The following is a 57671-nucleotide window of genomic DNA, read 5'->3' as shown; positions in this document are numbered from 1 at the left end:
TGCCGACGGCGGCCGGGCTCGCGTTCGCGTCCCGCACGTGGGTGTACGGGCTGCTGCTGAGCGGGGTGTCGCTGATCGTGCCGTCTGTGGTGGTGGTGCTGCAGACCCGGGCGGTGCTGGTCACCCCCGACCGGCTGCTGGCCCGGATGGGGACGGTACTGGGCACCGCCGGCCAGGGCGTCGCGGTGCTCGCGCCGGTGGCGGCAGGCGTGCTGGTCGCGGCGTACGGGGGCCGTACGGTGGCGTTGGGCTGTGCGGGCGCGTTCGCCGGCCTCGCGCTGTACGCGACCGTCCGGGCCGGGCTCGTGGTCCGGGAGGCGCCGTGACCCCGGCCCCGCCGAAGGCGGCCCCGCGCACCTACGGCGTCTACCGGCCGGTGCTGCCGGTGACCAGCCCCCGCAACCCGGACCGGATGGTCTACACCGGGGACGCGGAGGGCCGCTGCGAGATCTTCACGTGGGACCGCTCCACCGGCACCGGACGGCAGTTGACGGACCGCCCGCACGGCACCCTGCTGTGCGCCATCGACGCCGACGACGCCGTCTGGTGGTTCGACGAGGACCGCGGCGGCAGTGGCGCCTGGCGCACCCAGCCCTTCGACGGCGGCCCGGACCGTCCGGCGCTCGCCGGCCTGCCGTACGGGCGGCCCGCCGGACTGGCGCTGACGGACGGCGGCCCGGTGGCCGTCGGCATCCGCAGCCCGGAGGGACTCAGCGTCCACATGGGACGGCGCGGCGGCACCGGCACACCCGTCTTCCACACGACGGATTCCGGCACGCTGTGCGACCTGGCGCCGGACGGCGGGCTGCTGGCGGTGTCCGGACCCGCGCACTCCGCCCGCGCCGTCACCCTGCTGGCCCCGGACGGAACCACCGTCGCGGTGCTCTCCGGCACCACGGAACGCACCTGGGCCCTCGGCTTCGCGCCCGGGCACGCGCCGCTGCCCGCAGGGTCGTTGCCCGCCGCGTCCTCACCCGGTCCGGCGGCGTCCCCCGCTCCGGCGCCCGGCAGCACCCTCCTGCTGGTGATGCGCGAGCGGGCCGGCCGCTACCACCTCGGCACCTGGGCCCCCGGCCGCGGACTGGAGCTGCTGCCCTGGTGCTCGTTCGACACCGAGACGACCGCCCGCTGGTACCCCGGCGCGGGCGGCCCGCGGGTCCTGCTCCGGCAGGACCGGCACGGCCGCAGCCGGCTGTTCACCGCCGACCTCGACCGCCGCGAGCTGACCCCGGTGCCCACCCCGGAGGGCAGCATCCTGGACGCCTCACCGGCCGCCGACGGCGACGTGCACTTCATCTGGACCGACGCGGTGAACGTGCCGCGCGCGCTGTCCCTGTCGGGCGGGCAGCTGCCCGGGCAGAGCCAGTGGCGCCTGCCCCGGTTCGGCCACCGCCAGGACCTGTGGACGCCCGGGCCCGACGGACCGGTGCACACCTTCGTCACCACACCCGCCGACCGTCCCGCCCCGCACCCGCTGGTCTTCCTCGTCCACGGCGGCCCGGCCGACCACGACCGCGACGCCTACGACCCCATGGTGCAGGCCCTCGTCGGTTCGGGTTACGCCGTGGCCCGCGTCAACTACCGGGGCTCGACCGGCTACGGGCCGCGCTGGCGCGCCGCCTTCTCCGAGGGCGTCGGCCACACCCAGGTCGCCGACCTGGCACGGGCCCGGGCCGAACTCCTGGAACGGGGCATCGGCCGCGAGGGCGCCGTCGGCCTGTGCGGCACGTCGTGGGGCGGCTACCTGACGCTGCTGGCCATGGGAACCCGCCCCGACCTGTGGAACGCAGGGGTGGCCGTCAAGCCGCTCGCCGACTGCGTCACGGCCTTCCGGCACTCCACGCCCGCCCTCCAGGCGCTGGACACCGCACTGTTCGGCGGCACACCGGACGAGGTGCCCGAGGCCTACGCGCACGCCTCCCCGTCCACGTACGCGGCCGCCATCCGCTCCCCGCTGCTGGTCGTCGCCGCGCGGCGGGACGCCAAGTGCCCGCCCGAACAGGTCGAGGCGTACCTGGACGTGCTGCGCGCGGGCGGTGTGGCCCACGAGCTGATGTGGCTGGACTCGGGCCACGACGGCTACGACGGGGCCGACCACATGGCCGTGATCCGGCGGTCCCTCAGATTTCTCGGCCGCGGGCTGCCTCCGGCGCCCGCGCAGGCCGAGCCGTCCCCGCAGCCGGAGAGGAGGTGAACAACATGCAGAAGGACATCATCCACGGCGACCCGCTCGAGGGCGACGAGGAGAGCCGCAAGCCGGGCGTCGGCGTCGTCATCTACCTCCGTTCCACGGAAGAGATGGAGGACGAGGACAAGTAGTGCCAAGGGGCCGGCCCCGCACCTCGTGCGTGACCGGCCCCGATCACACCGGCCGACCGCACCCGGCCGGAAGCCCGACACCCGGCCGCCCGCCAGCCGTCCGGCAGACGCCCGACTGCCGTCCGGCACATGACCGGCTCCGTGCATTGACGACGCATTGATCACATGAGAAGAGGCCAGCCGTGCGCGTACTCCTGGTGAACATGCCCTGGGCCCCGATCGACCTTCCGTCGCTGGCTCTCGGAATTCTCAAGCGCAGTGTCGACGAACGCGTCCCGGACGCCACAGCGGACGTTCTCCACGCCAATATCGAATACGTGGACTGGATCACCAAGAACACGGAATTCACCCTGGAGGACTACTCCTACTACGCGCTCGGCTCATATTTCCTGGGATGCGGCGACTGGGTGTTCTCCTCCGCCCTTTACGACGACCCCCAGTGGCGGGTTCCCGAGTTCACCGAAGCGATGAAAAGCCAGGTGCGCGGGGAACGGATGGAGATGACGAAGGCGCTGCACGTGACCGCGCCCGATTTCGTCCGGCACATCGCCGAGCGCATCGTCGAACTCGCCCCGGACGTGGTCGGCTTCACCTCGACCTTCCAGCAGAACACCGCCGCCCTGGCCGCCGCCAAGTACGTCAAGCGCCTCGCCCCGCACATCGCGACGGCCATGGGCGGCGCCAACTGCGACGGCAAGCAGGGCGAAGCCGTCCACCGCAACTTCCCCTTCGTCGACTACGTCCTGCGCGGCGAGGGCGAGGTGTCGTTCCCTGCGCTGCTCAGCGCACTGGACGCCGGCGAGGCGCTGTCCGACGTACCCGGGCTGTGCTGGCGCGGCGCGGACGGCGCCTCCGTGGTCAACGCCATGAGCACCAAGCCGCTGCCGCCCGCCTCGATCCTGCCGCCGGACTACTCCGGGTACTTCGAGCGGCTCGCCGCCTCCCACGCGCGGAACTGGGTCGAGCCCAAGCTGGTCGTCGAGGGCGCGCGCGGCTGCTGGTGGGGCGAGAAGCACCACTGCACCTTCTGCGGGCTGAACGGCTCGTTCATGGAGTTCCGCAGCAAGAGCCCGGACGTGTTCTACGACGAGATCATCGAACTGGCCCGCAAGCACCGGATCCTGGACATGTACGTCGTCGACAACATCCTGGACATGGGGTACGTGAACACGGTGCTCCCGCGCATCATCGACAGCGGGTTCGACCTGCGGATGCACATCGAGATCAAGTCCAACATGCGCCGGGGACAGCTCCAGACCCTCGCCGATGCCGGCCTGATCTTCGTCCAGCCCGGCATCGAGAACCTCAACAGCCGGGTGCTGACCCTGATGGACAAGGGTGTGACCGGCGGCCAGAACGTCCGCATGCTCCGCGACGCCGCCACCGTCGGCCTCTCGGTGGCCTGGAACTACCTGCACGGCTTCCCCGGCGAGGACGCCGAGGACTACGACGACGTGGTGGCCCAACTGGCCGCCCTGGAACACCTCAACCCGCCCGTCGGCGCGTCCTCCCGGATCGCGATCGAGCGGTTCAGCCCGTACTTCAACAAGCCCGAGCTCGGCTTCTCCGAGCTGCGCCCCGCCCAGCCGTACCGGCTCACCTACGACCTTCCCGAGGCCGAGATGTTCGACCTCGCCTACGTCTTCGACGTGCCGCCGCGCGGGATCGGCGAGGACGTCGTCAAGCGCCTCGACCGGGGCCTCTCGCGCTGGAAGCGGAACTACCCCGGCAGCCGCCTCACACACTGCGACCTGGAGGACCGGATCGTCCTGGTCAGCAAGCGCCGGGCCTTCGACTGGACGTACCTGGAACTGACCGACCCGTTCGAACTGGCCCTGTTCCGGCTGCTCGACCAGCCGCACACCGTGAAGGCGGCCACCCGCAAGCTGGGCGGGGACCACCAGGTGGGCGAGGAGGCCCTGCGGGAGGTCCTCAAGCGGTGGCGGGAGCTCGGGCTGGTCTTCGAGGACAGCGGGCAGTTCGTGCAGATCGCGCCGCCCGCGCTCAACGAGGAGTTCCTGCGGATCGACTTCATGCGGCACACCTCTGCCCGCGACACCGAACTCGCCGCGACGACGGCCTGACGACCGCCCGACAGAGAGACGACGATGACCCCAGCACTCACCGGCACCGCACCCTTCCTCGTGACCGCCTCCCGGGACTACGACCCCGCGGTCGGCACGCTGCCCGCCATGTCCCTGGGCCGCTACGAGATCGACATCACCGGCGGCGAGGCCGCGCGGCGGCTCTTCGCCGCCGGAGCCCGGCACGTCACCCTCCCGCGGCCTGTCGACGTCACGGACACCGCCGACGCGGCCTGGTCGGTCCGGGCGCTGAGCTTCGTGGGCGACCTGTCCAGCCTGGCCATCTCGGTCGACTGGCAGATCCACACCGGCCCGGACCCGGACGCCTGGCGGCACTACGGCCACCTCCACCCGCCGACCGCCGTCCTCGGCACCGCCGACCCGGCCGCGACGGCCCTCGCGTGGCGCAACGCGTACTACATCTGCAAATGCGTCTTCCGGTACGGCCCCGGGTTCATCCAGGTCCGCGACCGGCGCTACGGCGAACTGCGCCGCTTCACCATCGACGAACCGGAGTACCACGAGGCCATCGAAGCCCTCACCGACGGCGCCCGCACCGACGCGATCCCGCGGCCGATCCTGGACGACCTCATGGCCGAGACCCTCGTCCTCCGCTTCGGCGACCACCTGTGGTGGGCCCCGTACCGGGTCCGCCGCTGGTCGGAAGCCCCCCTGGTGATCTGACCCCCGCCGCCCCTGGGTACCGGCCGTGAAAGATGCGCGCGCGTACTCAGGTCTCCGGGGCTCCCGCGGGCGACGATGAACATCAACATTGTCGAGCTCGGGAGAACGAACCGTGCTGAGCCGCCTCGCCGACGTCCTGGTGCCCGCGTTCGGGCGCCTCACGATCACCACCGACGCGGGCGCCGAACTCGCCCCGGGCAGCGTCGTCGCCGCGAACCACACCTCGCTCGCCGACCCCGCGATCGTGCTGGCCGCCCTGCACCGCCTCGGGGTACGTCCGGTGGTCATGGCGACCGCCGGACTGTGGCGCGTCCCGGCCCTGGGCCGGGCGCTCGCCCGGGAAGGGCACATCCCCGTCCACCGCGGCGACCGGCGCGCGGCGAACGCCCTGGACGGCGCCGCCGAGGCGATCGAACGCGGACGCCTGGTGCTGATCTACGCGGAGGGCGGTCTCCCGGACCGAGTGGACGCCGCGGAAGCGGCGCCCGGGACCTTCCGCAGCGGCTTGTCCCGGCTCGTGCAGCGAACCGGGGCTCCCGTGGTGCCCGTGGGCCAGGCCGGCGCCCGCCGGGTCACCTCGGGCAGCACGACCAAGCAGGTCCTGGGCCTGTGCACGGCACCGCTGCGCCGCCCCGAACTCCACGTGCACGTGGGCGAACCGCTCGAGCCGACGGCGGACGAGGCCGCCCTGACCGAACGGGCCCGCACCGCGGTGACCGCAGCCTGGCGCACGGCCGCCGCCCGGCTCGCGGAACCCGCCGCGCTCGTCCCGTAGGCCTCCGGCGTCCGCCGCCCGCGCCCTCCCCTCCGAGGACCGGAACCGGTCCTGGGAAGCGACGGCCAGTAGGAGTCCGCCGGGCGCGGGCCTCTCCGCGGCCCGGCACGACTGCCGGGCCGCGGCACGGGCACGGCGCTGCTCTCTAATGCGGTTGTCGATGCGTGACGGTGTACATAGGGTCGGCGCCATGGCGACACGGCTTGTTCAAATTGCGATGAATGCCCGGGACGACTCCGCGGTCGGTGGGTTCTGGGCGGAGGTGCTCGGCTGGGGCGTGTCCAGCGAGGGGCCCGGCGTGACCAACATCGAACCCGTGGGCATCGCCTACCCCGACCCCGCGGCCGTCTTCGTCGACGTCCTGCGCGTCCCGGAACCCAAGACGGTCAAGAACCGTGTGCACATCGATCTCGCCACCACCTCCGCGGCCCATCAGGCCGAGCTGGTGGCGCGCGTCCAGGCCCTCGGAGCGACGCCCGTCGACATCGGCCAGGGTGACGTCCCCTGGACGGTCCTCGCCGACCCCGAGGGCAACGAGTTCTGCGTACTGGAACCCCGGGAGATCTACCGGGACACCGGGCCGATGGCCGCGGTGGTGGTCGACTGCGCGGATCCGCGGGCCATGGCCCGGTTCTGGGGCGAGGCGATGGACTGGACCCTGCACGAGGTGACCGACGACCAAGCGGTGCTGCGCTCCGCCAAGGGCGTCGGCCCGTACCTTGAGTTCCTGCGTTCACCCGACGCGAAGACCGTCAAGAACCGCATCCATCTCGACCTCCGCCCGTACCTCGGTGACGACCACGCGGCCGAGGCGGACCGGCTGCGCGCGCTCGGCGCCACCGACGTCGACCTCGGACAGGGCGACGTGCCGTGGACCGTCCTCGGCGACCCGGAGGGCAACGAATTCTGCCTCCTCACCCCGCGCTGACCCGGAGCCGCGACAACACCCTTACGCCTCCACGCGGCAGGCGGTCGGCCCGCCGGCCCCGACCGCCTGCCCGCCGCGCATCCGTCCGATAATCGGTTGCCCGGTCGGGGTGCCTCCCCGAAGGTGTGGCAGTGATCAAAACCGACGACGACAGGCCGCCGATCGACGCGGCCCGCTGGCTGTACCTCTACGAGAACGACTGCCCCGCCCCGGCGGCGGCCGAACTGCCCGCCCTCGCCGCCGAACTGGCCGAGGCCCTCCGCCACCCCGACCCGGACATCCGCGACGGCGCTCCGTACGTGGTGCTGCGGACGTGGATCCAGCGGGACGTCATCGACGGGCCGCTGCGCGCCCGGCTGGGCGCCGTGATGGCCGACCGGTTCGACCATCCCGAGATCCAGGCGCGCACCTTCGCCCCGCTCGTGCTCGACATGATCGTCGGTCGCGGCGACTTCGACCCGGCGTGGCTCGCCGCCTTCCGGCGCTGGTTCCCGGCCGAGACGGACGTGCGCGGGTACGATCCCCGGCTCGGCTGGCTCCACGCCGTCGCGCACGGCGCCGACCTGCTGGGCACCTTCGGACTCCATCCGGAGGTCGACCCGAAGGGGATGCTCGCGCTGGCGGCGCAGCGGCTCGTGGCGCCGACCGACGCGCTCTTCGCCCAGCAGGAGGACGACCGGCTCGCCCAGGGCGTCGCCCGCACGCTCACGCGGCCGGAACTCTCCGAGGCCGAGGCCGTCGGCTGGCTGGACGCGATCGAGACGGACTTCGCCGCCGGCCGGCGCGGCGCCCCCACCGTGGCCGCGCAGACCTCCAACGCCATGCGCACGCTGCGGATGCTGTACCTTCTCGCCGACACCGGCGTCCGCATCGACGGCGCCCCCGCTCCCGTGCGCCCGCCGCACGCACAGGCGCTGAAGCGGCGCCTGACGGAGGTCCTGGCCCTGGTCTTCCGAGTGGCGTGACGGGCGGGCGAGTTGTGCCGGCACGCACATGGGCGCGGCTACGCCGCCGAGGCGGCCGGTGCGGTGCTCGACGCCGCTGTCGCGACCGGACGGAAACGGCTCCGGGCGACCGTCGGCGCGTGGTCGCGGCTTCCTGCCCGCAGCCCGTATCGGCCACGCAGCAGAGTGGCAGCTGCTGGGGCGTAGGCGCAGGTGGTGGTTGGAGGCGGAGGTTGCCGGTATGGCGGCTGCCGGGTGTCCGTCATAGGAACTCGACCCCCTCGACCTCGTCCAGCGACGGCTGCGCCGGGATCAGGAACCGGCTCGACTTTTCGGCCAGCACGTCGGCGAAGAACTCGGCGGCGTCGTCGGGCCGCATGCGGGCCAGGGCGACGAGCGCCGTGATCGCGGTATCCGCGACCTCGGCGTGCACGTCCTCCCACGAATGCGACGTGCCCTTCCGGGGGTTCGTGCCGTGTACGCCGATCACGGCCTGAGCGGCCTCCCCGAACTCCTCTCCGATCTTCAGGACCTGGAGGGTCCACTGCTGCTCGGTGGGCACCCTCCGTTCGTCATCGCGCCCCGCGAAGCGCTGCGCGAGCTCGCCGATGGTCTTCCACACGGCATCCATGGATTCCTGCCTCGATTCCGATCGGGTGCTTCAGGTCAGGTCAGGTCAGGTACGGCGGTCAGCCGGATCAGTGGGATCGGCCGGAACGGCCGGATCGGCGGGATCGCTCGGGTCGAAGGCCATCGCGTACTCCTTTGCTGCTGTTCCCAAAATGCCGAAGCCGCCCCGGCGGGGAGCCGGCTTCACAGACAGACCACTCGTTCGGGGCCGGCCCCGCCCCGGCGCGCGCCCGGCCCCCGCCCCCTGGCCGGCAGCGGGACGAAACAGGCCATGGCGGGCCGCCGGCCACCGCCGGTCAACGGGATCGGCGCCCCCCGTTCCCGTCTACTTGCCTCACCAGGTATCTTGCATCGCATGGAACCAGGTGATTCGGCCAGGCAGGCCTGGGCAGCCGCGCAGCTGCGCAAGGGTGTCCTGGAGTACTGCGTGCTCGCCCTGATGCGGGACCGCCCCCGCTACGGCGTGGAACTCGTGAACGCCTTGGGGGACTCCGGTGCCCTGGCCACGAGCCAGGGGACGGTCTACCCGCTGCTCTCCCGACTCCGCCGCGACGACCTGGTCACCACCACCTGGCAGGAGTCCGCCTCCGGCCCACCCCGTCGCTACTACGCGCTCACCGACGGCGGCCGGGCCGCGCTCGACGAGTTCGCCCGCGTCTGGCCCGGCTTCCGCAACGCCGTCGACGCCTTCCTGACCTCCCCGCACCCCGTTACCGGAGACCTCGCATGAAGACCTCTGCCGATCGTGTAAGCGACTACCTCTCCGCCGTCGAGCGCGAGGCCTCCGCACTCCCCGCCGACCGCCGCCAGGAACTCCTCGCCGACCTCGCCGAACACATAGAGGTGACGCGCGCCGAACACCCCGACGTCGCGATCAGCGAGGTCCTGGCGGGACTGGGGGACCCCCGTACGATCGCCGCGACCGCGCTGGCCGAGGCGGGTAACGGGGCCGCCTGGGCCCCGACCCGCAGCGGTGCCGGTGCACCCGCCCGGAGCGGCAAGGTGCACCCCCTGGTCCCGCTCCTGATGCTCACCCTCCCGTTCCTTCTCGCGGTGCTCCTCCCCGACGTCCCCGCCGCGCAGTTCTGCAGCACCCTGTTCCGCGTCGTCGGCGCGGTGCTGCTCTGCACCTCGGTGCACTGGACCGCCGTCCAGAAGACCACCGGCGTGCTGCTCACCGCCGTCGTGCCCACGGTCGCCATCAGCATCTGGCTCCTGGCCGGCGCCGCCGAGACGGGCGACACCCCGGTCCTCCTGGCCAACCTCGCGACGCTCACCCTGCTGGCCGCCACGACGGCATGGCTCTGGCGGACCCGCCGCGCCTGAGCCGTTCCTCGCATCTGGGCCGACCACCAGCTCGACACCGGGCGAACCGAGCCGCTCGGCACGAGCTGACACCGGTCGACACCAACAGGGCGGCCCCCGGCAGAGTGTCTGCCGGGGGCCGCCCCTTCGGGGTGCTGCGGGTGCTGCGGGTGGGGTGAGCTGCGAGCGGGTCAGCGGGTGGCCGCGCCGGCGGGGGCCGGTCGGCGGACGGTCAGGCGTGCTTCCAGACCGGGGCGGTCTGGCGGGCGATGCCGTAGACGAAGTTGGAGAGGGTGCCGTTCGCGTTCAGGACCACGATGGTGTTGTCGGACTGGAGGATCAGGGACTTGCCCTGGGCGAAGTACGTCCAGTTGCTCCACGTGCCGCGCGAGGTCATCTGGACGCCGTACAGGCCGTCCTTCTTCACCAGGCGGACCTTCGTACCGCCCGCGACCTTGTAGACGCCGAGCTTCGGGGAGACGGTGGTGGCGCCGGTCCAGCTGTGGATCTCGCCGTCGATGGTGAGGCGGACGTAGCGCTGGCCGACCTTGCGGACGTCCTGGTACGCGGTGGGCGCCGGGCTCAGGAAGCCGACGCGCTTGCCGTTCTCGATGATGTGCGAGCTGAAGACCTGCGGGCCGGCCTTGTAGGTCTTGACGGTCAGGCTGCCGTACTTCGTCGTGGAGTGGAGGCGGCCCACGGTGAAGCAGTGCTTGGACAGCTTCGGGAACGCGGTGGCGGTCCACGGGGTGGAGCCGCCCTGGGTGCGCTGCTTGAAGACGGGCGCCTCGGACAGCACGCCGTCGATCCGCAGGCCCGCGGCCAGGTCCAGCGGCTTGGTCTGGTCGACCGTGCCCAGCACCTTGCCGCTCTCGTCGCGCAGCTGCGCCTTGGCGCCGGTGTGCGCGCTGTTGGTCAGCTTGACGGTCAGGCCGTCGAACAGGGACGGGATGACCTTGCTCTTGATGCAGTTCTCGGCGACCACGAGGGTGCGCGCGGGGGCAGCCTGCTCGGCCGGGGAAGAGGCCGCGAAGGCCGCGGTGGGGGCGGTGATCGCCGCGCCGAAGAGGGCGAGGGCGGCGGTGGTGGCGCGGAGGGCGGAACGCATGACGACTCCTTGGAGCGGTGCTGTGGGTGAAGGAGAGCCGTATGCCGTGGTCTCTTCCGGTGGAGGCCGTTGAGTTCGGGCTGCTGGCTGCAGACAGAAACTTAGTGATCTTGTTGGGTGGAATGGTCCGGTCCGCGTCACAGGCGTGTGACAGAGCGTCGGGAAGGGAGCCGGTCGGCGCGCGCCTGCGGGAAAAGTCGCGCGGACCGGCCGACCCCGTCCTGCGCCACCGAGAACCGTTACGGCTTCCGGGCGGTAGCGGCCGGGGCGCCCGCGGACGCCCCGGCGCCCGCGCAGCTGATGCGGTCTCCGGTCACGGGAGCGCCTTCGGCGACGTTGCGGTCGTAGGTGACGGTCTTCACCCGGACGGGCCGGGTGCCGACGGTGACCTCGAAGGCCGTGTCGTGACCGGGGACGGCCACCAGCCGTGAGCCGGGCAGGGCCGCGGCCAGCGTGGCCGCGTGCTCCTCCAGGCCGGGTGCGTACCGGATGACCGGCGGGCCGGAGGGGCGGACGGCCGGCGCGGACGCCGAGGTGTCCGTGACCTTGAACTTGTTCTTGCGCAGCGCCTCGGCCACGTCCGCGTCGTCGACGCGCACCGTGATCCCCGCCGGGTTGGTGGGGGCCGCGGTCTCGGGGACGGGCTGGATGCGCGGGTCGCCCTTGATGGGCCGGTCCGCCGCCAGCGCCGCCCACAGCGCGGCCGAGCGGGCCTCGTGCCACAGCAGGGTGGAGCCGACGCCGGGCACCCGGTGGTCGAACTCCCGGATCGGCACGGTGGCGAACTCCGCCTGGTTCGCGCGGAGCGCGCCGAGGGTCCGGCCGATGCGGACCAGGTCGAGCAGGTCCGTGCCGGCGTCGGTGCGTACGGACTTCAGCAGCGCGCGGGCGGTACGGGCCGTGTTCACCGGGCCCGACAGGGCGTCGCGGGAGACGAGGCGGGCCAGCAGGTCCGCCACCACGCGCTGCTGGCGCCGGACGCGGCCGAGGTCGCCGGGCCGGTTGATGTGGCGGGCGCGGACGTAGCGCAGCGTGTTGTTCCCGTTGGTCTGGTGGACGCCGGCGGTGATGTCGAGGCCGGAGTTCTCGTCCTTGAGGGGCTTGTCCGTGCAGACCACCGCACCGCCGAGGTTGTCGACGGCCTGCTCGAAGCCGGTGAAGCCGGTCTCCAGGTAGTGGTCGATGTGCAGGCCGGTGACCTTCTCGACGGTTTTGACCGTCAGCGCGCCGCCGCCGAGCGCGTACGCCCCGTTGATCTTGCCGCGCCGGCCGGTGCCGTTCGCGTACTCGACGTAGGAGTCGCGCGGGAGGGAGACGACGCTCGCCCGGCGTCCGTCCTGCGACAGGTGGAGGAGCATCATCACGTCCGTGCAGTTGCACCCCTTGCCGCCCACGTGGAGGCGCCGCTTCTCGGCGGCGGACAGGCCCGTGCGGCTGTCGTGCCCGACCACCAGGATGTTCGTACCGCGGCCACCGGGTGGCGTGCCGTCCGTGCGGCTGTCGGCGTCCGCCAGCCAGGCGCCGGAAGCGAGTGTGGTGGCGAGCACGGTGGTGGCAACGACGAGACGACGCAAGGCAGACCCCCACGAATAGGGCAATTCGGACAGGCCTGGACCGTAGTGGTTCAGGTCCGCGGCGGCCGCCTACACGCCGGACGCTACGCCGCAAGGCGCAGCGCCCTCCCCGCAATGGGCGATCAGATTGTCCTGTGCGGGCCGCGCCCGCCCGGCGGGCCCCTGCGCGAATGCCCGCAGGACGTTCTCCGTCACGACGCGGGTGAACCGGCCGGCGTCCGCTCCGAGGCCGTGGTTCGCCTTACCGCCCGCCGGGCCCTTCGCGTCCAGGGCCTCCACCCACCGCATCGTGCCCGTCGCGAACACCCCCGCGCCGCCCGGCAGCGACAGGTACGCCGTATCCGCGTAGGACGCCCGGCCCTTGCACACCACCGGCGAGCGCGCGATGATCTCGACCGGCCGCGGGGTCGGATGGGCGGGGTTCACCCGGTCGAACTCCACGCCCACCAGATGGGCGAAGGAGTCACCGCGCCGAGCGCCGGTACCCGCCAGCAGCCAGTGGTCGGGATGCGATACCACGTACGGGGCGTCCACCGGGTAGCCGTCGTAGATGACGCCGAACAGCGAACTCTCCGGGTCGGGCGCCGGCTTGCGGCGGAAGTCGTTCGTCGGTGGACGGCCCCGGCGGAAGCCGGGATCGGCGGCGTAGTCGTCCTTGTAGCAGACCACGACCCGGTCCGCCCCCACCGGCGAAGGCTCGTAACGGACCCGCCGGTAGCAGCAGTTGGCGCCGAACACGGCAAGGTTCATGCCGGCGTCCCGAGCCGCCGTGACATGCGTGCGCTGCTCCGGGCTCCAGTACTCGTCGTGCCCCAGCGACAGCATGGCCACCGCCCCGTCCAGCAGCCCGGGCTCGCGGGCCACGTCCACCCCGGTGGCGTACGCCAGCGGCAGCCCCATCCGCTCGGCGAGCGCCACCAGCGGCGCCTCGTACACGAAGAACTGGCCGGCGCCCCGCCCGCTGCCGTACGGCCGGTCGAAGCTCACGGCCAGCGAGCGGGACCCCTTCTTGCCCGTCGTGCCCTTGTACAGGTCGGATCCGCCCCACCGGTTGTACGCCTGCCAGGTGGCCACGGAAGAGACCACCACCATCCGGCCCCGCACCGGCCCGCCCCGCACGGTCACCGGCACGAAGCGCTGCCCGGCCCCGTCGCAGGTGTCCAGCCGCAGCAGATAACTGCCCTCCGGCCAGCCGGCGGTGTCCACGACCGCCGTCCGCCGCCACGCGGTACGCACCATCCGCGTCGCCGCCTCGGTGAGCGCCGCGCCCTGACGTTCGCCGGGCAGCGCCTCCGAGCGCCACACCAGCCGCGCCCGCGTGCCGCCGTACCAGCCCATCCGGTACGCGGAGACGGTGTAGGACGGGGACGCCGTCGACACGTGCAGGCCGAACGTCTCGCCGGAGCACACGCTGACGCGGTCCGCGAAGCCCTCGATGGCGCCCGCCGCCCCGGTACGGGTGATCCGCCAGTCGGCGGCCCCGGGCAGCGCGTTCTCGGCCCGCACGTCGAGCCGGCAGCCCTCCGGCGCCGTCGAGCCGCGAGCCGGGGCCGTGGCCGTGCCCGGTGCGGCACCGGGATCCGCGGCCGTGCGCGCCGTGCCTTCCGGCACGGGAGAGGCCGCTGCCGGGGCCGCCCACGGCTGCGACGACGCGAAGGCGGCTGCCGAAGCCAGCCCCATCCCCAGCACCTTCCTGCGCGCCGGGCCGCCGTCCCGCCGATGCCCGCCGGCACCCCCAGGAGCATCCACCACCACGTCACCTCCGCCGTACCGGGGCCGCTTCGCCGCGGAAGCGGGTCCCCCTTGTGTAGCCGAACGGCACCCGCCATCCCCGCAGCCACGCTCCACGGGCGCGCCGCCCACCCCGCCCGGCGGCGCGCCCCGGCCTACGGGCGTACGGGTCTACCGACGGGCCGTACGGTCTTCGGCGTCCTCCCGATCACGGAAGGACCGCGTGATGAGCGAACGTGACCGCCTCCTCGCAGGGACCACCTCCCGACGCCGGCTGCCCACCCGGCGCGCGGCGGGGGACATCTCGATCACAGCCAGCCGCGGCGCTGGGCCTGGAGGGCGAGCTGGAAGCGGGTCGTGGCGCCCAGGCGGGTCATCAGGACTTCCAGACGGCGGAACAGGGTGCGGCGGCTGATGCCGAGTTCGCGTGCGATGTCCTCGTCCGGCACGCCGCCCGCGAGGAGGGCGAGCATGCGGCGGTCGGCGGGCAGCGGGCGCTGCGGTGGGGCGGCGGCGCCCTGCGGGGGCGGTGTGCGGGAGTCGTACAGCGGCAGCGCGTTCTGCCAGGTCTGCTCGAACAGCGCCACCAGCGCCGAGAACAGCCCGCACGGGCGGACGACGAGCAGGGTGTGGTGAACGTCGACCTCGTGGATCGACAGGGAGACCAGCGCGCACGCGTCGTCGACGATGATCAGTTTCACGGGGACCGCGTGCACGACCCTGGCCTGCTCGCCCGCGGCGATGCACGGCTCGATGCTGCGCCTGAAGTTGCCGGGGTACTCCAGTGACTCCCGGGAGTACACCACCCGCTGGGTCACGCCCCGGGTGAGGGTGGCGAGGGCCTCGTCGGTGGCGGTGGGGATCGGGAAGTACGGAGGGGAGTCGAACTGGCGGATCTGGTCGCAGGCGCCCGCCCAGGTCTGACGCAGGCGGGGGCCGATGTCCTCGCCCGTGACCACTTCGACCAGGTCGTTCTTGAACGCGGCCGGCCGGCGGCGGCGGAGGGTGTCGAAGGCCCCGGCGACGGTGATGCACGAGGCGTCGAGTTCGGCGGCCCGGAGGCGGCCGAGGAACTGCAGGCCGGCGGCGGGTGGCAGCGGGGCGACCGCCTCGCCGTCGCCGGTCGCGGCGCTGCTCAACCTTGCTTCGACCAACTCCGCGTAGGCGGCGGCCAGTTCGTCCTCATCCAGGCCGGTGGCCGCGCCGAGCTCGGGCAGTGGTACGGGCGCCAGCTCCAGCAGGGCCAGATAGAGCCGGACCGCTGTGACGCCGATGCCCAGTCTTCGCAGGGCTTCGCCGACTTCCCCCGTCGCCATGGACGGAAGGTACCAACGCGGAGCGGCGGCCGCACCACCCAAGGCCGGAGAAGGCCGGGCGGTGCGGCCGCGCGGGTCAGTAGTCGATCGTGTTGTGGTACAGGCAGGACAGGGCGCCCGCACCCACGTCGTGGCCGTCGGCGGCGCGGTGGCTCCAGAACTGGCTGAAGCTGCCGGAGACATGGCCGAGGAAGGTGCTCCACAGCGGCCCCGCCGGGTTCTCCGCGCAGGTGTCTCCGGGCTCGTTCGCCGTGTCCGACAGGTCGATCATCGCGCCGAGGGCGCGGCCCTCGACCGTGTCGCCGTTGTCCCAGCCGGAGGTCCCCCAGGTCGGCCCCTCCAGGTCCTGGGTGCGGCCGCCGGGCCAGCGGAAGGTGGGATCGCCGAGCGCCACGACGCCGAACCAGGTGGCGAAGCCCTCGGTCCAGGCGCAGCCCGCCGAGCTGGTCTTGGTGATGTAGTGCGGGCTGCAGTTGGGCGAGGAGGGGAAGGCGTCCTCGTAGACGTCGTCCATCATCGCGTGGCCGAACTCGTGCAGGACGAGCACGGGGGCGTCGGGGTCCTCGGCGGCGAGGTGTACGGCGTTGTCCTGGAGCGAGTAGTACGTGCCGTCGGTGGAGTCCGGCGCCCAGTTGACCAGGCCGCGGCGGCAGGTGGTGTCCCGGGCGTCCCAGCAGCTGCCGGGCTTCCAGTTCCAGCCGGTGTTGACCGTGTCGAAGGCCTCGACCCCGCGCATCAGGGCGGCGTCGGCGGGCTGGAAGGCGCCGATGCCGGCGGTGGAGCCGGTGGGTACGTTGGCGCGGACCGGGGAGGCGAAACGATACGGCTGGCGGGACTTGCCGTTGCGTATCACCCAGTGCTGGTTCTCGGTGGCGAACTGGACGTAGACGTCCTGGCCGCCGCCCTCCTCGTCCGTGTTGTCGAAGCAGAGCGTGAAGCCGCCGTCGGCGCCCGTGACACCGGTGGTGAGGAGATCGTCCGCGCCGCGGGCGTCGTCGTCGTAGACGGCCACCCGGGCGTTGGCGGAAACCCGGGTGGCGCCACCGTGGTCGACGTAGTTCCACGAGCCCGTCGCACAGGCCGTACCCGCCGCGGTCGCCGGCGCCGCCGGTCCGGGAGCCGGCTCGGCGGGGCGGTGGGCGAGGCCGGTGCGGGCGCGGGTCGCGCCGGCGGCCACCGGGGCCGCGGCGCTGACGCTCCCGACCGGGATGCCGAGGGCCGACCGGCGCGCGCCGACCGTGAGGAAGACGCTGCTCGCGTCGGAGTCCGCCGGGTCCGCCGCCGAGGTGGCGGTGGCCCGGATGCCGGCCGGCCCCTCGGCGACCGCGCGTACGGTGCCGCTGAGCCGCCACGGGCGCTGCTGCCCCGTCCTGCCGGAACCCGCGGCCCGGTGCACGCGGCCGCCCTGGACGGGGACGAGCGAGGCAGTCGTGGAGGTGCTGAGCCCGGAGGGCGCGGTCACCCATTCCAGACCGGCGGGGAGCCGGACGTCCAGGCGTACGTCCGTGTCGCCGCCGACGGTGCCCACCTCGATGTCGAGCCGCGCCGAACCGCCGAGGACGGGGGCCTCGGACAGGTGCAGCGTGACGGCCAGGCAGTGGCCGCGCTCGTCCGTGCGGTCCGCGTACGTCTGCGCGGCCGGCCGGCATCCGGCGGCGCCGACGGGCGCGGCCGCGGCCGCGGCCGGACTCCCGCCGGGCGCTCCGGCGAGCACCAGCAGCAGCCCGCACGCGGCGGCGCGCACCGCGGCGCGGCCGGGGCTCCGTCGGCGGTGGTGTTCACGACTCGGGTGCATGGGGGGTCCTCTCCAGTCGGGGAACTCGCTGGGCAGCGCGTTCTACCGGATCCGGACCCCGCGCGGTGGCCGATCAGTGTCACCGGCGCGGATCGGCACACCCCACAAGTCACAAGCACGCCAACTTGGTTGGCGCGGCCGTGGAACCACCGGCCGGCGGCGGACCCCTGGCGAGCCGCGGGGCGTCCCACGCCGACTACGGCCGCGACGGCCGCATTCGGGCGCACCACCGAGGGCCGTGACCGCTCAAGGACGAGTCGTCGCGCGGTGACGCAGAAGCCCCGCGAAGCCGTCACCCGGCCCGCCCGACTCCTGCCGTCCACCCACGGAACACGAACCGCCGGACAGTCCTCAATGGATGCCGGTGTACGCCTGCCAGCCGGTGGCGATCTTCGACCGGCTGCCGAAGGTGCCGCGGCCCGTGCCGTTGTAGCGCCACAGGGCGCCCGCGGTGTCCCGGGCGACCAGGTCGGCCCGGCCGTCACCGGTGAGGTCGCCCACGCCCACGACGGCGTTGAAGGATCCGCCCCAGTTGCCCGCCATCAGGGTGCGCGATCCGAACGCGCCGGCGCCCGTGCCGTAGCTGCGCCACAGCTGGTCGAGCTTGTCCTGGAGGATCAGGTCGCCGACGCCGTCACCGTTGAGGTCGCCCGTGCCGACGATCTTCTTGTAGGCCTTGAAGGTGCCGCTCAGGCCGACGCGCGGGGCCAGGGTGGCCGTCTTGGTGGTGGTGTAGAGGTACAGGCCGCCGGACTTGGGGTCCCTGGCGATCAGGTCGGGGCGGCCGTCCTTGGTGACGTCCCCGGGCGAGGTGAGGACGTCGTACGCGTTCCAGCCCTTGCCCAGCACCTTGTACGGGCTGGTGGGCTTGAGGGCGGCGCCGCAGGCGGGCGTGTAGACGCGCATCTCGCCGGTCGCGAGCCGTACCAGGGTGTCGTTGCAGCGGTCGCCGTTCATGTCGCCCATGGGGACCGGGCGGAAGCCCTTCGGCCAGCCCTTGGTGGTGACGCTGCCGCTGAAGTTCCCCGTGCCCGTGTACCCGTAGGCGGTGCGCAGGCTCGTGGGGGTGGTCTGGAAGAGGTCGCCCAGGCCGTCGGGCCGGCCCGCGCGGCTGCCGAAGTCCCGCGGGGCGGCGGCGCCGCCGGTGACCGCGACCGTGCCCGAGGCCAGCTCGGACGCCTTGGGCGCGTTGACGGCGGTGCCCTTGAGGGTCCAGGTCAGCCGGCCGTTCACGGGCAGCGCCCCGGTGTGCGTACGGCCCTTCCAGGCGGCGGCGACCTTGCGGGTGGTGCCGGTGCCGGTCAGGGTCGCGACGGTCTTGCCGGCGGAGTCGGCGAGGGTCACGGACCAGCCGGACACGGGCCGGGTGAGGTTCCAGACCGGCGCCCACACGGTGTTCGCGCCGGTGCTCCCGGCGAGCGGGGCGGTCGCGGGCACGGTGGCGGAGCCGACGCCGAGCGGGGGCTCGGTGGTGGCCCGGGAGGAGTGGAGGGTGCTGTACTCCTCGCCGTGGTTGATGTTGGTGAGCGTGGTGGCCGAGCCGGCCGGGCCCGCCGACACGACTCCGCGGAGCCTGTTCCCGGTGGTACCGGGCACCTCCTCGGCCCCGGTCCACTCGTCGTCGGAAGGGGTCCGGGCGGTGTGCACCAGGTGCCGTCCCTCGCCGGGCTCGTACTCGGACCACATCACGCGCACGGTGCCGTCGGGGCCGATGGAGGCGTCGGCGCTCCAAGGGTCCTGGCCTCCCCCGGACAAGTACTGCTGCTGCCAGGTGCCGGTGCCCGCGCGGAGGGTCCGGGCGAGGTTGACGGTGCTCAGGCCGTTCGACCCTCCGAGGTCCTGGAGTTCCGACCAGACGACGGTCACGTCACCGTCGGGGGTGACCAGCGGCTCGGGCGACTCCACCCAGCCTTCCGAGGAACCGGAGGTCTTGGCCGGAGTTCCCCAGCCGGCCGCCGCGGACGGGCGGACGGAGACGCTGACGGATTCGAGCGCCTCGTCGTCCTCCACGCACTTCGACCAGGTCAGGGCCATGATCCCGGTCGGACCCGCGGCGATACGGGGCGCCCTGATGCCCATGGTCTGCGGGGTGTGGGCGACCGGTGCCGCCCAGGCCGCGCCGGGGGCGGTACGGGTGACGGTCTCGACCGCCGACACGTCTTCGTGATCGCGGCCGGGTTCCCCCTTCACGGTGGTGCGCAGGAAGCTCACGACGGCAGTGCCCCGGCCGTCCACGGCCACGTCGGGGCCGCTGACGGCGCCGCCGCCCACGGCCCCGGTGGCGACCGTGACGGGCTGGGACCAGGTGCCGTCCGCGGCGCGGTCGGCGGTGCTGACCTTCCACTCGTCGGCCTCGGCGGGGCGCGAGGACCAGACGGCGGTGGCGGTGCCCCGCGGGCCGGCCGCGATCTGCACGGCACCGACGTACTCGCCCGCCGCGGTGTCGAGGAGGGTCGCCGGCTTCGACCAGACGCCGCCGGCGACCGTGGCGGACAGCAGGCGCGATGCGGTCGGGGGAGAGTCCGACCCCTGGTCGGAGGGGTACTCCGGCCAGATGGCGGTGACCCTGCCGTCCGTGTCCGGGATCAGCCTGAGCGTGTGCTCCCCGCGGTTGGTGGGTACGCGGGAGAGCTTGTGGGCCGGCCCCCAGTGGTCGGTCCCGGCAGGCCGCACGGCCGCGTGGAGCTCTTGCCCCATGCCCGCGAGCACCCACCACGCGGCGACCGCGCTGCCGTCGGAGGCCGTGGTCACCCGCAGGGCGCCGAAATCGCCCCGGGGGCCGACCTCGACCGGATCCTGCCAGCTCGGCAGCGGGGCGGCGACGGCCGTCCCCGCGGCGAACAGCGGTGTGACGGCCCCGCCGGACACGACGAGTGCGGCGGTGGCCACGGCGGCGGCCAGGCCGCGTTGCGAACGGGCACGCTTGCCCATGTGGTGATGTCCCTTCCCCGTCGAGCGTGTTGCTCGCACTGATGATCAATTGCCGGTCGGGGGTTTGACACCACAGGCGCACCAACGGTTGTACGGCCGGGGGAAATACCGATCACGGCCGAACGCCCTGACGGCAGCGGGCCTATTCCTCGACGGCTCCGCCGATGGAACGCAGGTGCTCGCGGAACGTCGTGCCGTCCCGGTCACGCGCGGCCCGGTAGTCGGCGAAGCGGACCTGGTCGCGGAGGCTGGTACCGAACCGCATCCGGGCGGCTTGGTGGCGTTCGGTGTCGCGGATCCGGGTCGCCTGCGCGGCGATCTCGGCGGCACGGTCGAGGGGCAGGAAGAGCACGCCGTCCTCGTCACCGAACACGAAGTCGCCGCGGGTGACTTCCGCGCTGCCGAACCGGGCGGTGGCAAGGGAGTCGGGTCCCTGCGGATCGAGCCGTTGCGGGCCGGCGGGCAAGGCGCCCTGGCTGAACACGGGCAGGCGGATGCCGCGCAGCTCGTGGGTGTCGCGGTGCAGTCCCCAGATCACGATGCCGGCGAGCCCGGCGCGTTCGGCTTCGAGGGTGACGAGATCCCCCACGCACGCCTCGTCGTCACGTCCGGCGTTGTCGACCACGAGGACGTCACCGGCTTCGGCGTGCTCGATGGCCTCCAGGAACACGTCCACGCTGCCGTGGTGGCGTGCGGGCAGAGCCCGGCCGACCACGTGCACCCCCTCCCACAACGGCCGTACGGTCGAGGGTGCCTGCCGGACGGGTAGGCCCAGGCGCAGGAGCGCGTCCGCCACGTGGGGGGTCGTGAGATCGAGGTACGCGAGGTGCAGCTTCAGCGAGTCCATCGGTCGGGTTCTCCTTGCCTTGCAGGTCGTGCGGGGGAGAGGTGCCGGGGCGTCACGCGAGCGAGTATGCCGACCGCCGGCGTGCCCGGGTAGAGCGCCGCGTCCGGCCGCGTCGGACGTCTCGGGGTCGCCGACCACCGCAAGGCCAGGCGGCGAGGACCGGCTCCGGGGGCTTCCCCCGACCGGCACGCCCCCGACCGGCGTGCCGCCGCGGGCTCACCACCAGCAAGCGGGGTACTTCGGCGCGGCGCGGCGCACGCGCGAGGCGGCGTGTCCCGTCAGCACCAGCAGCACCGTGGAGGCGAAGAGGAGGGGGGCGAAACGGGACGGGTCCGGCCGGTGTACGGCGCCCCTCCACGAGGGAGGTGGGGAGGGGCGCCGCTCCGGGCGGAGGTGTCCGGTGCCGCCACGGTAGACCCGGCGGGGGCACAGCGGCAGGCATATGACACAGGAATCTTGAGACCGTCTCCGGGCCGGGGCCCGAAGCGGTGTCAGCCGGCCGCGGGCGCAGCGGTCTCGACGAGGCGGAACGTCAGACACACCACGGCGGTCCCGTCCTCGACCGGGGTGCCGCCCTCGGCCCAGAAGCGCTGGTGGCCGGCGCGCCACTCCGCGAGCGAGGCGTCACCCTCGCCTTCGGCCGCCGCGTGCGCCCACGTCACCTCGCCGAAGGAAGTGACCTCCACCCCGGTGATCTCGACGGTCGCGGTCCACTCGCCCGAGTTGTCCAGGAGCGCCAGCTGCTCCCCGACGTACTCCAGGCCTTCGGTCTCCGTCCGGTACTCCTCGAAGAGCCCGGTCGTCGCCAACTTCTCGCCGGCCAGGACGAGCGAGTTCAGCCGCTCGCGCATCGCCCCGACCGACCCGAGCTCCAGCGCCCGCATGCCCTTCACCCGTGGCCACATCGACGTGTTCCCCCTTGCTCCGGCGCAGGCCGCACCCCCTGTGCGGACGACGTACGCGCTGCCGGTGATCGTACGGAACCTCCTCCGGAGCGGTGGGCCTCGGTCTCCGGCAACGGCGCGCGCCGCAGCGGCCGGACGCGCTACGGCCGGGGTGCGGGGAGCCCGTACACCTCGGCCAGTGCCGCGACCGCCTGCCCGACGGCCGTGCGGAGCCCGGGCGGACGGAGCACCTCGACCTCGGGTCCGAGGCGGAGGAGGTCGCCGACCGCGACCTGGTCGTGTTCCACCTCCAGCTCCGCCTCCACCCACCCGTCCGCGTCCGGACCGCCGGCCCCGGCCAGTGCCCGGGCGCCCGCCGAGCCGAACTGCATCGGCAGGAGCTGCTGCGCTCGCGGTGACAGGCGCAACAGTGCCGTCTGGTGCAGGCACGCGGCCTCCATGCGCCGAGCGGACTCCTGCCAGTACACCGCCAGATCGAACCCCTCCGGACGGTCGAACGCAGCGGGCAGCACGTCCACCGTCCGGAAGCGGGAGACCCGGTAGGTGCGCGGGTCTTCGGCGCCGTCGGCCCGCGCCACCAGGTACCAGGAGCCGCCCTTGAGGACGAGCCCCAGCGGGTGGAGCTCGCGCCGCACCTCGCCGCGCCACCGCCGGTAGTCCGTCCGTACCGCGCGCTGGTCCCACACCGCCTGCGCGATCGCGGCGAGGTGGGGGACCGGGTCGGCTTCCCGGAACCAGGCCGGGGCGTCGAGGTGGAACCGGTCCTGGACCCGGCGTACCCGCCCCGCCAGTGCCGCCGGGAGCGCCGCCTCCAGCTTGAGCCGCGCCGTGGCGAGGTCGGCCCCGAGCCCCAGGTCCGTCGCCGGGCCGGGTGCCCCGACGAACAGCAGTGAGTCCGCCTCCGTGCCGGTGAGCCCGGTCAGCCGGGTCCGGTAGCCGTCCAGCAGCCGGTACCCGCCCGCCGGCCCGCGGTCCGCGCACACCGGGATGCCCGCGGCGCCCAGCGCCTCGACGTCCCGGTGCACCGTACGCACGGACACCTCCAGCTCGGCGGCCAGTTCACGCGCCGTCAGCCGGCCGCGGTTCTGGAGCAGCAGGAGAAGGGTGAGGAGTCGGTCGGCACGCATGCTCTATATATGACACAAGGTGGCAGGTACCGGTTCGAGGATGGGTGCCCTCGACCCCGCCCACCAAGGAGGCACCCATGAGCAGCGTGCAGACGACCGGCCGGTTCCGGTTCGCGGACTGGACGGAGGGGCCGGTCGGCCCGGCCGACGCCCTGCCCCGGCTGGCCGAGGCCTCGGTCCGGAACACGTTCACCGGCGGCATCGAGGCCGTCGGCACCCACTGCCGCTACACCCTGACCTACCTCGGCGAGACCTCGGGCGCCTTCGCCGGCCTGGAACTCCTCGCCGGCACCCTCGACGGCCGCAAGGGCGCCTTCGTGCTCTCCGAGCACGGCACCTTCGACGCGCAGGGCACCCACTGCACCATCGAGGTCGTACCGGGCTCCGGCACCGGCGAGTTGACCGGCCTGCGCGGCACCGGCCACTTCTTCTCCCCGCACAGCCCCGAGTCGGTCGCGTACACCTTCGAGTACGAGTTCCCGGAGGGCTGACGACCGCCCGCCGGGGCGTGGGCGGTTGAAAGAATATGTAGATCGGTCTAGTCTCGCTCCATGGGACAGAAGGGCACCGAGACGCGGGACCGACTGCTGGACGCGACGCAGGAGTTGGTCGAGACCGGGGGGTACTTCAGTGCCGGACTCAACCAGGTGATCGCGGCCAGCGGCGCGCCCCGCGGCTCGCTCTACTTCCACTTTCCCGGCGGCAAGGACCAGTTGGTGGGGGAGTCCGTCCGCCGGGCCGGGCAGGCGATAGGGGATGCCCTGGGGGGCCTGTCCGACTCGAGTGCGTCCGTCGCGGAGTTCGTCGACGGGGTGCTGCGGCACCTGGGCGACCGGCTGGAGGAGTCGGGCTGGCGCAAGGGGTGCCCGGTGGCCACCGTGGCGCTGGAGATGGCCGCCACCAGCGACCCGCTCCAGGAGGCGTGCTCGGAGGTCTATGCCTCGTGGCAGGAGGCCCTGCGTGCGCGACTGGACGGCCGTCCGGACGCCGAGGACCTCGCGGTCACGATCCTGGCCCTGGTGGAGGGGGCGCTGCTGCTGGCCCGCGCGCACCGCAGCAGGGGGCCGCTGGACAGCGTCTCCCGCCAGATCGGCACCCTGCTGAGCTGACACGGCCCGCCGGACCGGCGGGCCTCTTTTCGGCCCTAAAAATATGTAGACCGATCTATTAAGGAGTCTCCGTGGACGCGATCGTCTTCGGCGCGACCGGCTTCATCGGCCGCTCCCTCGTCGCCGAACTGCTCGCCCGGGGCCAACGGGTGGCGGCGGCAGTACGCAACGACACCCTCACCCCCTGGCTGACCTCGCAGGGAGTGGACACCCGCCGGCTGGAGATCGTCACCGCCGACATCACCCGACCGCTTTCAGGGCTGCCCGAGGTACGCGACGTCTACAACGCCGCCGCCCGCTTCGCCTTCGGCCTCGGCGTGGAGGAGGCGCGGGCGACCAACGTCACGGGCGCCCTCAACGTGCTCGAATGGGCGGCCGCGCTCCCCGGTCTGCGGCGGCTGGTGCACATCAGCGGGTACCGGGTGAGCGGGACCGAAGGCGACCCCGACTACGCCGGGCTGGGCGCCTACGAGGCCTCGAAGACTGAGGGTGATCTCGCGGTGCGCGCCCGGGCCCGCGCACTGGACGTCCCGCTGACCATCGCCAACCCCAGCACCGTGATCGGGCCGGGCCAGTACATCGGCCTGGGCGCCCTCGTCGAGGACCTGTGGAAGGGCCGGCTCCCCGCGCTGCCCGGCGGCCCCGACACCTTCCTGCCGATCGCCTCCATCGACTACTTCGTGCGGTTCCTGGCAGAGGTCCCCGAAGCGCCCGCGGGCGAGCACTACTGGGTCCTCGACGACAACACGCCCCTCCTGCCCGAGCTGATCCGTACGATCGCCGACCACACGGGCGTACGCGCACCCCGCCGGACCGTCCCCGTCGGCCTGCTGCGGCGCCTGCCGCGCAAGCTGACCGGCGCCGATCCCGAAACGCTGGCCTTCCTGTCGTCCGACCGCTACCCGACCGCCTCCGCCCACGCCTTCGCCGCGCGCGCCGGTCTGGACATGCCCCCGGCCGCCGACGTCCTGCGCGCGTGGGCCGACGACCTCGTGGCCGCCCGCTTCGGCGCCGCATCGCCCTGGCTGAGCCCGTACGGCTTCCACGCCGTGGCGGGCAGCCGCACCTGGGTGAGCGGGGAGCGGCACCGCCCCGACCACGTCCTGCTGCACGGCCTGCCGATGAACGCCGACCTCTGGGCACCCCTCGCCGCCCACCTCACCGGCCCGGTCCTCGCCCCCGACCTGCCGGGCCTGGGCCGCTCGGCCCCCACGACCCGGCCGGCGGATGCATGGCTGGCCGACCTGCTGAGCCCGGTGAAGAGCCGCCCCACGCTGATCGCGCACTCCCTGGCCTGCGGACCCGCGCTGCGCTTCGCCGTCGATCATCCGGACCGCATCGGCGGTCTCGTCCTCATTTCCCCGGCGTTCCTCCAGGCCCCCGCCCCCCGGCTCACCCGCTCGGCCCTGGCCGCGCCGATGATGCGCCGCATGTCCGCCGCGCAGCTGGCGCGGGTGCTCGGTGTCCCCGAGGGGCCCGAGGTGGAGAGCGCCGCAGCGGACCTGCGCCGTCGCGGAGTGGCGCGCCGGGTGACCGCGGCCGTGCGCACCGACGTCGCCGAACGACGAAAGACGCGGGCGCTGCTGGACCGGGTGACCGTCCCGGTGCGCATCGTCGTGGGCTCGGCCGACCCGCTGGTCGAACCCGTCGACCACCCGGTCGCCGAGATCGCCGGCGCCGGGCACTACCCCCAACTGACCCACCCCTCCCAGCTCGCCCGACGCCTCGGCGCTGCCCCCGCTCCGACCGGCGGATGACCGGGGCCCGCAAGCACGCGTCCGCTGTGAGCCCGGCCGGGGAAGGAGCGGTTCGCCCGGGTGGCACGAGCGGTGGAGCCACTGCGGGCCCGCCCGGTCGGCCCCCGATAAGCCGGTACGGCGCCCCGCCGGGAGCGGCGGGACGCCGTACTCGCCGGCCCCGTGCGCGGTGGCACGAGGCGCGGCGTGGCGACGGCCCGGGGGCCGTCGTGGGACTGACGGGTGCTCGGCGTCCGGTGGAAGACCAGTGGTTCTTGTCCTTGGCGGCCTGCAGGAAGTGGATCACCCCGTAGGTCTTGCCCACCGCGATGAGCTTGGTGTTCAGGCCGGTGCGCGGGGTGGTCGTGATCTTCACGCGCGTACCGGTCTTGTCGGTGATCGTGATGCTGGGCGCGGTCCACGTGGTGGTCATGTCGATCGCGAGGCGCGGAGTGTGCAGGGTGTGGAGCGACGGCGCCACCTTGTTCGTCCTGTCGATGCCGAGGGCGGTGACCAGCCGGGAGGCGGCGGCGACGGATGCGGCGGAGTCGAACGTGCCGTTCGCGTCGGTGTGCTGCCAGCAGATGTCGACCGCCGACTGGCCCGTGGCGGGCTTGAAGGCGGGCACCTTGTCGGCGGACAGCTCCTTCTTCAGACCCGCCAGGCGTAGTGCATCATGTCGAGGAGACCCGCACCGGCCCCCAGGTCGACGCCGACGTCCCCACCGCGACCGCCATCCTCCGCCAGGGCCTCGAATCATGGCTGAGCGACCTGAAGCGCACCGCCGAGTCCCACGCCCACGCACGCCCGTACCGCGGCCGTTGAGCCCCTGCTGCGACCACGCAGGGGCGCTGCGCGTGCCCGCCCAAGGCCGCAGATGGGGAGGGGAGGGATGCGGCTGCAGGGCGTCCGGGGCCCCTGAAGATCACGGGTGCGGGCACGGGCAAGCCCTGCGGCGCCGCGGAGAGCGGTGTCGGGGCGCGGCCCCCGTCGCGGCCCTGATGGCCAAGGCCGCGCCCCGTACCCTCGAACCTACTCTGCGCCGGGTGGCGATCGCACCCGGGTTGCGTGAGAGCAGCCACGGGCTGCGGATCCTCCCCGACGTGAAGCCGCAGCCCATCTGCCGTCTCAGCCCTTGCCTTGCCTATCGACAATCGATAGATTTCCATCGCGAATCGATGGAAGGGTGGACATGGGAAAGCTGACAGTGGCGGCGCTGCGCGCCGTGCTCGTGGTGGTGCTCGCCGGCACCGTGTTCGTGCAGGTGATGATGGTGTGGGCGTTGGCCACCGACCCGGAGGACGGGTCGCTCCCGCTGACCCCGCTGCGCGTGATCACGATGCTGGGCATGGTGGCGGCCCAGGTCGCCCTGGTCTCCGTGTGGCGACTGGTGACGATGGTGCGACGCGGAACCGTGTTCTCCCACGCCGCCTTCCGGTACGTGGACGCGGTGATCGGCGCGATCGTGGCGGCCGCCCTCCTGTGGTTCGCGGTCACGGCCGTCAACGCGCCCGGCCAGCGGGAAGACCCGGGTGTCACCGTCATCATGGGCGGGGTCGGTCTGGCCATCCTGGGGGTCGCGCTCATCGTGCTCGTGCTGCGCATGCTGCTCGCCCAGGCCGTCGCGCGCGACGTCGAAGCGGCGCAGATGCAGGCCGAGCTGGACGAGGTGATCTGATGCCGATCGCCGTCGACATCGACGTGATGCTGGCCAGGCGGAAGATGTCCGTGGGCGAGCTCGCGGACCGCGTCGGGATCACTCCCGCCAACCTGGCGGTACTCAAGAACGGCCGCGCCAAGGCCGTACGCTTCGCGACGCTCGCCGCGCTGTGCGAGGTGCTCGAGTGCCAGCCGGGTGACCTGCTGCGCTGGGAGGTCGAGGACGTGGCGGCCGGATGACAGGCTTTAGGGCGGGGCGCCCCAGGGCGGGGCCGGAAACGCCCGGCCGGCGGATGTCGTGGGTGCTTCCTCCCCGTCTGCGCCGGTCTCGACGGACACGCTGATCAGGCTCGGCGCCGTCCCGGCGGGGGAGCACCTGCTGTGCACGCCGACGTTGGCGCCCAACGGGGCCCTCGGCGGCCTGCAGATGTCCGTGGTGCGCCGAGTGCCCAGCTGCGTACCGGAGTCCGACAGCGGAATCGGCGCGGGTTACGTCGCCCCGGGTGCCCCGGCCCCGGCGGACGTCCATCCCCGCTGGTGAAGCTTCTCCAGGCCGTCCAGGATGAGGTCCAGCGCGAACTCGAATTCGAACTGGTCGTCGCAGCTCCGGCCGACGGTCGACGTCGAGTCGTGGGCGGCCCCCGCGGCCAGTTCGGCGATCCGCGGGTACCTCGCCGCCATGGCCGCCCCGGCCGCGAGCTCCTCGGCCCCGCCGCTCGGGGCGGCGTTCCCCGAGTCGTCGAACAACTCCTGGCTGAAACCCAGCAGCCGGCTGCCCATGGCGTGCATCGCGTGATGGGTGAGGTCGACGGAGAAGCCGCCGTCCCGGAACGCCCCGATCATCGAATCCAGGTACTCCAGCACGGCCGGGGTCGGCCCGGTTCGCGACTCGATCACCTGTGCGGCCCAGCGGTGGCGCAGGAGGGCCCGGCGGGCCGAGAGGACACGCCGACGGACCACGTCCTTCCAGCCGGTACCGCCCTCCGGCACGTCGATCCGGGCGATGACCGTGTCGACCATGCCGTCCAGGAGCTGCTCCTTGTTGGGGACGTGCTTGTAGAGGGCCATCGGCACGACGCCCAGCTCCTGGGCGAGTCTGCGCATGCTGAGCGACTCGATGCCGTTTTCGTCCGCGAGGGCGACGGCCGCCCGCAGTACGCGCTCCCTGTTGAGCGGCGCCCGGCGCCCGGCCTCCGGCTGCTGTGCCATCTCGTCTCTCCTCGCGATCGGGCACCGGTCGGTACCCCTTGACGAGTGTACGCCGTACACATACGGTGAGCGCGAGCGAAGGTGTACGGCGTACACCTTCCTGGTCGAAAGGACCGAAGATGAGCTCAGACAGAAGGACCGCGGTGGCCGCGGGCGTGCTGTTCCTGGTGACCGAGGTCGCCGCGATCGCAGGGCTGGCCCTCTACCGACCCGTTCTGGACGGGGTGGCGGGAACCCTCGGTTCCGGAGCCGCCACCTCGGCGTTCCTCGGGGCACTGTGCGAACTGACCCTCGTGGCCGCCGTCATCGGCACCGGGATCGTGCTGTTCCCCGTCCTCAGGAGGCGGCACGAGGGGATGGCGCTCGGGTACGCCTGCCTCCGCCTCCTGGAAGCCGCCGTCATCACCGTCGGCGTCCTCAGCGTCCTGACGCTCGTGACGCTGCGGCAGGAGACGGCGGGGCTCCCGGGCACCGTGCAGGCCACCGGCACCGCGGGCGTCGACCGGGCCCTCGTGGTCCTGCACGACTGGACGTTCCTGGTCGGGCCGAACGTCGCGCTGGGTTTGAACACGGTGCTGCTGGCGTACGTGATGTACCGCGCCCGGCTCGTACCGCGGTTCATCGCCGTGCTGGGGCTGATCGGAGGCCCACTGATATGCGCCTCCGCGGTGGCCGTGATGTTCGGGGTCTACGAGCAGATCTCGGTCACGGGCTCTGCCTTGGCCGTACCGGTCTTCGCATGGGAGGTGGCGCTGGCCGTCCGGCTCATCGCCAAGGGTTTCGACCCGGCCCGCACCGGCACGGCCGGCGCCCCGCAGTCAACTCCCGTACCCGCCGGGGGGAACGCGGGCGCCCTTCTGGTCTGAAACTCCGCGAGCGCGAGGCTCGGCATGCCGGCCCCGGGCCGCGAACCGTACGTCGGTCAGGAGCTCGGCGGCCCGGCGGTCCATGGCGGCCCACCGCGCTGTCCGCCATCGCCGCTTCCTCCTCGCGTCCTCGTCGCGCAGGACGGCGGTGCTTCTCTCGGTTGCCGTGACTGCCTCAGTTGACGGCCGCGCGTGCCGTCGCCACCAGCAGGGCCAGCAGGATGGCGGTCGCCCGGCCGTAGCGCCGGCCGCGGAGCAGGACATCGGCCGCCGAGCCTGCGAGCAGCGGCATGAACAAGGCCTGGGCGGTGTCCCAGTCCAGCTCGACGTGCCGGTCGGTGAGCAGCTCTCCGGCCGCGAAGCCGACGAGGGTGGCGGCGAGGACGGGGAGCGAGAATTCGAGTTCTGCCCGCCGGATCCGCCGGGCGTCGCGCGAGCGGACCGCGCGGACGTACCGGAAGACGCCGGCGGCCACGGTCAGCGTGCTGACGACCGTGGCGAGGAGTGCGGCGATCTCCCAGGGAGTGGGGTCCATGGTGGTGCGGGTCCTTTCGGAGCGGGGGAACGGCGGGTGGGGGTGTTGGTCCGGGGGGCTCCTTGGCGGAGCCCCCCGGACCCGGCGAGCGGTGTCACACGCTGCCGGTCACGCGTTCACGACAGCGGGTACTAGAAGAGTGCGCCGCAGTCGTCCTTGATCGACCTGATGCCCATGAAGGTGGAGATGGCGCCGCCGAGGGCACCGCCGATACGCTTCCAGCTCCACTTGGACCGTCCCCGCAGGGACTTGAGGATGTTGTACGTACGCCGTACGCCGGCCTTGCGGATCACCTTGTAGGCCTTGTAGAACTTCATCGCCCAGCCGACGAACGAGAAGCCGGCGAAGAACTCGAAGAGAGCCCAGGCGCAGTCCCACAGGGCCCAGGCACTGTTCCACCAGCTCTTGCCGTTCAGGTCGTACATGGTGATCGGGTCCGGCGGGTAGCCGTACGCGTTGGCACCTCCGTTGGGCACCGGGTCGCTCTGCAGGAACCGGCCGGTGGCCGGGTCGTACAGGCGCGCGCCCATCAGGGTCAGCCCGGACAGCGTATCGCCGGAGCGCTGCTGCGAGCCGAGCCAGCTGTAGCGGGCGTCCGGAGTGCCGGCGCGGGTGTTGCCGTACTCGTCGGTGTCGAGGACGACCGGCGGCTGGCCCGCGGTCAGCGGAAGCTGGACCGCGACGTCGCCGTGGATGTCGCTGAGCTGCAGGACGGTGTCGCCCGTCTTGCCGGTGGTGGCGGCGATGCCGCCGCCCGCGGAGTCGACGTAGCGGGTCACGGCGCCGGCCGTGTCCTCGGAGACCCAGCTCGGCTTGTCGCACGCGCAGTCGTAGTGGTTGGTCTTCGACTCCTGCGTGGTCCAGGTGGAACCGCTGCCGGTCTCCACCGTCCACGAGCGGATGCGCTTGGTGCCGTCGACGGCCCAGGTCTGGCGCTGGGTGCCCAGCGTCTCCTGGCGGACCATGTCGTTGGCGTAGTAGCCGAGCGTGACACCGCCGGGCTTGGCGGTGGTGCGGCCGAACGCGTCGTACACGTAGCCCGCGTCGACCTGGCGGTCGGCGCTGTCGTAGGTGTACGCCGTGGAGGTGCCGCCGGGTGCCGGGCAGTCGGCGCCGGAGACGCCGGTGGCCGACGTGCGGGTCTTGCGGTTGGAACGCGCGTCGAAGGTGTAGGCGCGCGTGGTGCAGATGCCGTCGGCGGTGTCCTGCACCGAGGTCAGCCGGCCGATGGCGTCGTACCCGAAGCGCTGCGCCGTGTTCTGCGCGTCCGCCGTGATCTGCCCGTGGACGGAGCGGGTCACGTTGTCGGACTGCACGAGGGTGCCGTCGCTGTCACGGGTGTAGGTGCGGGCGAGGACCTTGGCGTCGGCGTCCACCGTCTGGCTGAGGGTGAAGCCGCCGGGCAGGCGCTCCTTGGTGACCGTGCCGTCCGCGTCGTACTCGGTGCCGAACGCGCCGGCGACGGAGTCCGTCGTGGTGGTGACCAGGCCGCGCGGCTCGGCCGCGTGGTCGTAGGTGTAGGTCACCGAGGACGGGATGCTGTTGCTCTTCTTGACCGGGCGGTCGAGCAGGTCGTACTCGGTGGTGGTGGCACCGCCGTCCGCGTCGGTGTACGAGACGGTCCGGCCGAGCTTGTCGTAGCCCGTGGTGATCGTGCCACCGGTGGGCGAGACGGTCTTGGTCGGACGGCCCGTGGACGCGTCGTACTCGAAGGTGTTCTCGGGCGCGGCCGTGCCGACCCCACCGGTGATCTTGACGTTGCTCGGGCGGCCCGCCGCGTCCACGGTGTACGTGGTGGTGCGGGTCGAGCCGTTCGCCGTCTCGGCGAGCTTGGAGACGTTGCCCCACCAGTCGTACTCGGTCGTGACGACCGGCAGCTGGGCGGGGTTGGAGCCGCCGCCCGTGATGGCTCCGCCGGGGCCGGTGGAGCACAGCAGGTCGGCCCACTCGGGGCGGCCCTGGCAGGTGCCGGTGCCGGTCGCGGACCAGTACGTCTTCACGGTGGTGGTGGCGTCGCCGGCCGCAGCTCCGGGCGCGATCCGCTTGGTCTCGCGGCCCTGGGCGTCGTACTCGGTCGTGGTGGTGATCGCCAGGCCCGACGGGTCCTCGATCGTCTTGACGGGCAGGCCCCGCGTCCAGTCGTAGACGGTCTGGACGGTGCGGGTCTCGCCCTGGACGCCCGGGTACTCGCGCACCTGGGCGCCGGTGGCGACCTTGGTGAGCTGGTCCTTCGCCACGGCGCTGCCGTCGGTGGGACGGCCCTCGTCGTAGCTGTTGACCGTCCAGGAACGGGCGGTGACGGAGTTGCCCGCGGCGACGAGGGTGGTGGCCCCCGACTTCAGGTCCGCGGTCAGCTCGATGCGGCGCAGCGGCCCGAACTCGTCGGTCTCACGCGTGCCCTTGTCGTCGAAGACGCTCCGGCTGGACAGCAGCTCGGCGCGCTCGGCGGTGGTGAGGGCTCCGATGCCCAGCTCGGCGCGGGCGGCGGACGCGGCGGCCGAGGAGCCGACTGCGACATCGCGGTTGCGCGCGGTCAGCTTGCGCACGGTGTTGCCGAAGCGGTCGTACTCCGTGGTGGTGATGCCACCGCCGGGGGCGGCCGTGTTGACCTCGCGGCCGGAGCTGTCGAGGTACTGGATGGTGGCACGTCCGTAGTCGCCGGAGCCGAGGCCGCTGCCCGCGTTCGACGCGGGAACGGAGTCCGCCGGGAAGACGGCGGCGGCGTCGGTCGGGGCGTCGGTCTGACCCCAGGCGAGCACGTTCGCCGCGCCCATCGCGTGCGGGGCGTTCGCGCCGGTGAGCGGGACGTCGTACACCACGGAGGTGGTGGCCGTGCCCTCCTCCACGTCGGTGGTGCCCTGCTTGAGGCCGGAGCGCGAGGCCTTCAGCAGCATGCCGTCATTGGCGGCGCTGCCGGAGCCGGCCTTGCCGTAGGTGAAGTTCCAGGGCAGCTCGGCGCCGGGCACGAGCTGGGTGACCCGGCCCGCCGCGTCGTAGGAGTACTGCGTCTGGGTGGCCTGCGACAGGTTGGGGTTCCACTGCTGGCGCAGCTTGCCGCTCAGGTCGTAGCGGTACGTCGAGACGGTCTTGGCGGTGGCCGAGGCCGCGCCCGGCGCGGTCGACCAGACCCGCAGCTCCTTCACCTGGCCGGCGTAGTCGCCGAACTCCGACCCGGTGCTGTTGCCCGTGGCCGTGGTGGAGGTCGCGTAGACGAATTCGAGCAGGCGGCAGCCCTTGGTGGCGGGCGCCGACTTGCACTGGGCGAGCGTCACGCCCGACGTGGGCGCGAAGATGCGCACCGGGCGGGCCACGGTCTTGCCGCCGACCGTCACGGTCTCCGACTCGGTGGAGGTGGTGGAGTCGGCCGTGCCGTTGTTCTTGCTGCTGCTGACCTGCCACGTGGTGGCACCGGCGGGCTTGGTGAAGTCCGTGGAGCTGCCCTCGGCGTCGGTCAGGGTGAAGCTTCCGGTGACGGAGCCGGTGAGCGTGAGCTCCTCGGCGCCGGGCTCCGGGAGCCAGCCGTTGCGCGCGGCGTTGGCGGTGAAGTGGAGGGAGGTGCCGTCGGCGCCCACGACGTCCACGGCGGTGTCGGACACCTTGCGGACGTGGTTGTACGAGGAGCCGGACGCCTCGGCGGTGACGCCGCTGGTCCACTCCTTACCGAAGATCGGCGCCTGACCTTCGAGGCTGCCGCCCTTGCCCGGGGTGCGGGACGAGGCGGTGCGCTCCACGGTCAGGCCGAACGCGTTGTTGTCGGTGGCGGAGAGCGTGTAGTCACCGGTCAGCAGGTTGACCGAGCCGGGGCCGATGTCGCGGCCCGCCGCGCTGTCGGCGTTGCGGTCGACGACGACGGCGAGCGGCTGGGTGCTGCCCGCGGCCGAGTTCGGTCCGGTGAAGTCGGCCTTGATCTGCACGTTGCCGTCGGGGTCGACGGTGTCGGTGGCGTTCCACACCAGCGCGGCGTTCTTGCCGTTCGTCAGCGGGGCGGGCCACGCGGTCAGCGGGGTGCCGCCGGCGGTGACGTCACCGGCCGGGATGGTGGTCCAGGCGTCGGCCTCGGAGCGGCGCCACGAGAACGACACCTTGTCGTACTTGCTGCCGTCGGCCTCGGCGACCAGGGGCAGGCGGCGGGCGGTGCGCTCGCCGTCGGCGGGCTGCACGAAGCCGCCGGGGCCCGCGTGGAAGGTGTACTCCACGGCCTCGGACTTGTTGTCGGCCTTGTCGACGGCGCGCACCTGGAGGGTGTGGGTGCCGTTCTTGGGCGGGGTGACGGAGATCGTCTTCGCGCCCGCGACGCCGTTGGTGGCGACCTTGGTCCACGTGGTGCCGTCGAGGGACCACTCAAGCCAGTTGTGGTCGGCGGCGGGCGGGGTGACGGTGAAGTTGCCCGCCTGGCCCGCGCCCTTGACCCAGGCGCTGGACGGGTAGTCCGTCGAGCTCAGGGCGGTGGGGGCGGAGGGGGCGGCGGTGTCGACCGTGAAGGTCTTCAAGGCCGACCAGCCCAGGTTGTAGTGCGTGCCGTCGTACGGGCTGGTGCGGAACTCGTACGTCTTGCCGTTGGTGAGCACCCCGGCCGGCACGGTCACGGAGGCGACCTGCCCGGAGGGCACGAACGACGAGCGCAGGACGTCGCCGACCTGGGTGTCGGTGACGGAGTCGAAGATCTGGAAGGCGCCCTGGACCTTGTCGCCGTTGGCGTCGACGAAGGTGTCGCGCAGGGTCGGGGTGGTCGAGTTGACCACGTAGGCCCCGCCGTAGGAGAAGAACGGCGCGCCCGCCTCCTGCTTGGTGCCGGTGCGCGGACGGTAGTTGTAGGTCACCGTCAGCTTGGGCGGGTTCGAGGCGGCGTTGGCGGAGTTGACCCGCTTCCACTGCTTGATGTTGTTCTCGTCGGTGGCGCGCAGGCCCATGCCCGCGTACGCCCACTTGTTGTTCGACCAGTGCTGCACCAGGCTCGTGGCGTTGGCGTTGATCCAGCCGTCGGGCGCGGCGGGGCAGGACGGGCTGCCCTTGGTCTCCGTCGAGGTGACCATCTTGGTGACCATCGACGGCTGGTTCGTCCAGCGCGAGGCCGTGGACGCGTTGTTCGCGGTCCACAGCTCCCAGGGCTGGGCGGTGCAGTCGGTGTTGCCCGAGTGGAAGTTCCACAGCGACAGCGTCGCGGAGGAGATCAGCGCGTCCGCGACCGGAGCCGTGTTCCACGTGATGAAGGAACGCGCGGTACGGAAGGTGCCGTCGGCGTTCTTCGTGCCCGGGTTGCCCAGGTCCAGCTCGGTGTCGTTCGACCAGTCGACCGTCTCGCCCTGCTGGACGTACGTGTCGAAGAGGTTGCCCAGCGTCGACGTCGACGGGTCGACGGTCACCGGGTACTTCGTGGCGGGGTCCGCGAGGAACTTCGCGTCCGGCGTGATGACCAGGTCCACGCCGCCCTTGGCCTTGACGACCTTCAGGCCGACCCTCGCCCGGTGGGTGTGCTCACCCGAGACCTTGTCGACGGTCGCGTCCCACATGACCGGCGCGGGCATGGTGGCCGTCTTCTTGGACTTCTTGTCCGTGAAGAGGACACTGCCGTCGGCCTGCTGCGTGACCTTCAGACCCTTGGTCCGCAGCGGCAGCGTGTAGGAGAACCCGGCCGCCGGCTTCGCCTTGACCTCGACGAACTGCTCGAAACCGGTACGCGTGGCCTCCACGACCACGTCCGCGCCCGGCACGGCGTTCTCGTAGGTGGCACGGGTGCCGTCCAGCACCGGCTTCGGCAGACCACCACGCCACTGGAGGGTGATCGCCTGATCGCCCTCGCCCAGCGTCACCAGATCGGTGGCGGGCGCGGACTTCGCCGCCGCCAACGATGCGGCCTTCTTCCCGGACTTGCCCGCGAGCCTCAGCCCACGCGGGTGCGCCTTCGAGGAGACCGAACCGTCGGCCTCCTCGGCGAGCCGCACATCGACGTCGCGCCACTCACCGAGGACGTCGCGGAACCGGATCGGTCCCGCCGACAGCTCGCTGGTGAGCGACCCGTCCTTGTTGACCCACGTCGTCGAGGTCTCCGTACGCTCCGACAGCGCCTCGACCCGCTTGCCCGACAGTCGGGCGGCCACACGCGCGGACGCGAGGTCTGCGGCCTGGGCCACCGCTCCCGCCGTCTCCTTCGCCGCGGCCTTCTCGGCTGCCTTGACCTCATTGCGGAGGGCGCTGGCCGATGCCATCCCCTCCAAGGCGGTGAGCGACAGCGCCAATACGAGTCCGCTTGATATCCAACGCAAACTACTGCGCGGAGCGGATCCCCCCAGATTCAGTCTCACGTGTGTTTCTCCAGACAGGAACAGCAGATGCTCGCAGGACCGTATACGGCCTTTTGATCTCCAGAAATGTGCCCTGATACGGCAAACCGGACAAGCGTCACCTGTCGCGCCGGTGATCTGTGCCACACCGGAATATTGCGTTCCGTAAATTAGCAATTGACTGTGCGTCAGCAAATAACGAAACGGTGTCCGATGGCGTGCCGACGGTCAGGGGCCCGGGTTCGTCGGGGTTGTTCCCCGGGTGGGGCCGTGGGAGCGGCCCTGTCCACCCTTGAACGTGTGGGCCTCGAGGGTCACAGAGCGGTCGCAGTGCCCATATAGCGGATGTACTCCGGTGAATATGGCGCTATGCGCACACATCGCACCAACCCGAAGGTCGAAGTGGCGCTGTCAGGCCGGCCCCGCCGGCGCACCGGTCGCCCCTGCGGACAGGCGACCCGTATGGCCGTCTCGTCATGACGGAGAGCGGCGGCGGCCCGGGCCCATGCTGAAACAGTGATCCACACCAACCCCGCCCCCCTCGCCCTCGGCCGTGTGCCGCGCATGCTGGCGATGGCGCCCGACGGGCAGCACCTGTACGTCTCCTGCGAAGGCGGGACGTTCTGCGTGGTCGACCCCTTCGCCCGCAAGGTGGTGGCCACGTTCGCCTGCACGGCGGTCCACCACGTCGAGGCCACCCCCGACGGCAAGCGGCTGTACGCCCTCGACTTCAACGAGGGCAGAGCATCCGTCATCGACACCACGACGAACACGGTCATCCGGACGATCAGTACGCCCGGGGGCGCGCGGGCCCTCGGGGTCACCCCCGACAGCCGGCGCGTCTACGTGGCGCTGCGGGACGCCCCGGGCGTCGCCGTGATCGACACCGGCTCCGACACGGTGATCCGCACCATCCCGGTCGGCGGCCATCCGTTCTACCTGGCGGTGGCGCAGACCGGAAACCGCGCCTACGTGGCCGACGCGGCCGGGGACACGGTCTCGGTCATCGACACGACCACGGACACGGTGATCGGCACCCCCATCCCCGTCGCCAAGACTCCCATGACCCTGACGGTCTCCCCGGACGGCCGCCGGGTGTTCGTCCCGGGAACGAACGGCAACGCCGTGTCGGTCATCGACACCGAGAGCCGCACGGTGATCCGTACCATCCCGGTCGGCGGCGTCCCCTCGCACGCCGCGGTGACGCCCGACGGCCGGCATGCGCTCGTCGCCAGTCTCCAGTCGGAGACGGTCTCGGTCATCGACACCGGCTCACTGACGGTCAGTCGGACCATCGGCGTGGCCGGTGCACCCCTCCGGCTGGCCGTCAGCCGCGACGGGCAGTGGGCGTTCGGCTCCGCCTTCAAGGGCCAGTCCCTGCTGGTCGTTCCCACCCGTTCGCTGACGACCGACGCGGGGACCCGCCCGGAGTCGGTCGCGGTATCACCCGACGGGCGGCGGGCGTACGTCACCGCCGCCGGAGCGGACGCGGTGACGGTGGTGGACACCCGTGACATCGAGATCCCCACCGGCGCCGCACCGAACGCGGCGGCCGTCACCCCCGACGGGCTGCACGCCTACATCGCCGACTCGGGCGCGGCGAAGGTCAGCGTGCTGGACCTGCGCGCCGAGGCGGTCCTGGCTTCCGTGACCGTGGCCGGAGCCCAGTCCCTCGCCATGTCCCGCGACGGCAGGGCCGTGTACGCGGTCGGGGCGGGCGTGCTCTCGGCCATCGACACCGCCACCCGCAAGGTCACCGGCACCCTGCCGGTGCGGGAGGCATCCCAGGGGGTGGCGGTGTCACCGGACGGATCGCGCGTCTACGTCACGAACGCGGACACGGACACCGTGTCCGTGATCTCCACCCGGCCGCTGGCCACGGTGGGCCAGCCGATCCCGGTGGGCGACCGGCCCCTGGGGGTGATCGTCACTCCCGACGGCCGCCACGTCTACGTGGCCAACACCAACGCGCACACGGTGTCGGTACTGGACACCGTCTCCCTTCAGGCGGTCGCCACCGTGCCGGTCGGCTCATTCCCCGAAGCGCTGACCGTCAGCCCCGACGAGCGCCGCGTGTACGTCACCAACACGGACCCGGGGGCCAACAGCGTGTCGGTCATCGACACCAACACGCAGACGGTGACCGGCGATCCGATCCCGGTCCGGCACCGCCCCCGCGGAGTCGTCGTGAGCCCCGAGGGGACGCGGCTGTACGTCACCGCGGCAGACTCCGGCACCGTGTGCGTGGTCGACCTCGCCACCCGGTCGGTGGTCGCGCGGATCCCGGTGGGCCGTACCCCCACCGGAATCGCGCTGACCGCGGACGGCCTCAGACTGATCGTCGCCAACTCCGGCTCGGGCCACGTGTCGCTGATCGAAACGCGCGCTCGGTCGGTCCCGGTGGGGAGCGCCCCGTCCGGTGTGGCCCTGTCGCCCGACGGCAAGCGCGTCTACGTCGCCAACTCCGGGTCCGGCACCGTCTCGGTGATCGACACCGCCACCGGGACGGTGACGGGCCAGCCGGTCGTCGTCGGCGGTCAGCCCCGGATGGCGGCTTTGACCCCCGACGGGAAGCGCCTGTACGTGACCGACCCAGCCAACGGGGCCGTGCACGTACTCGGCACGGCCGGCCCCTCCGTCTCCGGCCCGCCCATCGCGGTCGGCGGCACCCCACTCGGCCTGGGCGTGTCGCCGGACGGCAGCCGGGTCTACGTGGCCGACTCCGGGACGGCCGCCGTGCTGGTGATCGACACCGTCACCAACACCCTGACCGGTTCCCCCATCGGCGCGGGCGTCGCCCCCTTCGGCCTGGCCGTGTCTCCCGACGGCACCCGCGTGTACGTGGCCGACGCGGGCGCCGACGAGGTCCTTGTGATCGACACCGCAGCTCGGAAGGTGACGCACACCGTCGCGTTGCCCGGGGCCCCGCACGGACTTGCCGTCACCCGGGACGGCCGTCGCCTGCTGGTGACCGTGCCGGCCGAGAAGTGCCTGGTGGCGGTCGACACCGTCACCCTCACGGCGGTGGGCGCCCCCTTCCCGGTGGGCAGCGCGCCGCACGGCGTCGCCCTGACCGAGGACGGCCGCCACGCCTGCGTGGCGAACGCGGGCTCCAACACCCTGGCGTTCGTGGAGGTGTGAGGGCTTCGCAGCGGTGATCAGACGATCGTGACGGGCGCGGTCAGTTCCGTGGACCGCGCCCCGGAGACCGGCTGCGATTCGGTGGTGACCAGGTCCCCCGGTTCCAGGACGCCGCTGCCGGTGCGGTCCACGTGGACCCGTAGGGAGTACAGGGCCCCCGGGGCCGGACCGACGGTCACCTCGACGCGGAAGGGGATCCGGCCGCCGGGGCCGATCGGCACGTCCGTCTGGACCTGGGCGCCCACGACGGTGGAGCCGCCGTCGGCCCGCGAGACGTCCCGGACCTCCACCAGCACCAGGGCGGCGGTGCCCGCCGGCGTGCCTGCGGGCAGTGCGACGGCACCGGTGACCACGTACGTCACGGCATGCCCGCCGGCGTGACGGGCGCGGGATGACGCCGTTCGCCGCCGCCCTCGTCGAGGCGTGTGAGCAGGGCGACGAGCTCGTCGGTGATGGGCAGGCCGGTGCGGCGTTCCACGAACAGCCATTGGCCGCCCGGGTTGACCTCGAAGAAGACGTACTCTCCGTCGGGGCGGCGGCGCAGGTCGATCGCGCCGTAGACCAGGCCCAGTCGGCGCATCAGTGTCAGGAGCCGGTCTTCCAGGGCGGGGGGCAGGGTCACGGGCCGTACCTTCGACTCGCCGACCACCATCCGCATGTCCACGGGGTAGTCGGTGGCGGTGGCGTCGATTTCCGCGGCGAGGATCCGCTCGCCCACCACGGTCACGCGCAGGTCGGGGCCCGGCACGAATTCCTGGAAGATCACCGGGGCGTGGCGGACGGTGTCCAGGTGGTCCAGGTCCTCCCGGCGCACCAACCGGGTCTCCCGCCAGGCTTCGGGCCCGGCGAGGAACGCCTTGAACACGGTCCGGCCCAGGCCCGTTTCCTCGATGAACCGCAGGGCTCGCTCGGGCCGGTTGGTGACCAGGGTGCGGGGGAGCGTGAGGCCGGCCCGGCGTGCTGCCTCCCACTGGTGGGGTTTGTACTGGGCGATGGAGTCGAGTGCGGGCGGGTTGACCCAGGTGCAGTCGAGCGAGTGCAGCAGGCCGCCCATGGCCTGTCCGGTCTCGCTCGCCGCGAAGCCCTGGTCGCGGGGGCTGGTGAGGCGGGCGTCGAGGGTGAAGGGGCGTACCCGACGCCACCACACCACGCGGCAGTCGGCCAGCTCCGTGTCGACGGTGGGGCTGCTCAGTGCACGGCGGGGCGGTCCCGCGGCCGGGTATTCCAGGTCGATCGTGCCGTGTGCGGGGAAGTCGGCGAGGTCGATCCGCACCGTGTCCCGGCCGGCCGCGGTCAGCCCGTCCATGACGGCCAGGGTGTGGTCCTCGTCGTAGGAGACGACGAGGATCATCGCGGCGGCAGCGGCGGAGCGACGCCCGTCGGGCCGATCCGGGCCACCAGGCTGTTGTGGTCGGTGACCAGGGCGGTGAGGGTCTGCTGGAGCGAGACCACCGTCGTGGTCAGTCGCTGCACCTGCTCGGCGAGCCCGTCCTGTTGCCCCGCGGCGGTCGCGGCAGCGGTCGCCTGGTGCGGGGTGGCCAGCACGAACGGAACGGAGGTCGGCGACATGGGGTCCTGCGGAGGCTTGGGGGGATCCGAGGACGCCTCCTTGACCGCCTCCTTGGTGACGGATTCCGAGAACACGGGCTTGGGCTCGGGGAAGTGGTACATGGCGCGAACCGCGGCCCGGTCGCCCTCCGACAGGCCGGTCCCCTCGCCCAGCACCACACCCGGCGGAAGCGGCCGGCGGGGGATCACGGTCGGCCTGTTCCGGTCGATGGCGAAGGCACGCGCCGGATAATGCATGATCGAGGCGTAGTCGTACGGGCCGAAGTCGTCGCCGTCGGCGATGTGCTGGTTGAAGTTGTGGTGACGTTCCGTCGGGATGTTGGCGAAGTCGATGGCGACGAACTGGTCGCGGTCCTCGCGGCTCTGCTCGTGCCAGAGGCCGACCGCGTGCCCGATCTCGTGGATCACCGCGGACATGCCGCAGCCGGGAGCCAGGTTGATCAGCTGTTCGCCGCCGACGCGTCCGATCCGGGAGTCGCACCCGTTGCTGGGTGTGAACCGGACGAAGTCCGGGAAGCGGGGCGCGTTGAAGGGGGTCCGCTTCTCGAAACGGATCCGCGAGAACGTTTCCCAGTGCTCGATGGCGCCGGTGACCCGGTCCTGCTGCGGCAGCGCGGGATCGATGACATAGGGAACCACGCCGTCCGGCCACCGCCGGTGCTCACCCGGAGCGATCAGTCCGCGGATCCCCTCTTCTCCCACGCGGGCCGCGGCGGCCTCCACCTCCTCGACGGTGCCGAGCACGATGTCGCCCTCGAACACGGCCATCCCGTTCACGTCGGCGTACTGAACGCCCTTGCCACGGAAGGTCACCCCGTCCACCAGCGCGGTCCCGGCAACCGGCCCTGAGGCGTACCTGCTGCATCCGTACGGATCGCGTCCGTCGCCGGCGCTTCTCCGGCGGTGCCGGAAGAGCGAGCTCTGGGATTTCTTCACGACGCACACCTCGCAGGTCGGGTCCGGGACACGCCGCCCTATGCCTTCCACCCGGTCCGGGAAACCGGCTACGCCGTCCGGGTCGGACTCGTCGGGGCCACCCGCGCGGAGGAACGGGGCCCGAGAGAGGCAGCGCGCCATGTGTGGAACCGCCGACTCGGCCTGCGCGTCGAAGGGCCATGACTGAGAGAGCCGGACGGATCATCTTCGCCCTCACGCTGGCTGCCGGGGTGCTCACGGGCTGTGCCCAGGCCGACGAGCGCGCAGACGTCGGCCCGGTGACACCGTCCAGCCGGACGATTCCCTTCGAGCTGTACACGCATTGCGGAATCGACGAAGCCCGTATCGGCTCGACGTACTTCGAAGCGCACACCCCCCTCTACGGCGGCTCGGGAAACCCGCCCGAGGGGTGGGACAACCCCACCCAGCGCGGCACGATGACCTTGAAGTCCGAGACGGAGGCCGTCTTCACCGACGATGCCGGGCACGAGGTGAAGTTCCGTGCACGGCCGGGTGCGAGTGCATTCAAGCGCATCTGCGCTTAGCGTTCCCGCTCCGGACCGGTTCCTCATGCCCCATCGTGATCCACGGCCGGAGCATCAGGCCTTCAGGACCTTGACCCAGTTCACGGATTTCCCCGTGATGTGCAGGGTGCTGGCAATTGCGACCGTGCCCGCCAGTAGAATCACCGGGCTCCATACGTTCGCCTCGTACCCGCAGAACGTCCGCAGTGGCGTACTCGGGAGCGATGACGCCCAAATGGCAAAACCTGCCAGTCCGGCAATGACCTCAACGTAGGGGAAGTTGAAGACCCCTTCCTTTTCGTTGCCTTCCTTTTTGTTGCCCCTGACTCCCTGCTGACTGCTCCTCAATTCTTGCTGTTTCCTGTAGCTCAGGCCGGAGATCAGAGCGGCGGTGGCGACGAGCAACGCCAGGGACCACCACCAGTGACCGTTCCAATCGGCCGTGCACAGGGGCTTGCCCGAAGCGGGAGTGGGATCCGCCAGCGCCGTCATCGCGGCGACGTACACGGCCAATGTCTCCGTGGGGATGAAACTCGTCAGCTGGCTGAGGACATTCGCGTTGTCCACCAGGGCCAGTTGCTGGTTGCCGGTCACTCCGGCCGCAGCCTTAGCCTTTGCCGCGTCCGACTGCGGGACATTCAAGGCCCGGTCGCCGACTGGTGGAACAACGGGCTCGACCAGTCTGAGAACGCTCGAATCTGCAAGAGAGGAACAGCTCATGGCCGACTCCGGTCACACTCGACTGTGAGGCGGCCAGGGTAGCTTGAAATGTGGGACAGTTCGATCTGAAACACCATGGAAACGCTCAAAAAGCGCAAGGAAAAGACGGCCGCCATGAACTCGTCGGTGACGGAGGCCGAGTGGGATCGGATGCGTCGGCCGACGGTGCCGAAGGGCGCCTGCGGTGGGCTGCGGGGTGGCGGATAGCGTGCGGGGCATGGCGATGACGGGGAAGCGACGGGTCCTGTACCGGCAGGGCAGCGGGTTCTGGCGGATGACGGCGAAGTGGGTCGGGGCGTTCGGGGTCCTGTACCTGCTGGACGGCGGCGTGCTCCGGTCGTGGGGCGACGCTCTGGTCTGGCCGATGATCGGGATCCTGCTGTGGGTGCCGTTCGGAATCGGAGTCGTCTGGTATCCGAAGAAGGACCAGCGCGTCGAACTGACGGCACGTGAACTGCGGGTGCGGCGCAAGCAGCTGCCGATGGAGAAGGTGAACCTGCTGCACGTGGCGCGGCTGTGGCTGGAGGGGCGGTCGACCGCGGACGACCAGCCGGTGCCGGAGTGGACACGCCGCGACCGGGTGGTGTGGGTGCCGCTGCGGGACGGCCGCGCCTTCGGGGTGGAGTTCCGCGACCCGGCCGCGTTCGCCAAGGTGTTCGGCGCTTTCGCGGTCGCGGCGTGCGGCGGCCCCGACATCGTCCGCGCGCGGGCCGCGGCGGAGACCTACCCGGATCCGCTCCCGATGCGGCCCCGCCCCGCCGCCGACGACGGCTCCTGGCTCGACCTCCTGGACGTCTTCAACTGACAGCCGGGAATGCCGGCATGGGGCAGCGCTCCGTGAACGGGCGGCATGCGGCCCACGGCTCTTGCCGACCGCAGTGCTCGCCCGGCCGGTGGGCCCCTTCCCGTGGCGCGCTTGCAGTGCGTTGCCAGGGAACACCAACGGGTGAGGGGCCGCTGGACCGTAACCGGTGGTGGGCCCTCAGGCTTCGACCGGTACCGCGTCGGGCGCCGCGGTGGCCGTCTTGGCCGCCGTGTCGCGCCGTGCAGCAGTGGTTGCGGGCTTGGTGAAGAGGACCACCCCGCGCTGGTTCTCCTTCTCGATGCTGCCCTTCTTGGCGAGGTTCTCCAGGGTGTTGCGCACGACCTGGTCGGAGGTCGAGCGCTCGGGGTGGGCGGCCCCGAGCTCGGTGCGTACCTCGCTGACCTTGAACGGCTCACCGGCGCGCTTGTTCAGGATGACTTCGACGAGCGCGCCGAGCGTGGGCTTCGCGGTCTTCTTCGCTGCGGCCGGCGCGGGCGCGGGCGCCGGCGCAGGCGTAGGTGCGGTGGTGGTGGAGGCCTTGGCCGTCCTGGTTGCCCTGGTCGCCTTGGTCGCCTTCGGGCGAGGGGTCCGCTTCGCCGGCGTCTTCGTGGGTGCCTTACCGGCCGCGGCCGGAGTCTTGGACACCGACTTCTTGATGGGCTTCTTGGCTGCGGTCTTGGCCGGGGCCGGGGCCGGGGCCGGTGTGCTCGTGGGCTCCTCCTGCCTGGGCTGGGGCAGGGCTGCCTGAACCTGCCCGGTGGCGGGTGCGGGCACGGATGCAGGTGCGGAGTCTTCCGCTTCGGCGGTTGCCTCCTCGCTCGCGGGCTGCGGCACCGGCGGAGCCGGCATCGCTCCCTGCATCCGGGTCAGCCACGTCTCCTCCGACCGGAGTTGGTCCAGCCGCGTCTGGAGCTCGGCGAGCTGTCCGACGATGTGGTCCTGCTCGCTGAGGTTCTTCTCCAGGTCAGCGGCAAACCGCTGCTCGTACATGCTCTGGATGGGGGTGTTCGCTTCGCCTTCGTCTGCCATGGCAGGTCACGCTCCCTTGTGTGTTGCTGCCGGATGGTACCCACCACAACGCCCTTGCGTCTGCTGCCCGGTCATCGCAACCCTTACACCGACACGGCCGGAAAGACCGCGTCCTGTCCGGCGAGGCGGACGAGTCGCTTGCGACAACAGCGTTGCGGCGAGGCGGAGAAGGGCCACCTGACTGCCGCTCCAGAGCAGGCGTCACCCCCTCCGCCATCCGGTAGCAGCGGCGCGAACCCGGCAGACTCCTTCGCCGAGGGCGGCCGGGAACGCTAGGCACTTACGCCGTACACCCGGCGGGCTCGTCGCTACACGGCACCCGCCGCCGTCAGGAGCGCGACCGGCAGGAGAAGAATCCACTGCGGCAGCCGGAGCAGGGGCTTCGGCCAGCCGACCGACAGCGTGACGACCAGGAAGGCGACTGCGTACGCGGCGAAGTGCGCGGCCACGAACCACGCCATCGGGCCGGTCGCTGACCTATCGTCCGCCAGCGCGAGGTAGACCAAGGCGGCTGCGGAGAGCACCAGGTCGACGCTCACCATGTGCCACACGGCATGCAGGACGCGCTTGGGTTCGTCTGCGAGTCCGCAGGACAGCAGCGGGCGCACGACGTCCCGGTGCCCGCCGACGATGTGCGCCACGGCCACACCGAACGCGGTGATGCCCGCTGCGAGGAGCCAGCCGTTCATCGGATCTCGATTCCTTTGGCTATGACAGCGGCCAGCCGGCCGGCCAGCCGGCGGTCGGGGTGTTCCCCGACCAGACCGACGTGGAAGAACACGGCTCCTGCCAACGTGTCCAGGACCAGGTCCACGGGTGTGCCGGCCGCGATCTCCCCGCGCGCCACGGCACGTTCGAAGACGATCTGCAACCGCTCCTTCGAGGGGGCCAGGAAGTCGCCGCGGATGCGGGCCTTCAGCACCGGATCGGCGGCGAAGTCGGCGAGCAGCCCCGGGAGCGCCGCCGCGGCGGCAGGTGCGTGGAACTCGTCGATCAGGCCCCCCAGCAGTGCGGTCATGTCCCCGTCCAGCGTTCCGGTGTCCGGGACCGGTGCGTGGTCGGTGGTCGTGAACACGGCCTCGAACACCAGCTCCGGCTTGCCCCGCCACCGCCGGTAGACCGTGTCCTTGCCGACACCTGCGCGGGAGGCCACCGCCCCGATCGATGTCGCGGCGTAACCGACTTCGATCAGCAGCTCGGTGGCCGCGCCGACGATCGCCTCGTGCGAGCGGGGATCCCTGGGACGTCCCCTGGAGGACGGAACGGAGCTCATACCGATTTACGATACGGGTCGACCCGTTTGATAAACAACCCCGGGTGACGCGCGAATAGTTGGCTCCGACCGCCCTTCCGGACGGCGCGGGCGCTCTTCGGCGCGAGCTGCGGTTCGCGTTCCCGCAGGTGCGGGCCGCGCGGGGGACCGGGTGTGCCCCGTGCCGGCCGACGCAGGCACGAGGGCACACCCACGGTTGCCGGCGGGCCGCCGCCGACTCGGGCGCGGACGTGGTGGTGAGCGCGACACCGGACATCGTCCCGGTGGCAGTGCTCACGTCGGTCGGCGCGGCCGTGCCGCCGCGAAGGTGCTGCTCGCCGCGCCGAGGTCGCCCTGGTGTGGACGCTAGCGGCAGTCGCGCACCGGGTTGTCCTGGGTGATGGCGCACGCCATGCGCTCTCCCCGGGCGGTGCCGTACCGGGCGATGAGGGTGCTGCGGAAGCCGGTCCACTGGGAGCGGGTGTCGGCGATGGCCGCCTGGACGGCAGCGTTGAAGTTGCCGGCGACCTGCCCCCGGGGCGTGGTCGGGGACGTGGCCTCCCCGGTGGCGGCGTTGATGATCCCGTTGTCCTTGTTCAGCACGCCGTGCGTGATCCGCTTCCCGCAGCCCCACGGATTGAGGCTGAAACAGCCCGTCGTGAGGTCACCGGGGATGTCGGAGGCCGAAGGCGCCGCGGCGTCCATCCGGAGGAACGGCGCCGCGCCGGTACGGGCCAGGCCCGGCGGGTTGTTGATGCCGAGGGCGGACCTGCTGTCCGACTGGTCCGCCCAGTTGCTGTGTGAGTAGAAGTCCTGGGTCCCGTGCAGAGCCCGGCCGAACCCCTCGATGGCATTGCACTTGCCGCGGCCCGCAACGCCCAGCACGAAGGTGCAGTCGGAGGAGAGGTCGGTGTCGGAGGAGCTGACGGTGCCCGCGGTGTTCACGAGCGCGGCCGCACGGTCCACCCCGTGGTTGAACTGGCCCTTGAGGTGCGCGATGCACGTCAGCAGCACCGATGTGGCCTGCGCCCGCGTCCGGGGGTAGCCGGCCGCGTTGAGGTAGTCGGCGCCGTCGCAGTGCGCTGCTTCGGTGAGCGTCTCGTCCATGTCCGGCGCACCGATGGCGCCGGTCGTCCCGTTCGCTCCTGCCAGCTGGCGAAGAGAGCCGGGCTGGAAGCACGTACCGGCCGCGCCGGGACCGGTGCCGGGCGCGCAGGCGAGCGCCGCGCGGGTGATCCGCTCGTGCTCGGCGTTCTGCCCGAAGCTGTTGATGGTGCCGAAATAGAAGATCGGCGGTATGTCCCGTCCGGGCTTCACCTTCGGCGCCGAGACGGTGGGCGCCGGCTTCACTCCGGCCCTCGCCGTACTCGGGAGCTGAGCGGCACCGGCCGACGTGGCCAGCCCAAAGACGAGAGCGGTGGCCGCCATCCCCGCGGTCAGCCCCGACAGCAAGGATCCGCCTCGACGGTGTGTCAATTTCATGCTGCATTCCCATGGTTGAGGCCCGCGCACCCCACTCGACGAGTGAGCTGGGCCGCTCAAAATATAACTACCCTTCGGTAGGCAGGGAGGCGCTGCGCCCGTCAACCGGCCGGTGGATCCCGGCTACCGGTCCGATCGGGTCCAGAAGTGACGCGGCGAGAACCCCTCGCGCCGCAGCCAGTGCTCGGTGTAGACGATCCGCTCGGCCTCGATCACGACGAGCGGCCCCACCGGCGGTTCGTCGAGAGAGCGCGACCGCTCGACGTGGTCGGACTGCCATCGGAACGCCGGCGGTTCGCGTGGCGGCCTCAGGGTCGTGCCCCTCGGCGGCACGGCGGCGGTGTGGCCGGTCAGTGGGCAAGTACGTGGCCGTCGTGGGGGCGGTGGTCGCGGGAGCGGCGCAGGTCGGTGGTGACGTACGTGCGTTGCAGCCAGCGGTCTGCTCCGTCGTAACGGGGGTGGAATGCGGTGCGGCCATGGACCGCGACGCGGTTGTCGATGACGACCAGGTCGCCTGGATTCAGGCGAAGGGTGCGCGCGGTCGCCTCGCAGGCGCGGCCGAATTCGGTCAGCGCCGCGGCGGCCCGAGGGGTGAGCGGGGTGGTGACGAGTTGGGCCATCCGTATGTCGGGATCCTCGGCTGCTCCCGACAGCACGGGCCGGGGCTTGACATCGGTCTCCGTCGCGGCAGCGTCGGGGCCGAAGGAGGGCGGTGGTGTGGTGATGAACTCCGGTGCGAACAGGGCGTCGCGGCCGGCCGGGGTGAGGAGCGGCAGTGCTCGGCGGATGCCGGCGATGCGCATGCCCGCGATCCGGTCGTGGTCGGCGCGCAGGCACAGGAAGACCACGAAGTCGGGCGGGTGGGGGTGGAAGCCGTTCTCGGTGTGGAAGGACAACGGCACCGAACCGGCGTTGCCGTGGAAGCTCTCCTGCCCGGGCACGGGCACGACGTCCTGCACGAGGGCGCCGGATTTCTCAGCCCGGTAGGCGAGAGGCTCGCCGAGCCCGCAGGCCACCATGGTGAGCACCGCGGCCGAGACGGTGGCCCGGCGCTGGACCGAGCCGGGAACGGTTGGTGTCGCGGGCAGGGCCGCCTGATCGACGGGCAGGCCGCCGATCACCAAGGTGCCGTGCGGGCCGGAATGCCTTCGGAACCGGCGCACCTCACGGCGCAGCGGTAGCGGAAGGCCTTCCCAGGCGTCCCGGGCCCGGGCCACCCACTCGGGGCTGTCGACCTGGTCGTGCCCGCGGCTGCACAGGGTGCGGGCCAGGCGGTCACACGCGTCGGCATCGGCGGGGTCCAGTTTCCGGTCTGCGGCGAGGACGGTGCTACGGGTGGTGTCGGGCGTCGTCTCGGGCATGGGAGTCTCCTGCCGGGGGTGTGGGCGGCGGACGCGCGGACTCACGAGTGGCGAAGGCCGGCCACGGCATCGGCGATGTAGTGGTCCCCGAATCGGATCAGCGAGGCGTACTGGGCCGCGCGGCGATGGCGCATGAGCCGTAGTTCGGCGACGGCGTTGTCGGGGCCTTCGGGTTTCTGAGCGATGGAACGACGCAGGTGCACCATCGAGTACGCGAGGGTGACGTGGCGTTCACCGTCCACGAGGTCGGCTTCCAGGAGAGCGTCCCGTGCCTCGGCCAGCTCCGGGGCGCGGGCCGCCAAGTGCTCGTGGGAATCGGGAACCACGGACAGCAGGTCCTTCATCGCCGCCCGGAACAGCTTGTATCCGCGGTGCTGGCGCCCGCTCAACGGGACGTCCACCGACGGAGGTGCCATGGTGTGGCGTATCGCCGCCATGTAGTAGTCGGCCGGGATCGAACTGGCGTGGGCCATCGCCGCGGGGAAGCCGCGCACGTAGACCGTCGCATCGGCCAGCCGCGTGAGCGCGGCATCGCCGTCGCCGAGCCGCAGAGAGTCGGTGGCGTCGGCCACGGCGACCGCGGCGCAGATGTTGAACAGGACATGGACCTGGTGCCCGATGAGCCACCGAGCACTCCACACACTCTCCGACGACGGTCCCGCACCGGCCTCGGGGACGGCCACCGGCTGGACGGAGCCATGGTCTGCGCCCGGTGCTGCGCCGGTGAGGTCGAGCACCGACTGCCGCATCCCGGTCACCTCCAGCGCCAGGTCGGAACCCGACAGCGGAGCATCACACAGATCCTCCAGACCGCGGTGGACGACCAGGACACCGTGCAGGGCAGCCTGCTGATCCGACAGTTCCCCCTCGCGGACCCGGAAGAACGACTGACTGGTCGACTCCGCCGGCAGTCCCTCACCGACCAAGGCCGGGGCCAGATCCGACAGCGCGGCCGCCAACTCACCGGCGGCCGTGGCAGCCTGCCGCAGTGCGACGGTGCGCTCGACAGGTCTGCCATGGGTCGACACCGCGGCCAGCACGCGCGCGGTCCGCTTCGCCTCGCGGTCGACCCGTGGACCCAAGAGCGGGACGGGCCGCCCGCCTCGGGGCTCTCGGAATACAGCGACAGCAGGATGGCCGGCAACCGGCGATAAGCCCATGGTTGAAGTATTTCGCCATGAACACTCCACACGAAACCCGATCGGCAAGACAATTCCCGTGCAGTGCAGCGGAGTTGGCGGTACAGCCGTCGGCAGCGCCGGGTCGGCGGTTGCACGGGCCTCAGGTGCCTCCGAGGCGACGCACCACCCCACCACCAGTACTCCGAGCCACCTACCGGGCGGCGTCACCAGGCAGGGGCCCCGCGGTTCGAACGGCGAGCCGGAAGACGGCTTCGGCGGTGGGGTCGTCGGGATCGGGTTGGTAGACGACGAGTTGTTGGCCCGGGGCGGCGCGCACGTCGAAGGACTGGTAGGTCACGGTCAGGGGGCCGACCGTCGGGTGGTGCAGGTGTTTGGTGTCCTGGGTCTTGCTCAGGACGTCATGGGTGGTCCACAGGCGTGCGAAGTCAGGGCTGCGGGCGGTCAGGGTGTGGACGAGGGACCGCAGGCGCGGGTCGTCCGGTGTGATGCGTAGTAGTCCGTGTTCATTCCGGCCAGGGCGGCGACCTCTTCGCGGCGCAGACCGGCGACCCTGCGTACGCCGTGGCTCGCCACGCCGACGTCCTGCGGCCCCAGGGCCGCCCTGCGCGCGCGGAGGAACTCTCCGAGGAGGTTGCCGGTCACCGTCATGGCGACAGGCTAAGGGGTGGGGGAGGCGTGCTGCCTGGGTGTGGTGCGTCCTGGTTGGCCGGCTTCTGCTTGCACAGACTCGTCGGGCGGAGCCATCCGTTTCGAACGAGGAGTGGGGCAGGTATGAGGAACGAAGCCAAGGTCGTGGCCATTACCGGAGCCAGCAGCGGGATCGGGGAGGCGACGGCTCGGCGGCTCGCTGCCGACGGCCACCGGTTGTTCCTGGGCGCACGGCGCACCGATCGGCTCGATGCGCTGAGCCGGGAGATCGAGGAGGCGGGTGGCACCGCGGCCTTCCGGCGGCTGGACGTCACCGACGCCGCCGATGTACGGGCCTTCGTGGCCGCCGCCCGGGAGCATTGCGGCCGAGTGGACGTGGTGGTCAACAACGCCGGGGTGATGCCGCTCTCGCCGCTGGAAGCGCTGAAGGTCGACGAATGGGACCGGATGATCGACGTGAACGTGCGAGGCGTGCTGCACGGGATCGCCGCTGCCCTGCCCGTGATGCGCGCCCAGGGCGGCGGGCACTTCGTGAACGTCGCCTCCGTCGGTGCGTACGAGGTGTCGCCCACCGCGGCTGTCTACTGCGCCACCAAGTTCGCCGTCCGCGCGGTATCCGAAGGCCTGCGCCAGGAGTCGGACGGCTCGGTCCGCGTCACTCTGGTCTCTCCGGGCGTGACCGAGTCCGAGCTGGCCGAGGGGATCTCCGATCCTGTCGCCAGGGAGGCCATGAAGGCCTATCGCGCCGTGGCGCTGCCGGCGTCCGCCATCGCCGAGGCCATTGCCTACGCCGTCGCTCAGCCGGCCGGGGCCGACGTCAACGAGATCGTCGTGCGTCCCGCCGCGAGCGCCCGGTGACCTCCGGGAAGTACGAGGACCCGCTGCGCCGACTGAGGGTCCTGCGGGACGCCCCATTTGCCCCGTTGGGAGCCGTGCTAGAGCGAAGGTTCGGATAGGGCGGTCGTCGTATTCCCGCGCGCGTCGGCCGTCCGGTCACCGAGGATGGGTCCTGTCATGACGGCGCGCGTCCATCAGTGCCCCTCGCCTTCCCTTCCCCGTTCGACCACGGGGTCCGGAAGAGGCGTCGCGCGCGCTGCCGCGTTCGCCGTGGTGGCGGCCGCGCTGGCGGCCGTGGGGAACCGGCTGGTGTTCGGGGGCATGCTGTCGGCGACCGCGTGCCTGGTCGCCGTACCGGTGCTGTTCGCCGTGGCGCTGCCGCGGGCCGGGCGACAGCGCTCGCTGAGCACCGGCCTGAGCGCCATGGTCCTCGCCCAGGCGGCCACCTGCTGGTGGCTCGGGCACCTCGGCGACGCCCCGACCCCCTCCGTGGCCCTCGCTCACGACGGCCCGTGGGGCGTGTCGTACGCCGCGCTGACCCTCGTCGTCGGCTGGGCCCTGCACGCCGCCGAGATCTCCTGCTCGTGGCTGGGGACCGCGGTACACGACCGGCTCGATCACCTGGCCGTACGCCTGCGGTCCCTCTTCGTCCCGTGGACCGCGGCGAACGGCCCGCAGGACCCGCGGCCCCCCGTCGGCCGCGAGCGGCGGGACGGGGGCGCGTCACCGCACGAGGTACTGCTGGCCGATGCGGTGGTACGCCGGGGCCCGCCCGGCTGGTCCGCCGGCCCGAGCCGGTCCGGGGAACCGGCCGTCGCCGGGCCGTAGCCGCCCGCCCCGGCCCTCCGGAATCCGCCCTCACAGCCCCGGCGCCCGCCCCGGCCCCCGCCGGATTCCCCCCTCACAGCCCCGGCGCCCGCCCCGAGCGGGGACCCGGCAGGGACAGCGCCCTGCCCGTGCGCCCACGACCCGCCGCGCGCCGCCCCGCCGGGTCACGGCACGCCAGCCGCGCGCCGCGACCCGGCGGGCCCTCAGACAACCCAGGAGCTGCAGTGACCGCACAGCGCATCGACGTGATGCACCCCGCCGACATGAGTGCGGCCGACGTGGCGCTGTGGGGCGAGCTGCGGGCCGGCACGGCAGCCGTCGCCAACCCCTTCATGAGCCCGGAGTTCTGCCGGGCCGTCGGCAGCGTCCGGCCGGGCGCCCGCGTCGCGGTCGTGCGCCAGGACGGCGAACCGGCCGGATTCTTCCCCTTCGAGCGCGGCCGGTGGGGCCGCGGCCGCGCCATCGGCCTGGGCGTGTCCGACTGCCAGGGCGCCGTGCTGCGCCCCGGCGTGAGCGTCGACCCGCACGCGCTGCTGCGCGCCAGCTCGCTGTCCGTCTGGGAGTTCAACCACCTGGAGAGCGGCCAGGACCTGTTCCTGCCGTTCGCGACGGGCCGGTTCGCCTCGCCCGTCGTCGACCTCGCGGACGGGTACGCCGCTTACGAGAGCCGGCTGCGGGCGGGTTCCCGTACGTTCCTGAAGTCGGCCCGGGCGCAGGAACGCCGCCTGGCACGGCAGGTGGGGCCGCTGCGCTTCGTCTTCGACGAGCGGGACCAGGCGGTCCTGCGGGCGCTCATGGGGTGGAAGTCCGCCCAGTACCGCCGTACGGGACGGCGCGACCGGTTCGCCCAGGAGTGGATCAGCGGGCTGGTGCGCACGCTCGCCGGCACGGACGCACCCGCCTGCTCGGGCCTGCTGTCGGTGCTCTACGCGGGCGAGCGGCCCGTCGCCGCGCACTTCGGTCTGCGTTCGCGCACCGTCCTGTCGTACTGGTTCCCCGCCTACGACCGGCGCTTCGACACGTTCTCCCCGGGACGGCTGCTCGCCCTCCGCCTGATCGAGGCGGCCGCCGACGCCGGCATCGGCCTGCTCGACCTCGGCCGGGGCGACGCCGCGTACAAGGACTCCCTCAAGACCGGCGACCTGACCGTCCACGAAGGTGCGGTCCTGCTCAGGGCCCGGCCCGGCGCGGCTCTGCACTGGCTCAGCCGCGAACCGTCGAGTGCCGTTCGGAGGTTCGTACGAGAGCGGCCGGGGCTCAAGGCCGCGGCCGTACGGACCCTCCAGTCGGTCGGGAGGATGCGCGACCGCCGCTCGTGACGCAGGGCGGTGCACGCGAGGGGCGCAGCAGCGCTGCCGCCCCGGGAGCGCCCGCGCGGGCACTCGCCGGAGGCCCGGCCGACGCCGGTCCGGCGAAGAACCTGGTGTGCGGGGCCGACGGAGTCGGGTAACGTCGTGGTCATGTTCTTCCAGAGGCCGATTTACGAGTGAGAGCGTGACGGGCCCTGCTGACGCCCTTCGACGTCGCCGCCCGTCCCCCACCGATGAATCCGTAGATCACTTCACATCATTCCGGGAGAACCAATGACCGTGAGCAAGAACATCAACAACCCCGTCGGCCAGGGCGGCGGCCAGCGCAAGAAGCAGTCCCGCGCCGAGCGGCAGAACAACGGTCCGCACCGCAACCTCGACCGCCAGAGTGCGGCCGACCAGAAGGCGGAGCTGGTGCGCAAGATGCGCGAGAAGGCGGGCGCGGCCGGCGACGCCGCACAGACCGGCGACGACACCGCACAGAGCTGACGCACCGCCGCCGCAGGGCGGCACCGCACGGGGCAGGGCCCGGACCGCGACGCGCGGTCCGGGCCCTGCTGCCGTACCGGGGGCGCGGCTGTGATGTGCGGGGGCCCGGCACCGGCCGGGCCCGGCGGGCGGGCCCGAGAATCACACCTCGATGCCGTTGCGCCCCGGCGCCGCAGCGGCCGGCGCCCCGGCCCGCTCCGCCTCGGACCCGGACCCGGCCGCGGGCAGACCGCGCGGCATCCGGCTCGCGCCGAGCGTGATGAACAGGGCGACGCCGATCGCCGTGGCGATCCCGGTGCGCAGCGAGGTGGCCTCGGCGACGAAGCCGATGAGGACCGGGCCGACGAGCAGCCCGGCATAGCCGATCGCCGACACCTGGGCGATGGCGGCGTCCGAGCGGCCCGGGACGAGGGCTCCGGCCAGCGACATGCACAGCGGCACCACGATGCACACGGCCAGTCCCGTCAGGCCGAACCCGGCGATGGCCCAGCCCGCGGAAGGCGCCACGACCACCAGGAGCACTCCGGCCGCGGTCGCTGCGCCCGCGGCCGCGAGGAGCGAGCGGCTGCCGAAGCGCAGGCGCAGCCGGTCGCCGAAGAGCCGCCCGGTGAACGTGGCGACCTCGTAGAGCGGGTAGGCGAGGGCGGCGACGGCCTCGGTCGTGTGCAGCTCCCGCGTCAGCAGGAGGCCGCTCCAGTCCGCCACCAGCCCTTCGAGGAGGAGCGCCATGAAGGCCACGGCGCCGATCAGGTAGACGATGCCGGGCAGCTTGCGCCGCTCGTCGGCTTCCTCCTCCTCGGCCGGCTCGTCGAGGTACGTCCAGCCCACCGCCAGGGCGAGGGGGAAGGCGACGGCGGCGACCCCCAACACCGAGGCGGTGTACGGGACGTCGAGTGCGGCCAGCAGCACGGCGAGGAGCCCGCCGGCGACCGCACCGGCGCTCCACCCGGCATGGAAGCCGTTCATCAGGGGGCGCCCGGCGCGCCGTTCGACCAGGCTGCCCTGGGCGTTCATCATCGCCTCGGCGATGCCGGAGGTCACTCCGAAGCCGGCCGCCGCGGTGAGTAGCACCGGAAACGAGGGGCTGAGGCCGATCAGACCGACGGAGACGGTGACCAACGGCGTGCCCACGCGCAGCAACAGCCGGTTCCCCAGGGCCGCGACGAGCCACCGCATGCACTGCATGGTCACCGTGGCCGCGACGCCCCAGGAGAGGATGACCAGCCCCACATCGCCGGTGTCCAGGCCCAGTTTGGCGGCCAGGCCGGGCAGTCTGGCCGCCAGGATCCCGTTCACCACGCCGACGAGGGCGAACGTGGCGATGACTCCTCTGTGGGCACGCCTGAGGGTGATTGCCGGGTCACTGTGCATGGTCAGTCTTCCTGTGCGCGCTCCGCCCAACTGCCGGGCACTGCACGCCGGCACGGCAGGCATTCCTTCTTGATCAGAAGTGTGCCGGAAGACTTGCGCTGATTACTAGATCATCTCGTAGGATCTTCGCATCGGCGGGTCGGGGGGAGTGGGACAGGTACGGCTGCGATCAGCAGTCTTTGACACCTTGCACATCGCATCCCCCCGCTTTCCCGTGATCCAGCCGACACCGCGGCGCCCCGACTAGGCCTGCCGCGCGAGTGAAGGACGAAGGATTGAACTCCCCACTGAACGACCCCGCGTCGCGGGGCTCCGCGAGCGACGACGACCACGCAGGAACACCCCCGGACGCCCTGGCCGACGGCCTCACCAACGCCGACCGGGACCACAGCGGACAGCCCCTCCCCGCCCGGGTGCGGCGCGCCCCCTTCAAGGGCGACCGCGCCGTCGAAGCCGGACTGACCTGGAGCCAGCAGGAAATCTGGGCGCTGATCGAAAAGGCGGCACCCCACGACCACGTCTACAACGTCGTCGAAGAGTTCCGCGTGCCGCCCGGCGTCCGCCCCACCGAGGACGAATGCCTCGACGCCCTCTCCTTCCTCCTCTCGCGCCACGAATCCCTGCGCTCGGTGTTCCCCGCGAAGCCGGGCGGCCGGGTCGTGCAAAGAGTGCTGACCGAAGGGGAACTGCCCGTCGAGTTCGTCGACACCCCGACGACCACGGGCGAGGAAATCGCCGCACTCAAGGCCTACTTCGCCACCCGGCGGTTCGCGTTCGCCGACGAACTCCCCCTGCGCCTGGTCCTTCTGGTCACCGACGGCCGGGTGTGGGGCGGCGTGTACGTGTTCTCGCACATGGCGGTCGACTGGTACGCCCTGCAACACCTGGCCGTCGAGGTGACCGAGTACTTCCGCAACGGCCGCACGCTGCCACCGCTGCCGCCGGACGCGATGACCTCGGCAGGGCTGGCCGCGTGGCAGGAGTCGCCCCCGGGCATCCGCAAGCGCGACCGCACCCTGGCCCACGTGGCCTCCCTCTACCGGGACCGGCCACCCCTCGCGCTGCCTCCCGCGGTGGCGGACCTGCCCGAGGAGTCGGCGTACCGACAGGCCTCCCTCCGCTCACGCGCCGCCCACCACGCGGCCACCCGCATCGCGGAACGCACCGGCCAGAGCGTGGCGGCGGTCATCGTCGGCGCCACGGCCCTGCTGCTGCGGGACCTCACCGGAAGCAACCGCGTCGACCTGCACCTCACGAGCTCGCAGCGGTTCGGCCGGGACAGCCGCACCACGATCGCCACCCTGATGCAGGAGACCTACTTCTCGGTGGACCTCGTGGGCGCCGACCTGCTCCAGGCGGTCAAACGCTCCTGGCTGGCCGCCATCACCGCCTTCCAGAACTCAGGATGCGACGCCGACAGCATGAACCGGCTGCTCGCCGACCTGGGCGGCGGCCCGGACGCACCGCTGACGTTTTCGTACTGCATCAACGACCGGCGCACCCTGCCCGCGGACACGGCCGTACGGCGGGACGTGTCCGCTGCGGATCTGCTGCCCCACACCGCCTTCACGTGGCTCCCGGTCACCGAGGAGGAACCCTTCTACCTCATCGTCGACGACGGCGAGGACGAGGGCCTGGACGGCGGCGAGGGCGGCGGTGCTCACCTGGAGTTCTCGCTGACCTGCGACGTCCGGCACGTCCCCGAGGCGGTCATGGAGACCTTCCTCCGTGATCTGGAGCGCTCGCTCGTCGCGTTGGCCGACTCCGACTCCGGCTCCGGCATCGGCGCCGACGCCGGCAGCGACACGGGCTCCGGCTCCGACGCATGA

Annotated in this window: 48 protein-coding genes and 2 pseudogenes (2 of these 50 running past the window's edge); 24 read left to right on the top strand and 26 right to left on the bottom strand. The window is 72.2% G+C overall.

Annotated elements, in window-relative coordinates; genetic code table 11:
• From OG764_RS02845 to OG764_RS02815, 7 genes are all read left to right on the top strand, one after another.
• On the top strand, positions 1-326 hold the final stretch of the coding sequence (locus OG764_RS02845; RefSeq protein ID WP_328966766.1) for an MFS transporter. Its footprint begins 931 nt before the window's first position; 326 of the gene's 1257 nt are visible here — the last part of the coding sequence; its start codon lies beyond the left edge, outside the window; the stop codon is at positions 324-326.
• Positions 323-2194 (top strand): S9 family peptidase, encoded by a 1872-nt coding sequence (locus tag OG764_RS02840; protein WP_328966765.1) that lies wholly within the window; start codon positions 323-325, stop codon positions 2192-2194. The genes OG764_RS02845 and OG764_RS02840 overlap by 4 nt, the downstream gene beginning before the upstream one ends.
• Before the next feature lie 307 nt (positions 2195-2501).
• On the top strand, positions 2502-4403 hold the full coding sequence (locus OG764_RS02835; protein ID WP_328966764.1) for a RiPP maturation radical SAM C-methyltransferase: 1902 nt from the start codon (positions 2502-2504) through the stop codon (positions 4401-4403).
• 24 nt (positions 4404-4427) lie between these two features.
• The gene (locus OG764_RS02830) at positions 4428-5087 is read left to right on the top strand and encodes a DUF5825 family protein (RefSeq protein WP_328966763.1); all 660 of its coding nucleotides are present in this window, start codon (positions 4428-4430) and stop codon (positions 5085-5087) included.
• Positions 5088-5199: 112 nt separating this feature from the next.
• Positions 5200-5862: a lysophospholipid acyltransferase family protein gene (locus OG764_RS02825; protein ID WP_328966762.1), complete on the top strand. Its 663-nt coding sequence runs from the start codon at positions 5200-5202 to the stop codon at positions 5860-5862.
• Between the two features lie 190 nt (positions 5863-6052).
• Complete coding sequence (locus OG764_RS02820; protein WP_328966761.1) at positions 6053-6790, top strand: VOC family protein; 738 nt, start codon at positions 6053-6055, stop codon at positions 6788-6790.
• Positions 6791-6921: 131 nt separating this feature from the next.
• On the top strand, positions 6922-7755 hold the full coding sequence (locus OG764_RS02815; protein ID WP_328966760.1) for a DUF2785 domain-containing protein: 834 nt from the start codon (positions 6922-6924) through the stop codon (positions 7753-7755).
• A gap of 241 nt (positions 7756-7996) precedes the next feature.
• Here the strand turns inward: OG764_RS02815 and OG764_RS02805 are convergent, their stop codons facing one another.
• Positions 7997-8365, bottom strand: coding sequence for a MazG-like family protein (locus OG764_RS02805; protein ID WP_328966759.1), 369 nt, complete (start codon positions 8363-8365; stop codon positions 7997-7999).
• A gap of 354 nt (positions 8366-8719) precedes the next feature.
• On the opposite strand from OG764_RS02805, the gene OG764_RS02800 reads away from it, so the two are divergent.
• Complete coding sequence (locus tag OG764_RS02800; RefSeq protein WP_328966758.1) at positions 8720-9094, top strand: PadR family transcriptional regulator; 375 nt, start codon at positions 8720-8722, stop codon at positions 9092-9094.
• Entirely contained in the window at positions 9091-9690 is a 600-nt protein-coding gene (locus OG764_RS02795) for an HAAS signaling domain-containing protein (RefSeq protein ID WP_328966757.1), read from the top strand. The genes OG764_RS02800 and OG764_RS02795 overlap by 4 nt, the downstream gene beginning before the upstream one ends.
• 211 nt (positions 9691-9901) lie before the next feature.
• Here the strand turns inward: OG764_RS02795 and OG764_RS02790 are convergent, their stop codons facing one another.
• From OG764_RS02790 to OG764_RS02750, 9 genes are all read right to left on the bottom strand, one after another.
• On the bottom strand, positions 9902-10777 hold the full coding sequence (locus tag OG764_RS02790; RefSeq protein WP_328966756.1) for a hypothetical protein: 876 nt from the start codon (positions 10775-10777) through the stop codon (positions 9902-9904).
• A gap of 239 nt (positions 10778-11016) precedes the next feature.
• On the bottom strand, positions 11017-12351 hold the full coding sequence (locus OG764_RS02785; RefSeq protein ID WP_328966755.1) for an LCP family protein: 1335 nt from the start codon (positions 12349-12351) through the stop codon (positions 11017-11019).
• Between the two features lie 69 nt (positions 12352-12420).
• On the bottom strand, positions 12421-14031 hold the full coding sequence (locus tag OG764_RS02780) for a N,N-dimethylformamidase beta subunit family domain-containing protein (RefSeq protein ID WP_328966754.1): 1611 nt from the start codon (positions 14029-14031) through the stop codon (positions 12421-12423).
• A 359-nt stretch (positions 14032-14390) separates the two neighbouring features.
• A complete protein-coding gene (locus OG764_RS02775; RefSeq protein ID WP_328966753.1) occupies positions 14391-15398 on the bottom strand; it encodes a LuxR C-terminal-related transcriptional regulator in 1008 nt (335 codons plus the stop codon).
• A gap of 76 nt (positions 15399-15474) precedes the next feature.
• Complete coding sequence (locus tag OG764_RS02770) at positions 15475-17193, bottom strand: hypothetical protein (RefSeq protein ID WP_328966752.1); 1719 nt, start codon at positions 17191-17193, stop codon at positions 15475-15477.
• Between the two features lie 351 nt (positions 17194-17544).
• On the bottom strand, positions 17545-20124 hold the full coding sequence (locus OG764_RS02765) for an FG-GAP repeat domain-containing protein (protein WP_328966751.1): 2580 nt from the start codon (positions 20122-20124) through the stop codon (positions 17545-17547).
• 142 nt (positions 20125-20266) lie between these two features.
• Entirely contained in the window at positions 20267-20971 is a 705-nt protein-coding gene (locus tag OG764_RS02760; protein ID WP_328966750.1) for an RraA family protein, read from the bottom strand.
• Between the two features lie 491 nt (positions 20972-21462).
• A complete protein-coding gene (locus OG764_RS02755) occupies positions 21463-21876 on the bottom strand; it encodes an ASCH domain-containing protein (RefSeq protein WP_328966749.1) in 414 nt (137 codons plus the stop codon).
• 140 nt (positions 21877-22016) lie between these two features.
• Positions 22017-23003 carry a helix-turn-helix transcriptional regulator gene (locus OG764_RS02750; RefSeq protein ID WP_328966748.1) on the bottom strand — a complete coding sequence of 329 codons (987 nt, stop codon included), beginning with the start codon at positions 23001-23003 and terminating at the stop codon, positions 22017-22019.
• 77 nt (positions 23004-23080) lie between these two features.
• Between OG764_RS02750 and OG764_RS02745 the strand changes: the two genes are divergently transcribed.
• The 5 genes from OG764_RS02745 to OG764_RS02720 all read left to right on the top strand — a co-directional run bounded on the left by OG764_RS02745 (position 23081) and on the right by OG764_RS02720 (position 27747).
• A complete protein-coding gene (locus OG764_RS02745; RefSeq protein ID WP_328966747.1) occupies positions 23081-23494 on the top strand; it encodes a DUF3224 domain-containing protein in 414 nt (137 codons plus the stop codon).
• 60 nt (positions 23495-23554) lie between these two features.
• Positions 23555-24112 carry a TetR/AcrR family transcriptional regulator gene (locus OG764_RS02740; RefSeq protein WP_328966746.1) on the top strand — a complete coding sequence of 186 codons (558 nt, stop codon included), beginning with the start codon at positions 23555-23557 and terminating at the stop codon, positions 24110-24112.
• 71 nt (positions 24113-24183) lie between these two features.
• Entirely contained in the window at positions 24184-25869 is a 1686-nt protein-coding gene (locus OG764_RS02735) for an alpha/beta fold hydrolase (protein ID WP_328966745.1), read from the top strand.
• A 1171-nt stretch (positions 25870-27040) separates the two neighbouring features.
• Complete coding sequence (locus OG764_RS02725; protein WP_328966744.1) at positions 27041-27526, top strand: DUF2975 domain-containing protein; 486 nt, start codon at positions 27041-27043, stop codon at positions 27524-27526.
• On the top strand, positions 27526-27747 hold the full coding sequence (locus OG764_RS02720) for a helix-turn-helix domain-containing protein (protein WP_328966743.1): 222 nt from the start codon (positions 27526-27528) through the stop codon (positions 27745-27747). The genes OG764_RS02725 and OG764_RS02720 overlap by 1 nt, the downstream gene beginning before the upstream one ends.
• A 249-nt stretch (positions 27748-27996) precedes the next feature.
• Here the strand turns inward: OG764_RS02720 and OG764_RS02715 are convergent, their stop codons facing one another.
• Positions 27997-28716: a TetR/AcrR family transcriptional regulator C-terminal domain-containing protein gene (locus OG764_RS02715; RefSeq protein ID WP_328966742.1), complete on the bottom strand. Its 720-nt coding sequence runs from the start codon at positions 28714-28716 to the stop codon at positions 27997-27999.
• Between the two features lie 119 nt (positions 28717-28835).
• On the opposite strand from OG764_RS02715, the gene OG764_RS02710 reads away from it, so the two are divergent.
• Positions 28836-29582 carry a DUF4386 domain-containing protein gene (locus OG764_RS02710; RefSeq protein ID WP_328966741.1) on the top strand — a complete coding sequence of 249 codons (747 nt, stop codon included), beginning with the start codon at positions 28836-28838 and terminating at the stop codon, positions 29580-29582.
• A 175-nt stretch (positions 29583-29757) separates the two neighbouring features.
• On the opposite strand, the gene OG764_RS02705 is transcribed toward OG764_RS02710, so the two are convergent.
• Both OG764_RS02705 and OG764_RS02700 read right to left on the bottom strand, forming a co-directional pair.
• Positions 29758-30117, bottom strand: coding sequence for a hypothetical protein (locus OG764_RS02705; RefSeq protein ID WP_328966740.1), 360 nt, complete (start codon positions 30115-30117; stop codon positions 29758-29760).
• Positions 30118-30248: 131 nt separating this feature from the next.
• Positions 30249-36323, bottom strand: coding sequence for an RHS repeat-associated core domain-containing protein (locus OG764_RS02700; protein ID WP_328966739.1), 6075 nt, complete (start codon positions 36321-36323; stop codon positions 30249-30251).
• Positions 36324-36914: 591 nt separating this feature from the next.
• Between OG764_RS02700 and OG764_RS02695 the strand changes: the two genes are divergently transcribed.
• A complete protein-coding gene (locus OG764_RS02695; RefSeq protein ID WP_328966738.1) occupies positions 36915-39539 on the top strand; it encodes a YVTN family beta-propeller repeat protein in 2625 nt (874 codons plus the stop codon).
• Positions 39540-39556: 17 nt separating this feature from the next.
• Here OG764_RS02695 and OG764_RS02690 read toward each other — a convergent pair whose 3' ends face one another.
• Genes OG764_RS02690 through OG764_RS02680 form a run of 3 tightly spaced genes read right to left on the bottom strand, consistent with a single transcriptional unit; the run spans position 39557 to position 42044 of the window.
• Complete coding sequence (locus tag OG764_RS02690; RefSeq protein ID WP_328966737.1) at positions 39557-39901, bottom strand: hypothetical protein; 345 nt, start codon at positions 39899-39901, stop codon at positions 39557-39559.
• Positions 39898-40890, bottom strand: a complete 993-nt coding sequence (locus tag OG764_RS02685; RefSeq protein ID WP_328966736.1) for an MvdC/MvdD family ATP grasp protein — start codon at positions 40888-40890, stop codon at positions 39898-39900. The genes OG764_RS02690 and OG764_RS02685 overlap by 4 nt, the downstream gene beginning before the upstream one ends.
• Complete coding sequence (locus tag OG764_RS02680; RefSeq protein ID WP_328966735.1) at positions 40887-42044, bottom strand: M12 family metallopeptidase; 1158 nt, start codon at positions 42042-42044, stop codon at positions 40887-40889. Before OG764_RS02680 ends, OG764_RS02685 begins: the two co-directional genes overlap by 4 nt.
• Before the next feature lie 179 nt (positions 42045-42223).
• Between OG764_RS02680 and OG764_RS02675 the strand changes: the two genes are divergently transcribed.
• On the top strand, positions 42224-42589 hold the full coding sequence (locus OG764_RS02675; RefSeq protein ID WP_328966734.1) for a hypothetical protein: 366 nt from the start codon (positions 42224-42226) through the stop codon (positions 42587-42589).
• Between the two features lie 54 nt (positions 42590-42643).
• Here OG764_RS02675 and OG764_RS02670 read toward each other — a convergent pair whose 3' ends face one another.
• The gene (locus OG764_RS02670; RefSeq protein ID WP_328966733.1) at positions 42644-43288 is read right to left on the bottom strand and encodes a hypothetical protein; all 645 of its coding nucleotides are present in this window, start codon (positions 43286-43288) and stop codon (positions 42644-42646) included.
• Between the two features lie 217 nt (positions 43289-43505).
• On the opposite strand from OG764_RS02670, the gene OG764_RS02665 reads away from it, so the two are divergent.
• Positions 43506-44093, top strand: coding sequence for a hypothetical protein (locus OG764_RS02665; RefSeq protein ID WP_328966732.1), 588 nt, complete (start codon positions 43506-43508; stop codon positions 44091-44093).
• 177 nt (positions 44094-44270) lie between these two features.
• Here OG764_RS02665 and OG764_RS02660 read toward each other — a convergent pair whose 3' ends face one another.
• From OG764_RS02660 to OG764_RS02625, 8 genes and pseudogenes are all read right to left on the bottom strand, one after another.
• Positions 44271-45122, bottom strand: coding sequence for a hypothetical protein (locus OG764_RS02660; protein WP_328966731.1), 852 nt, complete (start codon positions 45120-45122; stop codon positions 44271-44273).
• Positions 45123-45430: 308 nt separating this feature from the next.
• Positions 45431-45811 carry a hypothetical protein gene (locus OG764_RS02655; protein ID WP_328966730.1) on the bottom strand — a complete coding sequence of 127 codons (381 nt, stop codon included), beginning with the start codon at positions 45809-45811 and terminating at the stop codon, positions 45431-45433.
• Positions 45808-46395, bottom strand: a complete 588-nt coding sequence (locus tag OG764_RS02650) for a TetR/AcrR family transcriptional regulator (RefSeq protein WP_328966729.1) — start codon at positions 46393-46395, stop codon at positions 45808-45810. The genes OG764_RS02655 and OG764_RS02650 overlap by 4 nt, the downstream gene beginning before the upstream one ends.
• Before the next feature lie 345 nt (positions 46396-46740).
• Positions 46741-47856, bottom strand: a complete 1116-nt coding sequence (locus tag OG764_RS02645; RefSeq protein WP_328966728.1) for a CinY protein — start codon at positions 47854-47856, stop codon at positions 46741-46743.
• Between the two features lie 123 nt (positions 47857-47979).
• Positions 47980-48147, bottom strand: a pseudogene (locus OG764_RS02640) (pyridoxamine 5'-phosphate oxidase family protein); the annotation flags it as partial.
• A gap of 59 nt (positions 48148-48206) precedes the next feature.
• Positions 48207-49217 (bottom strand): clavaminate synthase family protein, encoded by a 1011-nt coding sequence (locus OG764_RS02635; RefSeq protein ID WP_328966727.1) that lies wholly within the window; start codon positions 49215-49217, stop codon positions 48207-48209.
• A 41-nt stretch (positions 49218-49258) separates the two neighbouring features.
• A complete protein-coding gene (locus OG764_RS02630; RefSeq protein WP_328966726.1) occupies positions 49259-50299 on the bottom strand; it encodes a hypothetical protein in 1041 nt (346 codons plus the stop codon).
• Positions 50300-50549: 250 nt separating this feature from the next.
• A pseudogene (locus tag OG764_RS02625) lies at positions 50550-51001 on the bottom strand (MmyB family transcriptional regulator).
• A 129-nt stretch (positions 51002-51130) separates the two neighbouring features.
• Here OG764_RS02625 and OG764_RS02620 point away from each other — a divergent pair.
• The 4 genes from OG764_RS02620 (at position 51131) to OG764_RS02605 (ending at position 54471) form a co-directional block, all read left to right on the top strand.
• On the top strand, positions 51131-51865 hold the full coding sequence (locus OG764_RS02620; protein WP_328966725.1) for an SDR family oxidoreductase: 735 nt from the start codon (positions 51131-51133) through the stop codon (positions 51863-51865).
• 273 nt (positions 51866-52138) lie between these two features.
• Complete coding sequence (locus OG764_RS02615) at positions 52139-52672, top strand: hypothetical protein (RefSeq protein WP_328966724.1); 534 nt, start codon at positions 52139-52141, stop codon at positions 52670-52672.
• A gap of 224 nt (positions 52673-52896) precedes the next feature.
• The gene (locus OG764_RS02610) at positions 52897-53991 is read left to right on the top strand and encodes a GNAT family N-acetyltransferase (protein WP_328966723.1); all 1095 of its coding nucleotides are present in this window, start codon (positions 52897-52899) and stop codon (positions 53989-53991) included.
• 264 nt (positions 53992-54255) lie between these two features.
• Positions 54256-54471, top strand: a complete 216-nt coding sequence (locus tag OG764_RS02605) for a DUF6243 family protein (protein WP_328966722.1) — start codon at positions 54256-54258, stop codon at positions 54469-54471.
• Positions 54472-54612: 141 nt separating this feature from the next.
• Here the strand turns inward: OG764_RS02605 and OG764_RS02600 are convergent, their stop codons facing one another.
• Positions 54613-55842 carry an MFS transporter gene (locus OG764_RS02600; RefSeq protein ID WP_328966721.1) on the bottom strand — a complete coding sequence of 410 codons (1230 nt, stop codon included), beginning with the start codon at positions 55840-55842 and terminating at the stop codon, positions 54613-54615.
• Positions 55843-56117: 275 nt separating this feature from the next.
• On the opposite strand from OG764_RS02600, the gene OG764_RS02595 reads away from it, so the two are divergent.
• Entirely contained in the window at positions 56118-57671 is a 1554-nt protein-coding gene (locus tag OG764_RS02595; RefSeq protein ID WP_328966720.1) for a condensation domain-containing protein, read from the top strand.
• On the top strand, positions 57668-57671 hold the 5' end (the start) of the coding sequence (locus OG764_RS02590; protein ID WP_328966719.1) for a diiron oxygenase. Its footprint extends 953 nt past the window's final position; 4 of the gene's 957 nt are visible here — the first part of the coding sequence; it begins with the start codon at positions 57668-57670; the stop codon falls past the right edge of the window. Before OG764_RS02595 ends, OG764_RS02590 begins: the two co-directional genes overlap by 4 nt.

It is taken from the genome of Streptomyces sp. NBC_00239 (assembly GCF_036194065.1).
Taxonomy (GTDB): Bacteria; Actinomycetota; Actinomycetes; order Streptomycetales; family Streptomycetaceae; genus Streptomyces.
The sequence above is the reverse complement of the archived record's forward strand: the minus strand, read 5'-3'. Positions and strand labels throughout refer to the sequence as shown.

Bases quoted from the DNA above. Each gene is read 5' to 3' on its own strand.
- OG764_RS02675 (WP_328966734.1), top strand. From the start codon at position 42,224: ATGACTGAGAGAGCCGGACGGATCATCTTCGCCCTCACGCTGGCTGCC.
- OG764_RS02775 (WP_328966753.1), bottom strand. From the start codon at position 15,398: ATGGCGACGGGGGAAGTCGGCGAAGCCCTGCGAAGACTGGGCATCGGC.
- OG764_RS02770 (WP_328966752.1), bottom strand. From the start codon at position 17,193: ATGCACCCGAGTCGTGAACACCACCGCCGACGGAGCCCCGGCCGCGCC.
- OG764_RS02795 (WP_328966757.1), top strand. From the start codon at position 9,091: ATGAAGACCTCTGCCGATCGTGTAAGCGACTACCTCTCCGCCGTCGAG.
- OG764_RS02600 (WP_328966721.1), bottom strand. From the start codon at position 55,842: ATGCACAGTGACCCGGCAATCACCCTCAGGCGTGCCCACAGAGGAGTC.
- OG764_RS02670 (WP_328966733.1), bottom strand. From the start codon at position 43,288: ATGAGCTGTTCCTCTCTTGCAGATTCGAGCGTTCTCAGACTGGTCGAG.
- OG764_RS02750 (WP_328966748.1), bottom strand. From the start codon at position 23,003: ATGCGTGCCGACCGACTCCTCACCCTTCTCCTGCTGCTCCAGAACCGC.
- OG764_RS02605 (WP_328966722.1), top strand. From the start codon at position 54,256: ATGACCGTGAGCAAGAACATCAACAACCCCGTCGGCCAGGGCGGCGGC.
- OG764_RS02780 (WP_328966754.1), bottom strand. From the start codon at position 14,031: ATGGGGCTGGCTTCGGCAGCCGCCTTCGCGTCGTCGCAGCCGTGGGCG.
- OG764_RS02705 (WP_328966740.1), bottom strand. From the start codon at position 30,117: ATGGACCCCACTCCCTGGGAGATCGCCGCACTCCTCGCCACGGTCGTC.
- OG764_RS02800 (WP_328966758.1), top strand. From the start codon at position 8,720: ATGGAACCAGGTGATTCGGCCAGGCAGGCCTGGGCAGCCGCGCAGCTG.
- OG764_RS02700 (WP_328966739.1), bottom strand. From the start codon at position 36,323: ATGGCATCGGCCAGCGCCCTCCGCAATGAGGTCAAGGCAGCCGAGAAG.
- OG764_RS02720 (WP_328966743.1), top strand. From the start codon at position 27,526: ATGCCGATCGCCGTCGACATCGACGTGATGCTGGCCAGGCGGAAGATG.
- OG764_RS02650 (WP_328966729.1), bottom strand. From the start codon at position 46,395: ATGAGCTCCGTTCCGTCCTCCAGGGGACGTCCCAGGGATCCCCGCTCG.
- OG764_RS02745 (WP_328966747.1), top strand. From the start codon at position 23,081: ATGAGCAGCGTGCAGACGACCGGCCGGTTCCGGTTCGCGGACTGGACG.
- OG764_RS02760 (WP_328966750.1), bottom strand. From the start codon at position 20,971: ATGGACTCGCTGAAGCTGCACCTCGCGTACCTCGATCTCACGACCCCC.
- OG764_RS02685 (WP_328966736.1), bottom strand. From the start codon at position 40,890: ATGATCCTCGTCGTCTCCTACGACGAGGACCACACCCTGGCCGTCATG.
- OG764_RS02635 (WP_328966727.1), bottom strand. From the start codon at position 49,217: ATGCCCGAGACGACGCCCGACACCACCCGTAGCACCGTCCTCGCCGCA.
- OG764_RS02660 (WP_328966731.1), bottom strand. From the start codon at position 45,122: ATGGCAGACGAAGGCGAAGCGAACACCCCCATCCAGAGCATGTACGAG.
- OG764_RS02830 (WP_328966763.1), top strand. From the start codon at position 4,428: ATGACCCCAGCACTCACCGGCACCGCACCCTTCCTCGTGACCGCCTCC.
- OG764_RS02755 (WP_328966749.1), bottom strand. From the start codon at position 21,876: ATGTGGCCACGGGTGAAGGGCATGCGGGCGCTGGAGCTCGGGTCGGTC.
- OG764_RS02715 (WP_328966742.1), bottom strand. From the start codon at position 28,716: ATGGCACAGCAGCCGGAGGCCGGGCGCCGGGCGCCGCTCAACAGGGAG.
- OG764_RS02765 (WP_328966751.1), bottom strand. From the start codon at position 20,124: ATGGGCAAGCGTGCCCGTTCGCAACGCGGCCTGGCCGCCGCCGTGGCC.
- OG764_RS02620 (WP_328966725.1), top strand. From the start codon at position 51,131: ATGAGGAACGAAGCCAAGGTCGTGGCCATTACCGGAGCCAGCAGCGGG.
- OG764_RS02710 (WP_328966741.1), top strand. From the start codon at position 28,836: ATGAGCTCAGACAGAAGGACCGCGGTGGCCGCGGGCGTGCTGTTCCTG.
- OG764_RS02740 (WP_328966746.1), top strand. From the start codon at position 23,555: ATGGGACAGAAGGGCACCGAGACGCGGGACCGACTGCTGGACGCGACG.
- OG764_RS02790 (WP_328966756.1), bottom strand. From the start codon at position 10,777: ATGCGTTCCGCCCTCCGCGCCACCACCGCCGCCCTCGCCCTCTTCGGC.
- OG764_RS02805 (WP_328966759.1), bottom strand. From the start codon at position 8,365: ATGGATGCCGTGTGGAAGACCATCGGCGAGCTCGCGCAGCGCTTCGCG.
- OG764_RS02725 (WP_328966744.1), top strand. From the start codon at position 27,041: ATGGGAAAGCTGACAGTGGCGGCGCTGCGCGCCGTGCTCGTGGTGGTG.
- OG764_RS02655 (WP_328966730.1), bottom strand. From the start codon at position 45,811: ATGAACGGCTGGCTCCTCGCAGCGGGCATCACCGCGTTCGGTGTGGCC.
- OG764_RS02820 (WP_328966761.1), top strand. From the start codon at position 6,053: ATGGCGACACGGCTTGTTCAAATTGCGATGAATGCCCGGGACGACTCC.
- OG764_RS02645 (WP_328966728.1), bottom strand. From the start codon at position 47,856: ATGAAATTGACACACCGTCGAGGCGGATCCTTGCTGTCGGGGCTGACC.
- OG764_RS02665 (WP_328966732.1), top strand. From the start codon at position 43,506: ATGGCGATGACGGGGAAGCGACGGGTCCTGTACCGGCAGGGCAGCGGG.